Here is a 57671-nt window from a genome sequence, read left to right on the forward strand (position 1 = left end):
GCGTGTTAGTTGCAGCCAAAAAGCGAGTGCATCACGCAGCGGCGATAGGGTAGCCATCCAAGTTTGAATCGCATTTTGCCGGGCCGCGAGCGGCTGATGCAACCAATAATGGAAAACGGGTAAATCAAAACTGCAACTGCCTCCGGGAATCGAGAAGCGTTGCTTGATGCTGGTTAAGAAGCGATCTTCCCGCAGTGGCTGACCAAAGCGTTTGGCCTGGAGCACCGAACGTTGGTGCGCGGCCACCTGATCGAGTAGCTGATTCAGCTGGGTTTGATCCACTTGCGGTACGTTTGCCCATGCGTTGAGCTTTTTCTTCAGTTTATCCAAATCCTTGGCTAAGTCTGCTTTTACTTGCACCTGCTCTAAAATTTCCAATAAATCGAATAAACTGCGGAAAAATTGAATATGGTGGCAGGGTGCTGAAAGGCCGCTCACTTCGTCCAGTTGGTCGAGCAGGTACTCCAGGCGCAAATAAATACGCACCTGTTCATTGAGTGGGTGTTCATACACAGTGAGGCTGGTCATAAGCGTTGAGCTATCCTGTCCGGCTATACACCGGCGTTTGCCTGGGTTGCCAAGGTTAAATACGTGTGGTGTAAGGCATCAACTTGTCGATCAAGTTCCGCCTCCGTGTGGGTATTGTCGATCACGTCATCAGCCACGTCGAGGCGTTGTTGACGACTGGCTTGCGCGGCCAAGATTGCCTGAACTTGTTGTTGGCTGACCTGATCGCGCGCCAAGGTTCGGGTTATCTGGGTGGCCGGGTCAACATCCACCACAAGGATGCGATCGGCTAATGTCATCAGGTTATTTTCTACTAATAAGGGCACGACAAGCAAACAATACTGAGATTGCGCCTCGGCGCAAGCTTGAATCATGCGGGTACGAATCAACGGGTGGAGTAAATCGTCAAGCCATTGCTTGTCGTCTGGTTGGCTAAATACACGCTCACGAAGCCACGCCCGCGCCAGGCTACCATCATGATTTAATGCCGACGCACCAAAGCGCGCCACAATCGCATCCAGCCCTTGGCTGCCAGGTTTTACTACCTCACGTGCAATCACGTCAGCATCGACAATATCGATCCCTTTTGCGGCAAACCGGTCCGCTACTGTGGTTTTACCGCTACCAATCCCGCCGGTTAATCCGACTACCCATGCCATTAGATGACTCCTAAAATGTGTGACAGATACCAGTGTAACAGGCTATCGCCCCAAAGCAGATTTAGCCAGCCAGCCGTGGCAATGAAAGGGCCAAAGGCAAACGCATGTTGCATACCTTGCCGCTGAGAACGAAGCCATAGCGCGCCGACAACGGCCCCGCTCATGGAGGCCATTAAAATTAACAGGGGTAACGCTTGCCAGCCCACCCAAGCGCCCAAGGCAGCAAAAAGCTTAAAATCACCGTAGCCCATGCCTTCTTTGCCAGTGATCAGTTTGAATGTCCAAAATAAGCTCCAAAGGCTGAGGTAGCCAATCATGGCGCCTGTTACGCTGTCTGCCAATGATACTGGGCTGACGCCGATGAGTGCGAGTGCGATCCCGGCCCAAAGAAGCGGCAACGTGATTTGATCGGGGAGCAGCATGGTGTCCCAGTCGATCATCGTCAGCGCAAGTAATGTCAGGCTTGCGCCCATCACTGCGATGGCCCACCCAGGTGAGGTGATCAGCCAAGCGGGCAGTATGCAGACGAGGGCGCCCATCAGCTCAATTAACGGATACCGCTTACTGATCCGGGTTTGACAATGCCGGCAGTGGCCTTTTAACGCGAGCCAGCTAATCAGCGGGATATTGTCGTACCAAGCAATCGCTGTGTGGCAATGTGGGCAATGCGAAGCGGGTAAGCTTAAATCAAAGCGCGTGTCGTCTGGCGCATCGATATTGGCGTCAGGAAAGCTAAGCCGGCATTCTTGGCGCCACTGGCGTTCCATCATTGTCGGTAAACGGGCGATCACCACGTTTAAAAAGCTGCCAAAAACCAGACCCAGCAGGCCGGCTATCACGATAAAAAACGGGGAGGAGAACACCAACATGACACCTGCTTATTACTTGTTGCTTGTTGTGCGCGAATCATAGCGCGTTACGTATCGAGACTCTATCTTGGCTTAGCCGAGAACGGACATCAGATTAAAAATAGGAAGGTACATGGCAACCACCAAGCCACCAATGAGTAATCCGAGTACTAAAATCAGCAGTGGCTCAATGATCTTACCCAGATTATCGACGGTGTTATCAACCTCTTCCTCGTAAATCACTGCCACCCGATTAAGCATGGTGTCTAATGCGCCAGACTCTTCACCAATCATGATCATTTGCGTCATCATATTGGGAAAACGGCCACTTTCACGTAACGCTTGATAGAGCGGGATCCCGGTAGCTGTGTGTGCAGACACTCGAATGAGTCCGTGTGCATAATAGTCGTTGGTGAGAATATTGGTTGCCGATTTAAGTCCGGAGATCAGTGGGATCCCAGCGCTAAAGGTTGTGGCCAGTGTGCGGGAAAACTTCGCGATACAGGCTTTGCTCAGCACCTCACCGATGATAGGCAGTTTAAGTAGCCAGCGGTGATAGTGGTACCGATAGCGCGGGCGATGCCGTTGTAGCCATTTATGCGATAACATCAGGACAATCAAGATAGCGGCAATGGTTGGCGCATGGGTGGTCATCCAATCAGACAATGCCAGCACTTGCCGTGTGAGCCATGGTAGGGGCGCCCCAAAAGAGTCAAAAATCTGCTTAAATTTTGGGATCACGAACAAAAGTAAGTAAGTGCTAACACCGAGCGCAACACTGACGACGATGGTGGGATAAATCATGGCTTTCATCACCTTACTGCGCAGCAAGGCTTGTTTTTCCCGATATAGTGCAAGGCGAGCAAATACCAAAGGAAGTTGACCGGTTTGTTCGCCGGTGGCGACCAGATCACAGTAAAAGCGATCAAATAGGGGGCTGGCTTGCGCCAAGGCCGTGCTTAAGCTGGTGCCAGCTTCTAGTTGTTGACGAAGGTAGCGAACCACTAAGCGCATTTCTGCTTTGACTTGATTCTCTTCTATCAGGTTGAGTGCCTGAACAATCGGGATGCCAGACTCTAACAAGGTAGTGAGTTCGCGTGAAAACTGGGTAATATCGGCCGCTTTGGCTTTGTGCTGGCGTTGTTGCCAGCTAGAAAGGCGTCGACGTATTAAGCGTGTTGGCAAGATAGCTTGGCCGGCGAGTTGCTGGCGGGCATCGTGCTCAGAATACGCAAATACTTGGCCTTTCTGGTGTCGCCCAAACGGCACGGCTTGACGCCAATGAAAGACGAATAACGTTTGCTTGGCCATGATCATTCCTTATGCCAGTTGGATCACGCGACTGAGTTCTTGCACACTGGTGATCCCTTGATTGAGTTTGGCAATGCCGGACTCTGCCAGCCGCCACATGCCTTGTTGGCAAGCGAGTTGGGTGAGCTCGCTAGCACTGGCATGGCGATAAATCGCGTCAGTAATGGTGTCGTCGATAGGCAGCACCTCATAAATGCCAGTTCGACCTTGATAACCTTGGTCACAGCGGTAACAGCCGCGAGGATTGGCTTGATAGATTTGAGTGGGGTCGCAGCGCGGATAAAGGCGCATCAGCTGGGTCAAGCTTGGGTCATCACGCGGGTGAGGCTGCTTACAGACGGGACAGAGCCGGCGCACCAGCCTTTGCGCCACTACCAAGGTCAATGAGCTGGCGAGGTTGTATGGCGCGATCCCCATATGTGCTAAACGCGTGATGCTCTCTGCGGCTGAGTTGGTATGTAAGGTAGAGAGCACCAAATGGCCAGTTTGTGCGGCTTTAATACTGATCTCTGCGGTGTCGGTATCGCGTACTTCTCCCACCATGACTACGTCGGGATCTTGGCGTAAAAAGGCACGGAGTGCGGTCGCAAAATCGAGTCCGATCCGCGTATTAACATTAACTTGGTTGATCCCATTAAGCTGGATCTCGACCGGATCTTCAACGGTGGCAATATTGCGCTGCGGCTGATTGAGATAGTGCAAACCGCTGTATAATGAGACAGTTTTACCGCTCCCGGTTGGCCCGGTGAATAAAATCATTCCTTGTGGTTGATCGAGCGCTGCTTGATAGTGCTGGCGCTGCCACTCGGTTAAGCCTAAATCATGCAGCGTCAGTTGCTGCTGACCATTATTCAATAAGCGAACCACCACTTTTTCACCCCAGACCGTTGGTAAGGTCGATACCCGCATATCGACCGTATGCTCGGCAGTAAGGGTCAATTTGATTCGCCCATCTTGCGGTAAGCGTCGTTCGGCAATATTGAGTTGAGCTAGGATCTTGAGTCGCGTGGATAACCGCCGCGAGACGCCCGCGGGCGGATGGGCATAGGTTTGCAGTAAACCGTCTTGGCGAAACCGTATTTGGAAGTGATCCTCAAACGGTTCAAAATGCACGTCGGACGCTTTTTTTCGTACCGCATCAACTAATATTTGCTGGATATAGCGGCTAATGGGTGCCTGATCGCTTTGCAGTTCCGCGCTATCTTCTTGCGGACTATCGGTGACGGTCAGGGCCGCTAAATCCTGATCACTGATGGTGATGCCATCGCCGGTGCCCTCAATATCTGCGCCGTATAAATGGCGCAGCGCTGCGTCTAAATCCGGCTGGCTTAACACCACCAAACRGACATTGAGTCCGGTTGAAAAGCGAAAATCAGCCACCGCCTCTGTGTTATCTGGGTCACTGACGCCAAGCAGTAGCTCTTTGCCTTGCTGGGCAAGCGGCAACACTTGATGGCGCTGAATCAAATCGCGCCGGTCGAGGGCATAGCAGGTAGCTTTAAACGGATACTGATGGCTTTCCGAAAAAGGCAGGTGATGCTGACTCGCGAGGGTGTGGGCGAGCGCGGTGGGGTCAACCCCGGCATTGAGTAAACGGGAGACGCTAAGCGTTGTGCCATCGCCAATGCCCAACGCATGGCGCTGGGCATCGGTCAATAAGCCGGCTTGATACAACTGAGCAGTTGGGATCATTGTTGGTGCGAGTAAAAATTATGCTAGATATATTTAATACAGCGGGTTAGGCGTTTCCGCCGCTGCCTTCTTCTTTTTCGCAACCATTGACATCGAGTTTAGCGGGGTGCGTGCAAGACCATCCACCGAACTCATTACGTTTTAGAACAACTTTATCGCTGCCATCGTCACCCGGGAGCCCCTCAACGCTGATGGATAGTTTGCCCTCGACTTCACTATCTCTTTCGAGTTTGACATTGTCGGGGATGCCTAGGGCCTCTTCGATCGTTTTTGATTCGCCATTTATCTCGATCGTGTCTGAGTTCTCAGGGAACTTGCCTTCTTCCATTATCGACGCTTCGATGACCGAGCGCATATTGGTTAATGTGGCAATTGCGGCAGTAACTTTGGCTTTATCTTGATACTTTTGGTATTGCGGAATGGCGATGGCAGTCAGGGCGCCAATAATGCCAATGACCACGAGTAACTCAATCAAACTAAACCCTTGTTGCTTTTGCATCTTATGTCTCTCCTCTCAATGATGGTCGGCCGCCAACGCGGTGGCCGCGAGTGCAGCGACTTTACGCTTGTGAGCGTGGCACAAAAAAGAGGGGCAACATGAGTTTGAGAGTGAAGGGTAAAAGCTGGATGTAAGATTTTGTTTTTTCTGTTGTAGTGTTCGACTCACCACAAATTTTTTGTCACGAAAGCGCGATAAAAAGGCCGCCCATCGTGGGCGGCCTGGTCGACTCTGGGTGAGCGTACGTGTTATTGAAAGTACGTGTTATTGAAAACGCATGGATAAATCGAGCGCGGTCACGTGCTTGGTAAGCGCGCCCACGGAAATATAATCTACGCCTGTGGACGCGTATTCAGACAGAGTATCCAAGGTGACATTGCCCGAGACTTCAAGCGCCACACGGCCTTGGTTGAGTGCAACCGCTTCGCGCATCATCGGCACGCTAAAATTATCTAACATCACAATGTCGGCGCCGGCCTCAATGGCTTGTTTTAGCTCATCCAGATTTTCTGTCTCTACTTCCACCGGTTTATCTGGATTCAGACGACGAGCCTCTTGCACCGCATTGGCAATCCCGCCGCAGGCAAGAATGTGGTTTTCTTTAATGAGATACGCATCGAACACACCAATACGGTGATTGTGTCCGCCACCACAAGCGACTGCATATTTGAGTGCACTACGCTGGCCTGGCACGGTTTTGCGGGTATCCAATAGCTTGGTCTCCGTCCCTTGTAACTGTGCCACATAAGTTGCCGTTTTACTGGCGCAGCCTGACAAGGTCTGGATAAAGTTCATCGCATTGCGCTCACCCGTTAATAACACGCGTGACGGTCCTTTTAAGGTGCACAAGGTTTGATTGGCAGTGATCGCGTCGCCATCGGTCACATGCCAGGTTAAGGAGACCTCGCCACCCAGTTGTTTGAATACTTCGTTAGCATAATCTTGGCCACAAAATACGCCATCTTCACGCGTAATCAGTACCGCGGTCGACACCGAATCGGCCGGAATCAGGCTGGCGGTAATATCTTTACGCGCGTCAAGATCGCCCCCTAAATCTTCACGCAATGCGTCGCTGACGGCACGGGGCACATCCGTTTTTAGATGAGAGGTGAGATAGGCAAGACGGCTTTTGCTGTCATGAACAGCATGAAAAGGAGTCGATGTCATTATGGCTTACCGCGGTGATGAAAAAACGTGGCGAAATGATAACGCTGGTTGGGGGGAAATGCAGCTTTTCTCTCCGGTTTCCGCGTCGGCGTCCATTTTATTATCGACACCCTGACTAGAAAATTACCCATGCATTGCCTGCTCATTTGTCTACACTTTGATCAGTTCTAGTAAAGAGGTAGCGTCATGAAACGCGGATTGGCACTGATGACGATGATATTCGCTGCACTGGCAGGTTTTAGTGTCTGGCAGCACCTACGTTTACCCGCGTCTACCTCATTGTCACCATTGACGATTGCGGTTTCATTAACGCCGTTGTCAGCGCCTATTATCGTTGCCAAAGAACAAGGTTTATTTAAAAAACATGGCATAGACATGACGCTAAAACCGGTTCATGGCGGAGTGAAAAGTTTTCAAGCACTGGTTGCGGGAGAGGCGGACTTAGCCACGACGTCAGAAACAGTGGCGATGTTTAATAGCTTTGAAAGAGAGGATTTTAACATTCTGACTAGCTTTGTTGAGTCAGACAATGATGTGAAACTGTGGTCTATCCATCGTGCAATTGGTCACTCGCTCCCTGATGCGCTTCGGAGCGCACGTGTTGGAGTGGTCGCGTCAAGCGCGAGTGAGTACTTCTTCGACTCATTGCTCCAGCTGTATGATATGCCAACTGAGACAATAGAGAAGGTTTATTACTCGCCTGAGGCGTTGCCGTCGGCACTGCTCGACAATGAAGTTGATGCGATTGCTATTTGGGAACCTTACGGCTATCAACTAGTAAAACGAGCCCATGAGTCAGTACAAGCACTCGATAGTAAAGGCTTACATAGCTTATCTTTTTTATTGGTAAGTGATCGTTTAGTTGCGAAAAAGCAGCACCAAGATATGCGTCGCGTCATTCGAGCCTTGGATGAAGCGGTAGATGTTATTCATCAACGGCCTGAGCAAGCGAAAGCCCAGGTCGCTGCGTATCTTTCAATGTCCGACGACAAGCTCGGCTGGCTTTGGCAGGACTATTTATTTCGCCTGTCGTTAAACGACTCTTTACTGTTGCGTTTAAAAAACCAAGCTCGGTGGGCGCAACGCGCGGGATTGGTTACGGGACCAACACCATCGTATCGTCATTTACTTAACCCTGGCCCCTTGGTTGAAGCAACTCAAAAAGTGAGCCTATTAGAATGAAAATCGGTCAGAAGTTAAACATCGTTGTTTACGCATGTGCGGCATTGACGCTGGTAACACTATTGATCACGGTAGAGCTTTTTCAGAAACAAAGTCAGACGCAAGTACGCTTAGATAGAATTGTTGCGGTGCATTCTCAAATCGACAGTTTACGCGGTCGTTTGTGGCTATATCGTCAATACCCCAGTGCGCAAACCCGCCAAGATGTATATCAATCAACCAATGCGTTGCGGGCTCAGCTATCCAGTGACCAGCATGCGATTCCTCCCCAGTCAGTGCAGTCTATGACGCAAGCAGCGGACAGTATTGACCGTTTGCTGGATACCACAACAGACCAATTTGGTCGGGAGCAGAGCGTTGATGAAGGGCGGCTGATGCTTTTTTCACGATTTAATATTTTACTACAAGCCATGAGCGAGGCGGCATTTTCTGTGCGTCAGCAAGCGATGCATGATGCATCTAAACAGCAGAAAATGTTGCTTGTTGTCCATGGTGGTATTTTGGTGCTGTTGGCCTTATTAGTAACGATTTTTGCGACCCGTTTACGACGACGTTTAAGACAACGCTTAAAAACATTACACAGCACGGTTACTCAGATTAAAAAAGGTGATTTAACCACTGAATTAATCATGACCGATAAAGATGAACTGACCGAACTGGCGGATCATGTCAATGAAATGAAGCATGCGCTTAGCCATACCATGGTGGATAAAAACCAACTGAGTGAAGAAGTCGCACGGCAAACACAACAGCTTCGCGAGCAACAACACCAGCTTAAATTTTTAGCGGAGCATGATGAATTAACAGGTTTATTTAACCGACGTGCGTTTGAATCGCATGTCGATGTGGCTTTGATGCGGGCCAACCGAGCACAAACGAATGCTGCGTTACTGTTTATCGACTTGAATAACTTTAAACAAGTCAATGATACCTACGGCCACGGGGTCGGGGATGAGTTGCTCAGGGTTGTGAGCCAACGTCTAAAGCACGCCGTCCGTCGTTCTGATTTAGTCGGGCGTTTAGGCGGTGACGAATTTATCGTGTGGTTGGATCTTTTGACAGATAAAGATGCATTGAATGAAGTTATTCGCCGTATTCAAGATGATGTCCATGCACCTATATTAACCGAGAAAGCAGAGTTATCACTGGTGAGTAGTATTGGCGTCAGTTGCTTTCCTACCGACGGATTGGAGTTGCAACAAATGATGAATCAAGCCGATGCGGCCATGTATTACGCGAAAACACATGCTAACGAGCGGCACTGCTTATATTCCAATCTGCCTGCCGAGCGGATACAGTAACGAATTTTGCGACACGAGTAGCTTGCATGTCTTTTTCCCGCATCGACGATCATTGGCTAGCGGGCGCGCGCGCCTGTCCCTCTCCTCATTATAACTCACGCCCGGATAGCGAGGATATTTCCTTGCTGGTGGTTCACAATATCAGCCTGCCCCCCGGCCAGTTCGACGGTCCCTATATTGAGCAATTTTTTCAGGGCAACCTCGACGCTGACGCGCACCCTTATTTTGCCCAGATCAGTGATCTTCGCGTGTCCGCTCACCTACTGATCCGACGAGATGGAAGTGTGATCCAGTTTGTACCATTCAACGAACGCGCATGGCATGCTGGCATCTCGTGTTTTGACGGTCGGCAGCAATGTAACGATTTTTCTATCGGTATTGAGCTTGAGGGCACAGACACACTTCCATACACCGACCAGCAGTATCAATCGTTAGCGGCGATCACGCAGACGCTGATGCAGTACTATCCAGCTATCACCCGTGATCGGATCACAGGACATCAACATATTGCGCCCGGACGGAAGACCGATCCTGGCCATGTGTTTGACTGGGAAAGATTACACCAACTGCTCTATACTGCCTGATAAAGCAGTCATTCTCTTTGGTCTGACCAATTTTAGAGCGCCGTGAAAAAACAACTGTCAGGTGACGAATACAGGGGTTTCCATGATGTCAATCAAAGTTCAGGTGGACAGAATATCCACTGTCTGGTAACTTTAGAGAATAATAAAGTAATTGGTCTTACCAATTTACAATCAGTCAGTTTCTGCAGCTAAGCGCCAAGCTTGGGGGGCAGATGGTCAATAAATACAATGGCATATCAGCGAATTCGTCAACCCAAACTCTCAGATGTTATCGAGAAAGAGCTCGAAGGTTTAATTCTGGAAGGGACCTTGTCTCCAGGCCAGAAGCTACCGCCTGAGCGAGAGTTAGCGGTCCAGTTTGATGTGTCTCGTCCATCAGTCCGTGAGGCGATTCAGCGACTTGAAGTAAAAAAGCTGCTCACTCGCAAACAAGGTGGCGGCACCTTTGTCAGTCAACGACTGTGGCAGCGATTTTCTGAACCCCTGCTAGAGTTATTGGCGGACCATCCGGAAACCCAGCTTGATTTGTTGGAATCACGGCATGCGCTCGAAGGTATTTCTTCTTATTTCGCCGCTTTACGGGGCACGGAAGAGGATTTTTCTCGGATTGAAGATTGCCATGATGCGATTCGACAAGCGCAGAAAGATGGGGACTTAAAGGCAGAAGCTTCCGCCGTCATGCAATATCTCGTTGCCGTAACGGAAGCGGCGCACAATGTGGTACTACTGCATATCATGCGTAGCCTCGCACCGTTACTGGAACAGAATATTTATCAAAACTTTGAGCTACTTTATCGCCGTCAAGAGACGGTGGAAAATGTCAGCCGACACCGAGCTGAGATCGTGGATGCAATCACCGCTGGCGAGCCAGAAAAAGCGAGACAGGCGTCGCATGCACACTTAGCTTACATTGAGGAAACTCTGTTGGATCTTGGCCGAGAAGAAAGCCGTCGAGAACGGTCTCTACGTCGAATTCAACAACGCAAGGACGAGCTGGAGTAATCCCTATTCGCCGCCAAAATAAAGGCGAGGGGCCACTGCAGCTGCGACAACGTTTGTTTTGTACGAGTCAATCAACGAAAGGATAGATCGCCATGTCTGAAGTCATGAAAAATGACGTGGACGCACTTGAGACCCAAGAGTGGTTGCAAGCTCTTGAGTCAGTCGTTCGTGAAGAAGGTGTAGAACGTGCCCAGTTCCTTCTGGAGCAAGTCTTAGGGCAAGCACGTTTAGACGGTGTTGACATGCCAACTGGCGTGACCACCAACTATGTAAATACCATCCCTGCAGATCAAGAACCTGCTTATCCAGGTGATGTGAACTTGGAACGTCGTATCCGTTCTATCATTCGTTGGAACGCAATCATGATCGTGTTGCGCGCGTCCAAGAAAGATTTAGAGCTGGGTGGCCACATGGCTTCATTCCAGTCATCGGCTGCGTTCTATGAAACTTGCTTTAACCACTTCTTCCGTGCGCCAAACGAGAAAGATGGTGGCGATCTGGTTTATTATCAAGGTCATATCTCTCCAGGCATCTACGCGCGTGCGTTTGTGGAAGGTCGTCTCACTGCTGAGCAGCTCGACAACTTCCGCCAAGAAGTTGACGGTAACGGTATTTCCTCTTACCCGCACCCGAAACTGATGCCTGAGTTCTGGCAGTTCCCAACCGTATCTATGGGTCTGGGTCCTATTGCGTCTATCTACCAAGCGCGTTTCCTTAAGTATCTGAACGGTCGTGGCTTGAAAGACACCTCAGAGCAGCGTGTTTACGCGTTCTTAGGCGACGGTGAAATGGATGAGCCAGAATCACGTGGTGCGCTGTCGTTTGCCGCCCGTGAAAAACTGGATAACCTGTGCTTTTTGATCAACTGTAACCTGCAGCGCCTTGATGGTCCTGTAATGGGTAACGGTAAAATCGTTCAAGAGCTCGAAGGCCTATTTAAAGGCGCTGGCTGGAACGTGATCAAAGTGGTTTGGGGCTCTGGCTGGGATAAACTGCTGGCCAAAGACACCTCCGGTAAACTGCTGCAGTTGATGAACGAAACCATCGACGGCGATTACCAAACCTTCAAATCAAAAGACGGCGCCTACGTGCGTGAACACTTCTTCGGTAAATATCCTGAAACTGCAGCCCTGGTTGCCGATATGACCGACGAAGAAATCTTTGCGCTCAAACGTGGTGGTCATGAACCATCAAAACTGTTTGCTGCGTTCAAAGCGGCACAAGAGTGCAACGACCGTCCAACCGTGATCCTGGCGAAAACCGTTAAAGGTTACGGCATGGGTGAAGCGGCTGAAGGTAAAAACATCGCGCACCAAGTGAAGAAAATGGACATGACCCATGTTCACGCTATGCGTGATCGTCTTGGCCTACAAGACTTGCTGTCTGACGATGATGTGCAAAACCTGACTTACCTAAAACTGGAAGAAGGAACTGCGGAACACGAATACCTGCACGCGCGCCGTAAAGCCCTGCACGGTTACACTCCGCAGCGCTTACCTAAGTTCACTGAAGAACTGACGCTGCCAAAACTGGATGATTTCTCTGCTCTGCTGTCTGAGCAGAAGCGTGATATCTCTACCACCATGGCGTTTGTACGCTCATTGAACGTATTGCTGAAAGACAAGAGCATTGGCAAGAACGTAGTGCCAATCATTGCTGACGAAGCCCGTACTTTCGGTATGGAAGGTCTGTTCCGTCAGGTGGGTATCTATAACCCGCAAGGACAAACCTATACCCCAGAAGATCGTGGCGTGGTGTCTTACTACAAAGAAGACCAAGGCGGCCAAGTACTGCAAGAAGGGATCAACGAGCTAGGCGCGATGTCATCGTGGGTAGCGGCGGCGACCTCTTACAGCACCAATGATCTGCCAATGATCCCATTTTACATCTACTACTCCATGTTCGGCTTCCAACGTGTTGGCGACATGGCGTGGATGGCGGGTGACCAACAAGCACGTGGTTTCCTATTGGGTGCCACCGCAGGTCGTACTACCCTGAACGGTGAAGGTCTGCAACACGAAGACGGTCACAGCCATATTCTGGCAAGCACTGTACCTAACTGTGTGTCTTACGACCCAACCTTCGCGTACGAAGTGGCGGTGATCATGCAAGACGGTATCCGTCGTATGTACGGTCCTGACCAAGAAAACATCTACTACTACCTGACGCTGATGAACGAAAACTATCATCAGCCAGCCATGCCTGAGGGCGCGGAAGACGGTATCCGTAAAGGTATCTATAAACTAGAAACCTACACGGGCGACAAAGCGAAAGTTCAGTTAATGGGCTCGGGCACTATCATGACCGAAGTGCGCAAGGCAGCGAAACTGCTCAGCGATGAATTCGGCGTGGCGTCTGACGTTTACAGCGTGACCTCGTTCAACGAGCTGGCACGTGACGGTCAGGATGTGGATCGTTTCAACATGCTGAACCCAGATGCAGAAAGCAAAGTGCCTTATATCCAAACAGTCATGGGATCTGAGCCTGCGATTGCTGCGACTGATTACATGAAAAACTACGCTGACCAAGTTCGTGCGTTTATCCCAGCTGAGTCTTATAAAGTGCTGGGTACAGACGGCTTTGGTCGTTCTGACAGCCGCGAAAACCTACGTCGTCACTTTGAAGTGAACGCAGGCTATGTGGTGGTCGCGGCACTGAACGAGCTGGCTAAGCGTGGTGATGTTGATAAGAAAGTCGTGTCAGAAGCGATTAAGAAATTCGACATCGATACCAACAAAGTAAACCCGCTGTTCGCGTAAGAGGCTGAAACAATGTCAATCGAGATTAATGTACCTGACATCGGTGCGGATGAAGTAGAAGTGACTGAGATCCTTGTTAGCGTTGGCGATAAGGTAGAAGAAGAACAGTCGTTAATCACCGTTGAAGGTGATAAAGCATCCATGGAAGTCCCTGCGTCACAAGCGGGTGTGGTCAAGGAAATCAAAATTGCCGAGGGTGATAAAGTCACCACTGGCTCTTTGATTATGATCTTCGAAGCCGATGCGCCAGCGCAAAGCGCCCCAGCTCAAGAGGCGGCGCCAGCCGCCCCTGCTGCAGCACCAGCGGCCGCATCAGAAACCAAAGAAGTGCACGTCCCTGATATCGGTGGTGACGAAGTTGAAGTCACTGAGATCATGGTCGCGGTTGGCGATACCATTGAAGAAGAGCAGTCACTGATCACTGTTGAAGGCGATAAAGCCTCAATGGAAGTGCCTGCACCGTTTGCGGGTACCGTTACAGAAATCAAGATCGCGGCAGGTGACAAGGTGTCAACTGGCTCACTGATCATGATGTTCGAAGTGGGTGGCAGTGCTCCAGCTGCAGACGCCCCAGCAGCAGCCGAGGCACCAGCGGCGCCGGCAGCAGCACAAGCCAAAGACGTTCACGTCCCTGATATCGGTGGCGATGAAGTTGAAGTGACTGACATTATGGTTGCCGTTGGCGATACCATTGAAGAAGAGCAGTCACTGATCACCGTTGAAGGCGACAAAGCGTCAATGGAAGTACCGGCACCGTTTGCGGGTACGGTCAAAGAGATCAAAATTGCGGCGGGCGATAAAGTGTCCACCGGCTCGCACATCATGGTGTTCGAGGTTGCTGGTAGCGCACCAGCAGCGCCTGCACCTGCAGCGGCACCTGCTGCTGAAAAGGCGGCACCCGCTCCTGCGGCTAAGGCAGACGCCCCAGCGGCTAAAGCTGACGCCGGTAAAGACGAGTTTGTAGAGAACAAAGAATACGCGCATGCGTCGCCTGTTGTTCGTCGTCTTGCCCGCGAATTTGGCGTGAACCTTGCGAAGGTGAAAGGATCGGGTCGTAAAGGACGTGTACTGAAAGAAGACGTTCAGAGCTTTGTCAAAGACGCGCTAAAACGCCTTGAATCGGGTGCAGCATCTGGCTCAGGCGACGGCAGTGCACTTGGCTTGCTCCCTTGGCCTAAAGTGGACTTCAGCAAGTTCGGTGAAACCGAAGTCAAACCACTGTCACGCATTAAGAAGATCTCGGGTGCGAACCTGGCACGTAACTGGGTGATGATCCCGCACGTGACGCAGTGGGATAACGCTGATATCACTGAAGTGGAAGCGTTCCGTAAAGAGCAAAACGCGATTGAGAAGAAGAAAGAGTCTGGCATGAAGATCACCCCATTGGTGTTCATCATGAAAGCCGCTGCTAAAGCGCTGGAAGCTTTCCCTTCATTCAACGCATCACTGTCGGAAGACGGTGAAAGCCTGATCATGAAAAAATATGTCAACATCGGCATTGCGGTTGATACGCCAAATGGTCTGGTTGTGCCTGTCTTTAAGGACGTGAACAAAAAAGGCATCTACGAGTTATCTGAAGAGCTGATGGCAGTCTCGAAGAAAGCGCGTGCGGGCAAGCTCACTGCTTCTGATATGCAGGGCGGTTGCTTTACCATCTCAAGCCTCGGTGGTTTGGGCGGTACCGCGTTTACGCCAATCGTTAATGCACCAGAAGTCTCAATCTTGGGTGTCTCTAAGTCAGAAATGAAGCCAGTATGGAACGGTAAGGACTTTGAACCTCGCCTGATGCTGCCACTGTCTCTGTCTTATGACCACCGTGTGATTGACGGTGCTGAGGGTGCGCGCTTTATCAGCTACCTCAACGGTCTAATGTCCGATATCCGCCGTTTGGTACTGTAATCGCAACATCGACAACCCAACCGGCCCGTGAAGGGTCGGTTGGGAATTGTTGTGCAGCTCACAGGCTATGGGTTTTTATTTTTCAGCCCATTAACATGGCTGTAAACTGTGGCACCAAACACCCACAACAATAAAAACTACCGCTCTTAGCCTGTCAGGGAATAAGACTACAACGAGGTCAGAATGAGTAAAGAAATCAAAGCGCAAGTCGTCGTTCTTGGCGCTGGTCCTGCTGGATACTCCGCCGCTTTCCGCTGTGCCGACCTAGGTTTGGAAACAGTGCTGGTTGAACGTTACAACACCCTAGGGGGTGTGTGTCTAAACGTTGGCTGTATCCCTTCTAAAGCCCTACTACACGTTGCCAAAGTGATCGAAGAAGCCAAAGCGATGGCTGATCATGGCGTGGTTTTCGGCGAGCCACAAACCGATATCGACAAAATCCGCTCTTGGAAAGACAAGGTGATCGGTCAGTTGACCGGTGGCTTAGGTGGCATGGCCAAGCAGCGTAAAGTGACAGTGGTTAACGGTACCGGCCGTTTCACTGGCGCCAACACCCTGTTGGTCGAGGGTGAAGAAAGCACCACCATTAATTTTGATAACGCGATCATCGCAGCCGGCTCTCGTCCTATCGAGCTGCCATTTATCCCGCATGATGATCCACGTATCTGGGACTCTACTGACGCGCTCGAGCTCAAAGAAGTACCAGAGAAAATGCTGCTGATGGGCGGTGGTATCATTGGTCTAGAAATGGGTACTGTCTATCACGCATTAGGCTCACAGGTCGATGTGGTCGAAATGTGTGATCAGGTGATCCCGGCGGCCGATAAAGACGTGATTAAAGTCTTTACCAAGCGTATCAGCAAGAAAATGAACCTGATGCTGGAAACCAAAGTCACCGCAGTAGAAGCCAAAGAAGATGGTATTTACGTGACGATGGAAGGCAAAAAAGCGCCAGCAGAGCCAGTACGTTATGATGCTGTATTGGTTGCGATTGGCCGTAGCCCGAATGGCAAACTGCTTGACGCCGGCCAAGCTGGGGTTGAAGTTGACGATCGCGGCTTCATCAATGTTGATAAGCAAATGCGCACTAACGTGCCACACATCTATGCGATCGGCGATATTGTTGGTCAGCCAATGCTTGCGCATAAAGGTGTGCATGAAGGCCATGTGGCTGCGGAAGTCATTTCTGGTAAGAAACATTACTTTGATCCGAAAGTGATCCCATCGATTGCTTATACTGAGCCAGAAGTAGCATGGGTCGGTAAAACCGAGAAAGAATGTAAGGAAGAGGGCATCAACTACGAAGCCTCTACCTTCCCATGGGCGGCTTCTGGTCGTGCGATTGCGTCTGACTGCGCTGACGGTATGACCAAGCTTATCTTCGATAAAGATACGCACCGTGTCATCGGGGGTGCCGTTGTCGGTACCAACGGTGGTGAGCTGTTGGGCGAAATCGGTCTTGCGATTGAAATGGGCTGTGATGCCGAAGACATCGCGTTGACTGTTCACGCTCACCCAACACTCCATGAGTCTGTTGGCTTGGCCGCTGAAGTGTTTGAAGGCTCAATCACGGATATGCCGAATCCAAAAGCGAAGAAAAAGAAATAAACTGCGCGTTTATATGTTTCTTCTTAAGCCCTGCATTGCGGGGCTTTTTTATATCGGTGATATATCGATTGAGAAGAAAAAAGCGGGCCTCGGCCCGCTTAGTCAGTATGATGGTCAAGCGTTAACGCTTAAAGCTTAAAGCTGCCCACCAAGGTATCGAGACGTTTAGACAGATCACGCAGTGACTCGCTGGCTTCAGCCATGGTATTGGCGGTATCCGCGGTCTGTTGCGAGCTGTGATTAATCTCTTCAATATTCTGATTGATGTCATTGACCACCGTTGATTGCTCTTCTGTCGCGGTCGCTACTTGTGTATTCATGTCTGAGATTTGGATAATCTGCTCATTAATCGCGTTCAGTGACAGCGACGCCTCATCCGATGCGTTGACCCCTTCGGCTGTCATGGTGCGGCTTTGCTCCATTGCGTTGACAGCATTATGGGCTTCTTGCTGCAGGCGGTTGATCATGGTCTGGATTTCATCGGTTGAATCGGAGGTACGGCTAGCCAGGCTACGCACCTCGTCGGCAACGACCGCAAAGCCTCGTCCTTGTTCGCCCGCGCGTGCCGCTTCAATGGCGGCGTTCAATGCGAGCAGGTTGGTTTGCTCTGAAATACCACGAATCACATCCAAAATGCCGCCAATCGAGTCGGTGTTTTCAGCCAGCGCACTGATCACTTTCGACATATTCTCCATATCGTCGGCAAGGCTGGCGATGGTGTCTCGCGCTTGGGTGACCACACCTTGGCCATTGGCTGCATCATCGGACGCTTGGTTAGCGGCACTGGCGGCATTAGCGGCATTGCCGGCAATTTCATTCACCGTCGCGCCCATTTCATTAATCGCCGTCACCACTTGTACGGTGCGATCACGCTGATACTCACTCTGAGATTGCGTGGCGCTAGCTTGTGACGAGACTTGCTCTGCGGCATGACGAAGCTCACCACCGGTACTGGCAACGTCTGAGACTAAGCGATGAATCTTGTCGACAAAGCTATTAAACCCAGACGCTAACTGACCCATTTCGTCTTGGCTATCGATGTCGACTCGTTGGCGTAAATCGCCTTCACCCTCGCCGATCTCACGGAACACATTCGCCACGTATTGAATCGGTTTGGTAATGGTCGTCGCAAGCCAAACGGCCACCACAATAAACACTAACCCAACGACCACAGACACCATTAGGATCTGATTGCGGGTTTGATTGAGTGGTGCAAAGACTTCTTCTGCTGGAACATCTGCGATGACATACCAGTCCATGGAGGGAACATAACTTGAGGCGAGCAGGACTTCCTTGCCATTAATGTGTGTATCGAGGAGGTTAAAGTCACCTTTTTGGAGCAAGCTCCGTGCCTGTGCTCCATACACATCACTCAATGTTTTTTCGCCCATGAGATCGGTGTCACGGTGCAATTGGACCATACCATCGGCATTGACTAAGAAAACAAAGCCCGACTGTTCGATTTTGAATTGATTCAAAAAGCGGGTCATGTCTTCGAGTGAACGCGAAAACCCAGCCAAGCCTTTGCCGTTAAGCTGTTGAAAGTTGACGAACAGCTTGAGCTCGCCATTATCCTCTTGGAATACCTGTGCCATGGTGGCATTGCCACTGTCGAGAAAGTTATAAAACCAACTGTCTTTTTCACGCGTTAACACCCGTAAAAATCCGTTTTGATTCCAATATTGGCCGGTCTCTCGGTTAGCGATAGAGGCATCATTGAGATCGTATTGGTCACGTAACACGTTAAGCTGCTTGACCACGCGGGCTTCTTCGCTCGGGGTGATCCCTTGGTTGAGAATATCGAGTGTCACCGGATTTGACGCGAGCTGACGCGCAGCAGATTGCAGCTGGTTAACTTCACTATCAATGGTATCTCTAAACTGAGTGAGGGTGGTCGGAAGCTCATTCTCTAACAGGCGCTTTTCCATAATATCGCGCGCTTGGCTTAAGCTCATATAGCTGACGATCGCGGTCGATGCGATCACGGCTGAGACAAATGCCAACACGAGCTTTTGCTTAATCGTGAGTTGTTTTAGCTTCATGCCTTTCTCTCTATGTGGTCTATCACGCGCTATTTTGTAATCATCGATAAGTTGACAAGTTAGCGTGACAAAAAAGTGACGATGTGTATGGCACCAACGTCTAAGTTAGCAGAATTACATTTACCGTTCCTAATGTATCGGCGATGAAATGATAAAATTGAAGCCCTTGCCCATAATTATTGATGAAAATGACACTTAGCTCGCGCTTTCAACACAAACCGATAAAAAGGGGCGGAGAGCGCACCGCCTGATCGATATCGCGTTATCTTTTATGGCTAACTGTATCGTGATAAAAAACAGTATAGAATCAAACAGAACGCGACAATCACGGTTAATTGGATCGTGAGAATGAGGAAATAGAGGGCTGCGTCACTAAGACCTTGGTCGTATGTTTCATAAAACGGGTAGATTTTAATTTTAAGTTAAAAATGCTATCCTCACGCAGCGGTTACGTGCTCGAACCCTCGTCTTGCTGGAAAATTTTAATAAACTTCGCCGGATAAGCGTGATACGAGTACTAACACTTTCCAAGGATGTTGGGCCACAGGGCCTGACCGAGATAAGAGGAAATAGTCGTGCTTGAAGCCTACCGTAAACACGTCGAAGAACGTGCCGCTCAGGGTATTGTGCCTAAACCGCTGAACGCTGAGCAAACCGCCAGTCTGATAGAACTGTTGAAAAACCCGCCCGCTGGCGAAGAAGAAACCCTTGTTTATTTGCTGGAAAACCGAATTCCACCCGGCGTGGATGAAGCCGCCTATGTAAAAGCAGGCTTTTTAGCTGCGTTGGCAAATGGTGAGGCGCAATCGCCGTTAATCAGCCCTGAGCGCGCCACAGAGCTACTCGGTACCATGCAAGGCGGTTATAACATCCAGCCTCTGATCGCGTTGTTAGAGGATGAAAAACTGGCGCCAATTGCAGCCAAAGCCCTGTCACATACCCTGCTCATGTTTGATGCTTTCTATGACGTGGAAGACAAAATGAAAGCAGGGAATGCTTACGCTAAACAAGTGATGGAATCGTGGGCCAACGCAGATTGGTACCTGGAAAAACCGCAGATTCCTGAAAAAGTGACACTGACAGTGTTCAAAGTATCGGGTGAAACCAACACCGATGACTTGTCTCCCGCCCCTGATGCATGGTCACGTCCAGATATTCCCTTACATGCCCTTGCGATGCTTAAAAACGAGCGCGAAGGTATTCAACCGGATAAACCCGGTGACATTGGCCCCATTGAGCAAATGAAGGCGCTGGAAGAAAAAGGCCACCCACTGGTTTATGTCGGTGATGTGGTTGGCACTGGCTCGTCACGTAAATCAGCGACCAACTCGGTGTTGTGGTTTATGGGCCAAGACATTCCGAATGTGCCTAATAAGCGCTTCGGCGGTTTCTGTTTAGGCGGAAAAATTGCCCCTATTTTCTTTAATACCATGGAAGACGCGGGCGCATTGCCGATTGAGCTCGATGTGACTTCGCTCAATATGGGCGATGTGATTGACCTGTACCCCGCTGACGGTAAAGTGTGCAAGCATGGCACCGATGACGTGCTGTCGACCTTCCAGCTCAAAACCGACATTTTGTATGATGAAGTACGTGCCGGTGGCCGCATCCCATTGATTATCGGTCGCGGCTTGACCGATCGAGCCCGTGAATGTCTCGGCCTTGAGCCATCTGACGTCTTCCGCCGTCCCCGTCCAGTGGCTGAATCCACCAAAGGCTTTACGCTGGCACAAAAAATGGTCGGTAAAGCCTGTGGCGTCGAAGGTGTGCGTCCGAATACCTATTGTGAGCCTAAGATGACCACGGTAGGGTCACAAGACACCACCGGACCCATGACCCGTGATGAGCTTAAAGACTTGGCGTGTCTTGGTTTTACCGCCGATTTGACCATGCAGTCTTTCTGTCATACGTCAGCATATCCAAAGCCGGTTGACGTGGAAACACACCATACCTTGCCCGATTTCATCATGAATCGTGGTGGTGTGGCACTGCGTCCAGGCGATGGGGTGATTCACTCTTGGCTCAATCGTATGCTGCTGCCTGATACCGTGGGTACCGGTGGCGACTCACATACGCGTTTCCCGCTGGGGATTTCTTTCCCTGCCGGCTCGGGTCTGGTGGCCTTTGCTGCAGCAACCGGGGTGATGCCGCTGGATATGCCTGAGTCGGTCTTGGTGCGCTTTAAAGGCGAAATGCAGCCCGGTGTTACCTTGCGTGACTTAGTCCATGCCATTCCGTATTTCGGCATCAAACAAGGTCTGTTAACGGTTGAGAAATCAGGAAAAATCAACGAATTTTCCGGTCGTGTTCTCGAAATCGAAGGGGTTGAACACCTCACGGTTGAACAGGCGTTTGAGTTATCAGATGCATCCGCAGAGCGCTCTGCGGCTGGTTGTACCGTGAAGCTGTCACAAGACTCAGTGGCCGAATACCTTGAATCCAACATTGTGATGCTTAAATGGATGATTGCCGAAGGCTATGGCGACCGCCGTACCATTGAGCGCCGTATTCAAGCGATGCAGCAATGGCTAGACAGCCCAAGCTTGATGGAAGCGGACAAAGATGCCGAGTATGCCCACGTACTTGAAATCGATCTGGCCGAGATCAAAGAGCCTATCTTGTGTGCACCGAACGATCCGGATGATGCGCGTACCTTGTCGGACGTGGCAGGCGACAGTGTCGATGAAGTCTTTATCGGAAGCTGTATGACCAACATTGGTCACTTCCGAGCAGCCGGTAAATTGCTGGATAAATTCGGTGGCAGCTTATCGACTCGGATGTGGGTGGCACCACCGACGAAGATGGATAGAGATCAGCTGACCGCTGAAGGTTATTACGGTATCTACGGTCGTGCTGGGGTGCGGATCGAAACGCCGGGATGTTCCTTGTGCATGGGTAACCAAGCGCGTGTGGCTGAAAAATCGACTGTGTTGTCGACCTCGACACGTAATTTCCCAAACCGTCTCGGTACGGGCGCGAATGTGTATCTGGCGTCGGCTGAGCTGTCGGCAGTCGGTGCGATTCTCGGCCGGATCCCGACTCAAAAGGAATATCTAGAGTACGCTGAGCAAATCAATGCGACGGCAAGTGATACTTATCGTTATCTTAACTTCCATCAAATGGATGCCTACACCAACATCGCGAATGATGTGATTGTTAAAACCGCAGTGTAGGACGCGCTGATGGCCGATAGCGTTCGGCATGGCGCCAAGAAAAGCGCCTTCCATCTTTATGGGAGGCGCTTTTTTTCGTGTGCGTGACCGAGTGAGAGAGCGCCAATTAGCTTCGTGTTATGGTTGATTAATTAATCGGGTTATCCATTAATCGCGCAATATTCTCAGCCGTGCGCGTGACGTTGCTTGCCGTGTTGGCCAGCGCCTCAGACAATGAACAGGGCCCTGGCTGAATGGGGAAAATCGCTTTGACGCCGTGTTGATAAAGCGTATCACAGTTGTCACCGACACTGCCGGCGATCACCACCACGGGAATGTGATGTGATTGGCCAATCCGGGCGAGCGCCATGGGGACTTTTCCGTGCTGAGTTTGACCATCGACCCGTCCCTCACCGGTAATAATCCAATCTGCTTGTGCCAGGGTCGAATACGCGTGGGTTCGTGTTAGTAGCAACTCCATCCCGGGGACGAGCTGGGCATTGAGTAACCCGCCTAAAGCGGCACCGATTCCGCCTGCTGCGCCTGCTCCTGGAAAGTGCGCAATGGCATGGCCAAGTTGATAGTGACAAATACGGGCAAAACGGTGAAGGTGTTGCTCTAAACTGCGAATGTGGCTGACCGTGGCGCCTTTTTGCGGACCAAATACGGTAGCAGCGCCATCGGGTCCACATAGCGGGTTATCGACATCACAGGCCGCGGTGAGTGTGACAGCACGCAGGCGTGAATCGAGCGTGCTGAGATCCAGTGTCATCAATGCACCTAATCCGTGTCCAGTCGGAATAATTGGTTTGCCTGCACCGTCAAGCAGGCGCGCGCCTAAGGCGGTCAGGATCCCGGCGCCCGCGTCATTGGTGGCACTGCCACCTAAACCAATAATGATTTCATCGATGTCATGATCAAGAGCTGCACGGATCAGCTCACCGGTGCCTAAGCTGGTGGTATGAAGCGGATTTCTTGCGGTGCTTGGCATTAATGGCAAACCTGAGGCACTGGCGACATCCAACACGGCCAGTCGTTGTTCACGATTAATCACAAAACTGGCCGTCACCGGGCGAAAATCTGGCCCCGTGACGTCACAGTGAAAACGTTCTCCACCCAGTCGTTCGAGCATACTTTGTGCAAATCCCTCACCACCATCTGCCATGGGCAACAGTGAAAACGTGGCATTAGGCAGTGCGGCTGCCATGCCTGTTTGAATAGCGTTAGCGACTTGTGGGGCGCTGAGGCTTTCTTTGAATGAGTCCGGTGCGATCACAATATGCATGGCTTGTCCTTGGCAATATGACGGTCGTCCATTAAGTCGAACTGAAGTAAACAGTATGAGCGAAGTGCTACCTTGATAACAGCTTGGGCTTGGCAATTCGTGGCAAAAGCCGGACAATGCCGCGCGAAGATTGGAGGTGGATGTGGATTACGAATTTTCTCGCAATAGTTTTGATGACAGTTATCGCATTGTGTTCTCAATGGGCCATGAAGCGATTGGTCGCTGGTTGTTCGATGAAGTAGGCACTGAGCTTAGCCACGTTGAGCAATATGTCGAGGCCCTCGCTCAGCTGGAAAACGAACAGCAATGGCGCGGGCATACTTTTACCTTAACAGCCAATAAAGATGAAGTGGTGGTGATGGCGAATGCCATGCTACAAACACCATCGGATGAGGCGCAAGCAACCCTCAGTGCGCAGGCATTGACGTTTTATGATCAAGAAAGCTGTGCCGCGTGTGGCTATGATGACTTTATGGAAATGTTATCGGCCTATCGCGACTTTATTATCCGTTATGGTCGACGATAACTCGAGATAAACGCGGAGCGGGGAATCGGCCCGCGTTTTTTCGATGATCGCTGATGGTGCAGTTGAGCAATAACACATTGCCGATGCGCTGTCTTGGTGAATACCTCGCACTTTTATAGTGCAAACTCCTCGAATTACCCCTCCTTGTTTCCTAACTACATGATTTTAAAGCCATCAAATATTGGCACGGCTCTTGATACCTACAGTGTGAAGCAAACACAAGGACTCAGGAGAAGGATATGAAACTGATTAGCGCCATTATCAAGCCATTTAAGCTTGATGACGTTCGTGAAGCGTTGGCGGATGCCGGTATTGATGGCATGACGGTCTCGGAAGTCAAAGGCTTTGGCCGCCAAAAAGGGCACACAGAATTATATCGTGGCGCCGAATACCAAGTCGATTTTTTACCCAAAGTGAAACTTGAAATCGCGGTACAGAGCGAGAATGTGGATTCTGTCGTTGAAGCGATTTCTAATGCTGCACAGACCGGAAAAATCGGCGATGGCAAAATCTTTGTCTTCGATCTTCAGCAGGCGGTGCGTATTCGTACCGGTGAAATGGATTTGGAAGCAATTTAATACAGGGAGTATAGACAATGGAACTGGTTAATACGGTGACAGAATTGCGCTACGCGCTCGACACCTTTTTCTTTCTTTTATCCGGCGCGTTGGTGATGTGGATGGCCGCGGGCTTTGCGATGTTAGAAGCCGGCTTGGTGCGATCTAAAAATACCACGGAGATCCTGACCAAAAATATCTGCTTATATGCCATTGCGTGCACCATGTATTTACTGGTCGGTTACAACATCATGTATGTCGACAATGCGGGTGGGGGTTTTATACCTTCATTTGGCACCTTGATTGGCACACAGGGCGCAGAGGCTGATCATTCATTGGAATCAGACTTCTTCTTCCAAGTCGTGTTTGTTGCTACCGCTATGTCAGTGGTGTCTGGTGCCGTCGCGGAACGAATGAAGCTGTGGGCGTTCCTGGTTTTCTCTGTCATCTTGACGGCGGTGATCTATCCAGTTGAAGGATATTGGACTTGGGGCGGCGGCTTCCTATCTGAGGCCGGTTTCAGTGACTTTGCCGGCTCAGGAATTGTTCACATGGCCGGTGCTTCCGCGGCATTAGCCGGTGTGCTCTTGTTAGGTGCGCGTAAAGGCAAGTACAGCAAAAACGGTAAAATCAACCCGATTCCTGGCTCTAACTTGCCGTTAGCGACCTTGGGGACGTTTATCCTTTGGTTCGGCTGGTTTGGTTTCAATGGCGGCTCGCAGTTGATGGTCTCAGATTTTGAGAATGCGACAGCGGTGGGACAAATCTTCCTCAACACGAATGCGGCGGCGGCGGCCGGTGCCATTGCAGCCTTACTGGTATGCAAAACCCTATGGGGGAAAGCGGATTTGACCATGGTCTTAAATGGCGCGTTGGCTGGCTTGGTGGCAATTACCGCCGATCCGCTGTCACCCTCACCAGTGGCGGCACTGATCATTGGTGTGGTATCTGGGGCCATCGTCGTGTTCAGTATTATCGGTCTCGACAAGATAAAAATTGACGATCCTGTCGGTGCGATTTCCGTCCACGGTGTGTGTGGTTTCTTTGGCCTCATGGTTGTGCCTTTAAGTAACACAGCAGCGACCTTTGGTGCCCAGCTTCTGGGAGCGGCCGTTATTTTTGCCTGGGTATTCGGTGCAAGCTGCGTGGTTTGGTGGATATTGAAGAAAACCATGGGTATTCGCGTGACCGAAGAAGAAGAGATGTCGGGTATGGACTTACACGATTGCGGTATTGATGCGTATCCCGAATTTGTCAGCGTAAAATAGCCACGCGTATAAGACATCGTTAAACTCTGAAACGAAACCTTACATTTTTACAGTAGGGTTTCGTTTTTTTTTGATCCTATCGATATTGAGCATTCAGTCATTCTCTGTATACTAACGAAAGTGAGATTCGTTATCATTTATCATCATATTTAAGGACTGTTACGATGAAAAAACTGCTGATTGCCTCGGCTGTGACGGCTAGCCTGCTAGGAACAAGTACTGCGTTCGCGGCTGAAGAAGTGAATGTCTACTCGTATCGCCAACCGTTTTTGATTGAACCCATGTTTGATGCGTTTACTGAAGAGACTGGCATCAAGGTAAACGTTAAGTTTGCTAAAAAAGGCATGGCAGAAAAGGTCAAGCAGGAAGGCGAATATAGCCCAGCAGATGTCCTTCTTACGGTTGATATTTCACGCCTTAAAGAGCTGTTAAACCAAGATGTGGTGCAAGCGGTTCAAAGCGATGTGATTGATAGCAATGTGCCTGAACAGTTTCGTGATAGTGAAGATAAGTGGGTAGCGCTGACAACGCGTGCACGTGCGGTATACTCTTCTCGGGAGCGAGTTGGCGAGTTAGGTGACGATTTTGACTATCTTGACTTGGCAAAACCCGAATGGAAAGGCAAGATTTGTACCCGTTCAGGCAAACACCCTTATAATGTCTCTCTTGTGTCCGCTATCATTGAAAACCATGGTGAAGCGAAAGCCAAAGAATGGCTAGAAGGGGTTAAAGACAACCTCGCGCGTAAACCACAAGGTAACGATCGCGCGCAAGTAAAAGCGATTAAAGAAGGGCTCTGTGATGTGTCGCTAGGGAATAGCTATTACCTAGGTAAGATGCTAAACGATGAAGAGCAAACAGCGTGGGCGGAAGCGGTTTATCTAAATTATCCGGGCCAGAATACTCATGGGACACATGTCAATGTGAGTGGTATGGCGATGGCGAAGTACGCACCGAACCAAGAAAACGCGCTTAAACTTATGGAATTTTTAACGTCAGACAAAGCGCAGCACATGTATGCTGAGGTTAACTTCGAAGAGCCGGTGAAAGCGGGTGTCGAGAAGTCTGAGCTAGTGGCATCTTGGGGGGATTATAAGCACGACCCAATGCCGTTAGAGGCGATTGCTGATAACTATGCCCAATCAGTGAAGCTGTTGGATGAAGTTCAGTTCGACCTGTAAACCATCGCATAGGGGCGACCACCGCCCCTGTTGTCTTTCTCTGACGCCTTAATGTAGTAGGCCATGCGAGATAGATTACCCATTATAAAAACCAGCAGCTGGGGCCTAGCCCTGTTGCTGGTTTTGCCGATCTTAGCGATCTTTTACACCGCGGTTGGTGATACAGGTGATATTTTTCCTCACCTGTTCCAGACCGTGCTCCCTACCTATACCCTAAATACCAGTCTGTTAGTGGTTGGTGTGGTCGCGATTGCGATGATACTGGGTGTCCCGACAGCGTGGATGCTGGCGATGTATCAGGTACCTGGCAGCCGACAATTGCAATGGGCGATGGTCCTACCGCTGGCGATGCCCGGGTATATTATCGGTTATATCTATACGGACTGGTTTGATTATGCTGGGCCGTTGCAGCGCGCTTTACGGTATGCCTTTGAATGGCAAAGCGTGACCGATTATTGGTTCCCCGATATGCGCACGCTAACGGGGGCTTGCTTTGTCTTAGCGCTGGTGCTGTACCCTTATATTTACTTATTAACACGCGCTGCTTTTATGGAGCAAAGTGTGACCTTGACCCATTCTGCCCGCCTGTTGGGTTGCTCGCCACTTCAGAGTTTTCGCCGAATTTCTTTGCCGCTAGCCCGGCCCGCTATTGCCGTTGGCGCGTCGCTGGTGGCGATGGAGGCGTTGGGCGACTTTGGTACGGTCAATTATTTTGCCGTTAGCACACTGACCACGGCGGTCTATGATACTTGGTTGAGTTATTCAAGCTTAACGGCAGCAGCTAAAATATCCGCGATAATGCTGGTGGCGATTTTTCTTTTAATCAGTGCCGAGCGTTATGGACGACGTAAACAAGCCCAATTTAGTCCAAGCTCAAGCAGTGACGCAATCGAGAAAACGCCTTTGCGAGGCTGGCGTAAAGTAGGCGTAGTAGTCTGGTGCTGGAGCCTATTATCATTGGCTTTTATCTTACCGCTTTTACAGTTGGTGATGTACGCATGGCACTACTATGAAAAAAATGCCATCAGTGATTTCGCCGCGTTTAGCTATAACAGCTTTTATACCTCGACGTTGGCAGCTGTTATTGCGGTGGCTATTGCGTGGACGGTGAATGTCTATCGTCGCTTACGTGGTGATGGTATTAGTGTTGCGCCAATGCGTCTGGCATCTATGGGCTATGCGGTACCCGGCACCGTGCTCGCTATCGGGGTAATGCTGGTGCTTACGCGCGGTGATCATGTCATTAATGATGTTGCCACCGCCTATGGATGGGGCCGGCCAGGGCTGGTACTGTCAGGGACCATGGTCGCTTTGCTGGCAGCATTTGTAGTGCGCTTTAGTGCCGTTGCCATTGGTAGTATCGAATCAAGCATGGCCAAAATCCCCCCTTCGCTCGATATGGCGGCGCGAACCATGGGCTGCACAACCACAGGGGTCATTCGCCGCGTGCACCTGCCTTTAATTCGTCGTGGTACGCTTATTGCGATGTTGCTGGTGTTTATTGAGTCGATGAAAGAGCTTAATGCGGCTATTTTACTGCGTCCATTTAACTTTGAAACACTGGCCACCTATGTGTACAACTTTACCTCTGATGAACACTTAGAGTACGCCGCATTACCGGCAATTTTACTGGTAGTGGTTGGCTTAATTCCGCTTATCTTGATTAACCGGTCATTGGAGCAGAAATATCAATGAAGTGCGCCTTGTCGATTAAAAACCTGACCTGCAGCTATAACGGCACGCCTGTCTTAAAAGATTTATCGCTGCAAGTGGCACCTGGAGAGATTGTTTGCCTACTCGGTGCCAGTGGCTGCGGAAAAACCACCTTGTTAAAAGCAATGGCAGGTTTAATGCCGCTATCGGCAGGGACGCTATCGATTGGCTGTAAAGTCATGGATAATGAGCATCACTCTGTGCCACCTGAGCAGCGTAATATCGGTATGATCTTTCAAGATTATGCGCTTTTTCCGCACCTAACCGTTGCAGAGAATATCGGGTTTGGACTTTCACAGTTGGCCGCTCAAGCGCGAGCGGGCAAAGTGGCTGACATGCTTAAATTGGTCCATTTAACTGACCTTGGGGATCGTTATCCGCATCAATTATCCGGTGGTCAACAGCAACGGGTAGCGATTGCCCGTGCGCTTGCCTATGAACCCGATCTATTATTACTGGACGAGCCTTTTTCTAACATTGACACCCAGGTACGCCACGACTTGATTGAAGAGATCCGGCGTATTTTTAAATCACAGGGTGTGACAGCGATTTTGGTGACTCACAGTCGCGAAGAAGCCTTTGCCTTTGCCGATAAATTGGCCGTAATGAATCAAGGCCTTATAGAACAGTTCGGTGATACCACAGAGGTCTATTATCAGCCTGCAAGCCGCTTTGTGGCAGATTTTCTTGGTCAAGGGTCTTATGTTCCTGTAACCGTGTCTGAGCAAGAGCAAATGCAGACGCCACTTGGCCCTTGGCCGCGTCCTGTACATTGTCATCCCGGCCCGCATTGGTGGTTACTCCGGCCACAATTTTTAAGTATTCGGGCAGACGATCAGGGCGAGGGACAGGTCTTGTCACAGCAGTTTATGGGAGATAGCAGCCGCTACACCATTGATATTCATGGGCAGAAGTTGTCGGTTCACGCTCGAGAGCCGCTGTCGGTCGGAGAAAAAGTGCGTTTAAATATTCGTTCTCATGAGCCCGTCTTGTTCAATGATGGGCCGAGCTTTATCGATCCCTAACGCGCATGGATGACGCATTAAAAAGCCAACGTGACGTTGGCTTTCTATCGTGCCATGACGTTTAGCCATGCTGGCATAATACATCAATGTAATGCTGGGCCATGGCATTAAGCGCCGCTTTATCGGGTTGTTGGTGGGCTTGTAAAAATAGCACATAGCAGACCCCTGCTAGCATGCTGGCGAGCTCTCTGGGTTGATGACGATCTGTCATTTCGCCTTTTTCGATGCCACGTTTAAATACGTTCTCGAACTGATCAACCGCATCTCGACTGCCTTTGACAAAACGTGGCCAAATATCCTCGCGAATCGACGTACTCCACTCAAACCAGACTTTCATCCACGCTTTATCGGCGAGTGCGGTATCAATTATCTGTGATGTGATACAGTTTAATGCGCCGCGCATCGATTGATCTTGCTCGGTACACTCATTAATCAACGCAATAAAGTGCTTTTCGGTTTGTGCAAGGATTTCTTCCACAAGATCTTCGCGCGTAGGAAAGTAGTTAAAGACGGTCGCGACGGAAACGTCCGCCATGTCTGCGATATCCGCGTGCCCAGCGCGGCCAATACCGCGTTTCGCAAAGACATCTAAACCACAAGTTAATAACTGCTCTTTACGTCTTTCCGGCGACAGTCGCGTCCTTGTTCTTTCATTTGATTGAGCCATCCTAAAACCTGCCAACTTATTTTTGGTTTGTACAAATTAATTATTGTTTGTGCTAACAATTTTCTTATTAGCGATATTGAGTTTATACCAGCTATTTATCGTCTGACAACGGGCGTAAAGCTGATCTAGGCCGTAAAACGGTAATTTTGTCTGCAAAAAAAGTCATTCATTATTAAAAAGACAGGCATGGATTATTTTTTCTTATCAATCAGCGTGATAGTTAACTAGTGTGCGGATGCAAATGGCTGACAACCGGCGTGACTGGGATCCGCAATCGATTTAGTGCTAGACTATGCCACCTTTGTTAGTGACCCCCGCGATCGTGGGGACAAACCATCGGGGCAGATATGAAACACACCGTTGAAGTGATGATTTCAGAACAGGACGTACAGGCGCGAGTAAAAGCCCTGGGCGCCGAGATCAATGAGCATTATAAAGACTCAAACGACCTTGTTTTGGTCGGGTTGCTGCGCGGCTCGTTCGTCTTTATGGCTGATTTATGTCGCGCGATTGACTTGCCACATTCGGTCGACTTTATGACCGCATCAAGCTATGGCAATAGCATGGAAAGCACGCGTGACGTGCGCATTCTTAAAGATTTGGATGACGACATCAAAGGAAAAGACATTCTTTTGGTTGAAGATATCATTGATACTGGCAACACGCTCAGTAAAGTCTGCGAAATCTTATCGCTGCGTGAGCCAAACTCGGTACGTATTTGTACCCTGCTCGATAAACCCGAGCGCCGCGAAGTGAATGTGACAGTCGATTGGCTTGGCTTTACCATCCCGGATGAATTTGTTGTCGGGGTTGGGATTGATTACGCTCAGAAATATCGCCATTTGCCGTATATCGGTAAAGTGATCCCATTGGATTAATCTCCGCAGCGACGCGTAACGCCTGTCATCACAGAGTGGCCGGTGGTTATTACGATAAATGAAAAAACCGAGCGCTTGCTCGGTTTTTTGTAGGCACTTTTTGTAGCGACTTTTGTAGGAAACATAGCGGGTTCGGTGGGTTAGCACGTCCCCTCATGCTCTGGCGCACGCTGATAATGCGAAGCTGATAGCCCCAGTATTTCTTGTAGGCAAGATGCGACGGCGACCGATGACCAAGTTCCAGTGAGCCCCCCCACAAACAGCGTTAGGGCAAAGCCATATAGCGCATCGCCACCCAGTATCAACAAGCATCCGATGGTAAACAGCGTCGTCCCGGCAGTGATCAAGGTACGCGAGAAGGTCTCGCAGACCGCAATATTGGTGCTGATATAAACACATTGGTTCGGTTTGGCTCTTAGGACATCGCGCAGCCGGTCGCCGATCACAATCGAGTCATTGAGCGAGTAACCGATTACAGCTAGCAACCCGGCAATCACATTGAGATCCATGGGCACGGCGAGAATGGCGAGTAGCCCCAAGGTGAGGGTGACATCGTGTACAAGCGCGCCTATGGCTGCTAGGGCGAGTCGCCACTCAAAGCGAATCGCCAGATAAAGCACGATCGCCAACGAGGCAACTAGCAGGGCTAAGCCACCTTGCTCAAACAGGACCTGACCGACCTGAGGGCCGACCACGTCCGCTTGAATCAAACTCACTGGCATCGATAACGCAGTACTGATTTGTACCATCACCTGCTGAGGATCTTGCCATTGAGAGGTGTGGGGCAACACTAACTGCCACTGTCCCTGCGTGGTACTTGCCTTGAGCGTGGCCAGATCGCCAAACTGACTGTGCAGGGCTGGGATCAGCGTATCACTGCCAGCCAAGCTTGGTAGCGCGAAGTCAATCACGATACCGCCGGTAAAGTCGATGCCTAGGTTCAGGCCATAATAAGTAATCGCCCAGATGCTCATGGTCATTAGCAGCGCGGAGAGAGCGAAGCTGGTATAGCGGGCTTGGGTTAAGTTCATGGTATTCATTCCTTAAATGGTCACCGCGCGGCGGCGATCACGCCCCCAAATCGGATTGATGATGGCTCGGGTGCCAATAATGCCGGTTATCATGCTGGCGCACAGCCCCAGAATCAGAGTGGTGGCAAACCCTTGTAAGGGGCCAGAGCCGACGGCGTACAAACAGGCCGCAGAAATCAAGGTGGTGATATTGGCGTCAAAAATTGTGCTAAACGCCGCGCGATAGCCGGTATCAATGGCATTGGCTAGGCTTGCGCCCGCTCGCAAGCGATCGCGAATACGCTCAAAGATAAGCACATTGGTATCGACCGCCATGCCTACCGTGAGTACAAGGCCCGCGATGCCTGGCAACGTCAGCACAGCACCGGGCAGTAGCGCGAGAAGACCGACTTGCATCATGAGGTTGGCAGTAAGCGACACAATCGCCACCCAGCCAAAACGGCGATACCAAAGCACCATAAAGATAGCCATGCCGATCATGCCGACAGCCAGTGCGGAAAAGCCTGCTTTAATATTCTCAGCACCTAAGGTGGGACCAATCGCGCGCTCTTCGACGATTTTAATGGGGGCGGTTAATGCGCCGGCACGCAATAGCATCGAGAGGTTACGCGCTTCTTCTGGGCTCGATAGCCCCGTGATCCGAAAGCGATCACTGAGCGCACTTTGGATGGTCGCTACGTTGATCACGCGCTCGTGAGCCACCAGATCGCCCTGCGCATTGGTTTGGTACTCGCGATAAACGGTCGCCATTGGATCGCCCAAGTGCCGACGAGTAAACGCAAGCATGGTCTCGCCACCTTGTTTATCCAGGCGAATGTCGACTTGAGGACGCCGCATCTCATCGACACTGGTGCGCGCATCAATAATATGTTCACCGCCTAAAATGGCGTGGCGCGCGAGCGGGACGGCATTGTGCTGCGCATCGTATAGTGGTTTAGGGCTGGTAGGATCGAGGGCATAGAATGCGAGTGAGGCGGTGGCACCAATCACGCTTTTGGCTTGTTTAGGATCATGCACGCCAGGTAGTTCGATACGAATATAGTCTTTGCCTTGACGCTGCACACTGGCTTCGGCCACGCCTAACGCGTCGATACGCTTGCGCAGAATATCGATATTCTGACGTACGGCTTGATGACGCATGGCCTCACGCTCGGTATCTGTCATTTGCCAGCGATGGGTGGCACTGCTAAAGCGCCATTGCGGATAATGCTCAGTAAACCAACCGCTCACTTTGGTACGATCAGCGGCATTTAACATCGGCAATTGCACCGTGGTTTTATCCTGCTGGTTGAGGCTCGCGGTCGGCGGCAAGCGCTGACTGTCTAACCAAAGATTGAGGCTTTGGAGCAAGGCGTCTGCTTGATGGGTCAGTGCTTGGTCGGTGTCGACCCACAGTAATAATTGGACGCCACCGCGCAGATCTAGCCCTAGCTTAACCGGCTCGGCGCCTAGGCGTGATAGCCACGCGGGCGCTGCGGATAAATAATCGAGAGTGATCTCCGCATCGGCACCTAGGGCGCCTTTTAATTGCTGTTGTACGTTCTGTTGCTGGCTAATATCGGGCGTGATTAAGGTGACATTCCCTTGCGAGTCATAACGTACCTCACTGACGGCCTCTGGATGGGCGTTTAGCCAGCCTTGCAGCGCGTGGTGAGAGTGATGAGACACGCTCACTACAGGATGATCGCCAAAAAAGCTCGGTAATGCCTGCATGGTGAGTACGATTAGCATCAGCACCAATACAGCATAGTGCCACAACGCATACCGATTAACGGGAGTTGCTTTATTCATTTTTTCTCCTTGGCTGTGCATCGTGCACAGCAAACCTCACATCGAGTGTGAACTCGATGTCGCTACTGGGGGATTAAGGCGCACAGGCCTTCAGGAAAGCGAACGATTAACGCGAATGAATAAAGCGATATTGCAGATTGTGTTCTCGCCAGCCTCCGAGGCGGGGGAACGAAAATGCAAGATATTGGCGGGAGAGATACACCCCAAGCACGCACAAAAAGGCGATGAGGTGCCAAGCAAGGCTAACGTGCGTGGGAGGAAAAAGGGTGGCTAAATGTGGCGGTTGGGGATCGTCATCCAATAAAGGGGCTGGCAGTGCAACGCTGGCTCTTGCGGTCGACAGTAGGGCCGGTGTGTGTTGTAGCGTATGAATTTGCTGATTTGGCTGCCACGGTGAAACATGAGATTTCGCCACGGCATTAGCGATCACCGCAAACAGCATCAGGCTCGCCATCAGCCACAAGAGTAGCGGAGAGCGATGCGTAGCGTGGGATGAAGGTGTGATCGGAGTCATGGTCGTGTTGTACGACGATTCATCACCGCGCACAAGCATTATAGCGTCAGCATTGTGTCAATTTTCATAGAGAGGATGTGTGGCCGCGCCGGGGACCAAATGGCTCATCGCCGCTTGATAGTGTATCTCTAACGATTCACGGCTGTTCGCTGTCATACCGAGATCGCGTAAGATCCCGTCAGTAGTGTCGTAAAACCAGCCATGGATATTGACATCTTGGCCTCGTTCCCAGGCGGCGCGTAAAATGGTGGAGTTGCCTAAATGATAAACCTGCTCAGCGACATTGATTTCACATAAACGATTACCACGCGCTTGGGGCGGCAATTGGCTCAGATAGCTTTTATGCTTAAGGTAAAGGTCGCGAATATGTAATAGCCAATTATTGATAAGACCCAGCTCGGGATTTTCAATCGCGGCATGCACCCCGCCACATCCGTAATGACCACAGACAATAATATGCTTGATTTGCAGCACATCAACGGCATATTGCACTACCGACAAGCAGTTTAAATCCGTGTGGATCACTTGGTTGGCGACATTGCGATGCACAAACAGCTCGCCAGAGTCTAATCCTGTTAGTCGCTCAGCAGGCACACGGCTATCGGCACAACCAATCCACAAATATTCCGGATGCTGCTCTTTCGCTAGGTCGGCAAAAAACTGGGGATCCGTATCACGAATGTCTTTTGACCAGGCTTTATTGTTGGCAAATAACGCTTTTATCTGGGCCATGCTCACTCAGTCTGTTGGCAAAGTTATCAATCGTCACTATACCGCACTCTTGAGGTGTGAAATATACTGAGATCAATATTCACATTTTTTTACATCGGTCGCGTCCAGCGGATCACGCTGTGATGCTTTCAACCACTGCTCGGATAGGTTAATACGAGAAAATTCGTATACTGTTCGCTCTATCATAATCTTAACGGCAGTCGAGGTAGTGCGTGTTTGATAAAGGACGATTTGCGCAGTTGTCATTAAAGGGGGATTTATTCGGCGGGGTGACCACCGCGATTATCTCATTACCACTGGCGCTCGCCTTTGGTGTTGCCTCCGGTGCTGGCGCTGAGGCCGGGTTATGGGGAGCGATTTTGGTGGGGCTGTTCGCGTCGCTATTTGGTGGCTCTTCGACGCTGATATCAGAGCCCACGGGGCCGATGACAGTCATTATGACCGCGGTACTCACCGCCATGATGTCGCGTTACCCCGAAGGTGGCCTTGCCATGGGCTTTACTGTGGTGATGATGGCGGGCGCGTTTCAAGTGCTGATTGGCAGTTTGCGGCTGGGCAAATACGTAACCTTGATGCCGTATAGCGTGGTGTCCGGTTTTATGTCGGGGATTGGCGTGATCTTGATTTTGCTCCAACTCGCGCCATTATTAGGGCAAGCGGCACCGTCCGGCGGCGTCTTAGGCACCCTGACAGCGATACCGGATTTAGTGATCAATGCCGATATTAAAGAAGTTTTTCTTGGTGCGCTCACCTTGGGTATTTTGTTTTACTTTCCGGCCAAATATCGTCGTTTTATCCCAGCTCAGCTTGTCGCCTTAGTCAGTATTACCTTGGTGTCGATACTGCTTTTTGATGCCGAGAGCATCCGCCGTATTGGTGAGATCCCGACCGGTTTACCCTCGCTAGTAGTGCCTCATATCACCGCAGAGCATTTTACCACCATGGTCATTGATGCTTTGGTGCTGGGGACGTTAGGATGCATAGACACCTTACTGACCGCAGTGATTGCCGACTCGCTGACTCGCCAAGAACATAATTCCGACCGTGAATTGCGCGGCCAGGGCGTCGCCAATATGATTGCAGGCCTGTTTGGCGCACTGCCGGGGGCCGGTGCTACCATGGGCACTGTGGTCAATGTGCAAGTCGGGGCGCGTTCACCGTTATCGGGGATATTCCGTGCCGCTATTTTAGCCGCAGTCGTGTTAGTGGCGGGGGCATTAACGGCGCCGATCCCAATGGCTGTGCTAGCCGGTATTGCGCTTTATGTCGGTTTTAATATTCTCGATTGGAGCTTTCTACATCGCGCGCACAAAATCAGCTTGCAGCAAACCGGTATCATGTACGGTGTGATGGCATTGACTGTATTTGTTGATCTGATTGTCGCGGTGGGCCTGGGTGTCTTTATTGCTAACTTACTGGTGATCGAGCGATTAAGTCGCGAGCAGGCAAAACAGGTACGGGCCATCAGTGATGCGGAAGACGATGAAGTGCCGTTAAATGATGAAGAGCGTGCGCTTTTAGATGCCAGTAATGGCCACGTACTCTTTTTCTACTTGTCTGGCCCGATGATTTTCAGTGTCTCAAAGGCCATTGCCCGTCAGCACGCTCATATCAGTGAGTTTCGGGTGATGATCCTCGACTTAAGTGATGTGCCTATGCTGGACATGACGGTAGGGCTGGCATTGGAAAACGCAATCAAAGATGCGCGTGAAGCGAATTGCACGGTATTTTTACTTTGCCCGCATGATGAAACGCGAGAGCAACTTCAGCGCCTGCATATTGGCGATTGGGTGCGTGACGCGCACATCTTCACTTCGCGTAAGCCTGCACTCGAAGCGGCCAATCGATTAGTCGAAGTCATGCCTGCGTAAGCGTATTGACTGCCAAAGCGTATTTATTCTCAACGCGCATTTATTTCCAAAAGGCAAAGTCGCGATAGCATGGATCGTGGTTAATCGCCGCCCTCAGTGCGATTAACCCTTTTTTTGTGGCGGTGTTTCTCAGACCAATACCGGTTACCATAGCAACATTGATGCGTCAGACAGCATGATGCTGATTTTATCTTAACGGGAGCTTATGAAAGCAATTGAAATCAAGGATCTCGTCAAAACGTACGGGTCCAATGTGAAGGCATTGAAAGGCGTATCGCTCTCGGTCGAGGAGGGCGATTTTTATGCGCTACTCGGGCCAAATGGCGCGGGGAAATCCACGACTATTGGCATACTGAGTTCGCTGGTCAATAAAACCCAAGGGCAGGTCAGTATTTTTGGCTATGACTTAGACACCCAAAAGGTGGAGGCGAAAAAGCAAATTGGTCTGGTGCCACAAGAGTTCAACTTTAATCAGTTTGAGAAAGTGCAGCAGATTGTGGTGAACCAAGCTGGCTACTATGGGGTGCCGCGAGCGCAAGCCAAAGCGCGTGCAAAGAAATATCTCTCACAACTGGATTTGTGGGACAAGCGCCATGAGCCCGCGCGTAATTTATCGGGTGGAATGAAACGGCGGTTGATGATAGCCCGTGCCTTGATGCACGAGCCGCGTTTGCTGATCCTGGACGAGCCAACCGCAGGCGTCGATATTGAGCTGCGCCGTTCTATGTGGGACTTTTTAAGCCAGATTAATCGTCAAGGGATCACCATTATTCTCACCACCCATTATCTGGAAGAAGCCGAAACCCTGTGCCGTAATATTGGCATTATCAATCGGGGGCAGCTGGTCGAAGATACCTCGATGAAGGCGTTGTTATCGAAGTTAGATGCTGAGACCTTTATTCTCGACCTCCAACCAGGGCATCAGCTCAATGCGCTTGAGGGCGTGAACTGGCAGACCACTGACACCAATACCTTGGAGGTGGAAGTCAGCAAGTCAATGGGATTAACCCCGGTCTTTGAGCAGTTGTCACAACAGGGAGTGCAAGTATTATCCATGCGTAATAAGGCCAACCGTTTAGAAGAGTTGTTTGTCACCTTAATTCAGAAAAATGGGGAGGAGCACGCATGAATGCCTTGTATTGGATTGCATTTCGTACCCTCATTCACAAAGAAGTGGCGCGTTTTACTCGGATCTGGGTGCAAACCTTGGTCCCGCCCGCGATTACCATGAGCTTGTACTTTGTCATTTTCGGTAATTTGATTGGGTCGCGTATCGGCCAGATGGAAGGCTTCAGTTACATGGAGTATATCGTTCCTGGCTTAATCATGATGTCAGTGATCACTAACTCCTACTCCAATGTGGCGTCTTCTTTTTTTAGTGCCAAGTTTCAGCATAATATCGAGGAGCTGTTAGTCGCGCCTATCCCTAACTATGTGATTATTGCCGGTTATATTGGCGGAGGCATGTGCCGTGGCTTAGCGGTGGGGGCTTTAGTGACGATGACGTCCTTGTTCTTCGTGGATTTGCAAATCGCGCATCCATTTATCGTGGTCACCACGGTGACGCTGACCTCTGCCGTGTTTGCGTTAGGAGGCCTGATTAACGCCATCTTTGCTAAAACGTTTGACGATATCAGCCTGATCCCGACCTTTATACTGACCCCGCTAACGTATCTCGGTGGCGTGTTTTATTCGCTGTCGCTGTTGCCTGAGTTTTGGCAAGGGGTGTCTAAGCTGAACCCTATCGTGTATATGGTTAACGCGTTTCGCTATGGCTTTTTAGGGGTATCCGATGTGGGGATCATGACATCATTTGGGGTGCTGTTACTGTTTATTATCGGCTTATACGCGCTGGCTTGGCGCTTGATTTCTAGAGGCACCGGCTTGCGTAGCTAAATACCACACCGCCCCAGTCAGTATGGCTGGGGCGTTTTTTTGCTCGCTGTTTGGTATACAAACGCGTATCGAGTGGACAAGGTGTCAATTAAATAAACCTTTAAGCCAACCGACGGGATCCGGCTGGCGACATCGCTTGGCAAACTGGCCATTTATGTCCCATACGGGGAGCGACGTCTCACCGCGACAATTTAGCGCGTATTGGCTACCTTGTTGGCTGACCGCCACGGTGGTGATGTCGGCAGGCCAAGGGAGTGCCAAGGGTGTCGCGCCTCGACGATTTAAATAATCATCATAAACACGTAAAGCACCAGAGGCCCCGGTGAGCCCTGTCGATTGATTATCATCGCGGCCCAACCACACCGTGGTAACTTCTTTGTCGTCGATACCGACGAACCAGCTATCACGGTTATCATCTGTTGTCCCCGTTTTGCCTGCGAGTGCTGCATGGCGATGACGTTGCTGCAAGAAACGCCCTGTTCCCTGTTTCACCACTTGCTTCATCGCATACAAGGTCAGCCAACCAGCTTGCTCAGGCACAACACGTTCCGCTTTGGGCCAGTTTTGATACAAACCTTGACCTTCTTTGGTAGTAACGGCCCTCAGAGCCGTTAATGGGGCCCTTTGCCCTGCATTGCCCAGTGTTTGGTAGACTTGAGTGACCTCAAATGGACTCATGCTAAATGCCCCCAGAAGCAGAGAGGGAACGCGTGGAATGGTGTCAGTTTTTGCCCCCAATTGACCAAAGGTGTTAACCACACTTTCTAACCCCAGTTGCATGCCGAGGTTGACCGTTGGCACGTTATAGGATTTTGCCAAGGCGGTCAGTAACGACACGGTGCCGCGGTATTGGCGATCATAGTTGCGAGGTTGCCAACTGCTCCCTTGACTGCCTTCTAAACGAATGGGCTTATCGTCAATATTACTGGTGAGCTGAAAGCGTTCAGGCTGATTTAATGCCGTCAAATAAACCGCAGGTTTGGCGAGTGAACCGATAGCGCGTTTCGCATTTAAGGCACGGTTAAAGCCTGCAAAGCCCGGGCGAGCGCCACCCACCATGGCACGGACCTCGCCACTTCGTCTGTCTGCGATCACGGCGGCGGCTTCTAGTTGATTTCCTGCGCGATGTTTAAGCGCCTTCACCTTTTCGGTCACCGCCCGCTCAATCGCTTGCTGTGACACAGGATCAAGGGTGGTGAAAATACGTAACCCAGCGCCAGCGGCATATTTATCACCGACTTTATGACGGATTTCTTCTTTGAGTTGATCAAAGTAAGCCGGTTGAGGACGCGATAGGGTAGGCGTTTTTTGAATATCAAGCGGACGGCTGGCTGCCGCTTGGTAATCGGCGCTTGACAGTCGATTTTGCTCTAGCATCAGTCGTAGCACCAGATCGCGACGACTTTTCGCGCGTTCAGGGTGGCGGAACGGGTTGTAGTAGGAAGGCCCTTTTACCATCCCCACGAGCAGCGCCAGTTGGTCAACCCGTAACTCGCTAATCGGACGTCCAAAATAGAGTCGCGCGCCTAACGGAAAACCATGTACGGGTTCGCCGCGATTTTGTCCCAGATAGACTTCGTTAAAGTAGGCTTCTAACAGTTTATCCTTGCTGTAGCGAAAATCGAGGATCAATGCCATGTAGGCTTCTTGCGCTTTTCGCCACAAGGTGCGATCGCGGGTGAGAAAGAGGTTTTTAGCCAGCTGTTGCGTTAAGGTAGAGCCGCCTTGTACGGTACGACCGGCGCGAATGTTAGCCACGAGTGCGCGTAAGATCCCCGTGGGTGAAACGCCTTCATGGTGATAAAAATCTCGATCTTCTGTGGTGAGTAACGCCTCGACTAAAAACTCTGGGAAACGCTCTCGGGGTAAAAATAGGCGTTGCTCATTGATGCCAGACTCCATCATGCCCAGTAATTTCGGCTCGATGCGTAAAAGCCCTAGCGATTGGTTGGCGTTAACGTCAGTAATCTGGTTGACTTGATTATCGCCAAAGCTCAGCATCGCATGTCGTGCGGGCGCCGGGCCATCTTCAAAATCAAACGGACGACGAATGATTTCAAGCCGTGTTTGTGAGGCCGAATACTCACCAGGGCGCTTCGGCGTGCGTACTTTTTGGTAATTCAGCGCATCCAATTGCTGACGTAGTTGAAGGAGTGATACATCGCTACCTGGTGAGAGGTTAATCACTCGGCCATATACCACGCCCGGAAGCTGCCAAATTTGGCCGCTACTAAAACGGTCTTGTATCTTACCATCCAGATAAATACCGAGCATGACAACGGCAGCGATCCCCACCAGGCTGCACTTCAATCCGAAGCTTAACAAGCGTTTGCTCCAGCTCGGTTTGGCGGCGGCTTTGTTTGGCTGACGCTTCGGTGATGAACGTTTTTTATTGCTCGCGTGTGAACGTGTTTTTTTATCGGCCATACAATCGATTAACTCTGGTTAAAATGGCGTTTGGTTTGACGCGTTGGCGCATGGTTAGCCGGATCATCCGGCCAAAGGTGCTTAGGGTAGCGCCCTTTCATTTCCTTTTGCACCTCTTTATAACTCCCTTGCCAAAAGCCGGCGAGATCTTGGGTAATTTGTAATGGACGTCCGGCGGGTGAGAGCAGCTCAACTTGCACGGCAACGTGGCCGTTGGCGAGCATTGGAGTTTGTGCCTGTCCATACATTTCTTGCATTTTCACGGCCAGTACCGGTGCACTGTCCGGGGTATAACGCAGTGGATAACGCGACCCGGTTGGCACTGTTATATGTGTGGGCAGTGCCGCATTTAATTGCTTGGTCACCGCAAAGCCGAACCAGGCTTCCAACACGGGTTTGAGATCCAATTGCTGGAGCGCTTGCCAGCGTGACATGTCATGAATAAAAGGGGCCAGCCAGGTATCGAGCGAAGCGAGTAAGTCTGCATCGCTGAGTGACGGCAGCGCAATATCCAATCCCCATGCTTGGGCGCAGCGTGCACGCGTCAGCAAGGACTGGCTGGGGCTTTGCCAATTCAATGCATCAATGCCTTTTTGGCGAACGGCATCCAATAGCCCTTGTGTTTGCTGCTCGGCACTCAGCGTGTCGAGCGGTTCGCAAGCGAGGACTAATTCGCCCAAACATTGCTGCTTTTCTGCTTTCAGCGTGCCACGTTTATCATCCCATGCGACCACATCGCGATGGCTAAATAAATCGGGACGCGCATCTTGAAGCGCAGTCAGTGAGAGAGCAATCGCACTATAGGCCCGACTGTCCCCCTGATCACCGGCCATTACATCACAGATGACGATGGCGTCGGCGCGGCTGAGTGGGTCTTGGCTGTCCAAGATGACGCCGTGGCCATTGGCCATCATAAAGCGGCCCGATTTTCCGCGTGCCAGTGCGATTCTATCTGGCCAAATGTTAGCGGCCAGTAGCGGCAGCAGGGTATCATCGAACTGAGGTTGCAAGGCAATGCCAACACTACGGGCTAGTGACTGTGCGCGGTGCTGATAGTCTTTGTAGGACATCGCTACGCGCAATTGGTCGATAAGTGCCAGTGAGGCTCCCGAGGTCATGGGTTTTTCGGCCCACGCCGCCAGCCAGCACGCGGTGGATAGCGTCGAGGTATCGGCTTTTTCAACGCGTGCCAACATGGCGGCAGTACGAGGGCTGGCTGCCAAGTGGCTTGCGCGTTGCCCCAAGGTGGTTAATCCGTGGCGTGCATCAATCAGCCCTAATTGTGTCAGTCTTAGACAGGCGGCTTGCCAATGTTTGGTGGGCGGCACGTCAAGCCAATGTAAATCTTTGACGTCGCAGCCCCACTGGATCACATTGAGGGCAAGATCGGTTAAATCTTCACGCAAAATAGGTGCAGTCGGTACAACTGGTAAGCGCTGAAATTGCTCTTCACTATAAAGCCGTAAGCAGTGTCCATGTGCGAGGCGACCTGCGCGGCCCGCTCGTTGGATCGCAGCACTGCGCGTGACTTGTCTTGTCACCAGCTTATCAAGGCCCGTTTGCGCTTGATGCATGATCATGCGCTCAAGCCCCGCATCAATCACCAGCTGGATCCCTTCAATGGTTAAGCTGGTCTCAGCAATGTTGGTGGTGAGTACTAACTTGCGCATGCCAGCCGGTGCGGGATAAATAGCCGCTTGCTGGGCTGAAATATCAAGGCTGCCGTGGAGTAAGTGGAGATCCATGTCATTAGCAAGGCGCCCTTTAATGGCCTCATGAACCTGTCGAATTGCGCCCATACCGGGAAGAAAAAGCAGTGCCGAGCCGCTGTGCTGAGCCATAAAATCCAAGCTCGCACTGGCAACAGCACTTGCCCACGGTGTGTGCCGTGAAAGCGGCTGATACTGATAATGAATCGGGAAACTGCGCCCCTCAGTGGCGAGTGTGAGTGCGTTGGGCAAATACTGACATAAGGCTTGATTATCTAGGGTGGCGGACATGACGACCAAGCGCAGATCGTCACGTAACCCTGCTTGGCAATCTAAGCTTAATGCGAGGGCAAGATCAGCATGTAGACTGCGTTCGTGAAACTCGTCGAATAAAATCAGGCTCACACCGTCGAGCATGGGATCAGTTTGCAGTAAGCGGGTCATCACCCCCTCGGTCACGACTTCTAATCGTGTGTTAGCACTGACTTTTGTCTCGCCACGCATTCTTAACCCGACCGTTTGGCCGATAGGCTCATTCAAATGATGGGCGAGGAAGCGGGCAATATTGCGCGCCGCAAGCCGACGCGGCTCCAGCAACACGATTTTTCCCTCTCGCGTTGTCTGCTCAAGCAGCGCGAGTGGCAAGCGTGTTGACTTCCCGGCCCCCGGTGGCGCGGAGACGATGATCTGTGGATGCGTTGATAGCCCGGCGATAAGGTCAGGAATCACGGTATCAATCGGAAGCTGAGACAAGAATTTGCCCTTTGTGTCAGAATCAAAGCCGCTATTTTAACGGACTGAGTGTAAAAGGAGAGCCCATGCGACTATTTTTCGCATTAGGTTTGGACGAGAAAACCAATCAAGCCGCTCGGGAGCAACTTGTTCGCTACAACCATCATCTTTGTGGTGAGGGGCGCGCGGTGCCCGAACAGAACTTACATCTCACCTTGGCGTTTTTGGGTGAGGTCCCTGATACTAAGCTCCCTGCGCTCCAAACCGCGGCAAGTAACCTGGCTCTGCCTGCGTTTTCTCTCACTACCTCAGATGTTGAAGTATGGGAGCAGCCGAAAATTGCGTGTGTGACGTTCAACCAACCCCCGCCGGAATTGTTTGATCTAGCCCATCACTTACAAACCTTGCCTGTTTGGCACGCTAAAGCGGACAGTCATGCGTTTACTCCGCATATTACCTTGCGTCGTGGCGTTAAGCATCAACAAGCCTTACACCTGCCACCTTTGCCAACACAGATATTTGCCTGTCAACGCTTTGGCTTATATGCTTCGTCTTCCTCCGCGTCGGATGAATCGATACCGCGAGACAATGAGGGGCGGGCGTTATACCAATGCCTGCATCAATTCAGCCTTTGTTAATCATCAGCAGGAACGGCAGATGCAGTTTTCCCCACCACTAGCGTCGGCAACCTTAGTACGTCGTTATAAACGGTTTTTGACCGATGTGACCTTAGACAATGGCGAGCGCCTGACCATCCATTGTGCCAATACTGGCGCAATGACCGGGTGTGCAACGCCCGGAGATACTGTGTGGTACTCGACGTCAAATAATCCGAAGCGTAAGTATCCACACAGTTGGGAGCTCAATCATACTCAGCAGGGAGATTGGATTTGCGTGAACACCACGCGTGCCAATACCTTGGCCGTTGAAGCGGTGCAAGCTGACCGTATTCCTGAACTAGCCGGTTATGCACAATTACAGACAGAAGTACGCTATGGCAGTGAAAATAGCCGTATTGATTTGCTGTTACGTGACGATGACAAACCCGACTGCTATATAGAAGTAAAGAGTGTCACTTTATTAGAGAGTGATGGTTGGGGCGCATTCCCTGATGCTGTCTCGACGCGAGGACAAAAACACCTCCGTGAGCTGATTGCGATGGTCGAACAAGGACACCGCGCAGTTTTATTGTTTGTTGTTTTGCACTCAGGGATTGAAAAAGTCACAGGTGCCCCCCATATCGACCCGGATTATAACCAGCTGCTCAATCATGCGCTGGCCTCGGGGGTTGAAGTCATTTGCTATCAAGCTCAGGTGTCAGCGAGTGAGCTAAATCTGGTTAATTCCGTACCTTTTGTTGCTCACACAACAAAAGTGTAAGCATGTTCACATTGGGCGTTGCGGGGCGTAAATCAAAGATTGCCACCCTAAAGGCTTTCTGCTATAGATAGCGCCCTCATTTGACAGACACGTGTCATGTCAAGGTTTTTTAGGAGAAGCTGAATGCCAGAAAGCAAAGAAAAGAAATCGCTGGGCATCCTGGCCTTAGCTGGATTAGAGCCATACCAGGAGAAACCTGGAGAGGAATATATGGGCGAGCCACAGCTCGAGCATTTCCGTAAAATCCTCAATGCATGGCGTAATCAGCTCAGGGAAGAAGTCGACCGCACCATGAATCATATGAAAGATGAGGCGGCAAATTTCCCCGATCCTGTCGATCGTGCAGCGCAGGAAGAGGAATTTAACCTAGAGTTACGTAACCGAGATCGTGAGCGTAAGCTGATCAAGAAAATTGATAAGACACTCCAGCGTATCGAAGACGATGATTTTGGCTTTTGCGACTCATGTGGCATCGAGATTGGCGTTCGTCGCTTAGAAGCGCGTCCAACCGCCGAGCTATGTATTGATTGTAAAACACTCGCTGAGCTGAAAGAAAAGCAAATGGCGGGATAATCATCACTGAGGGAGTCGCGCGCAAAAATATCGCGGGCGGCTATCATCCCACAAAATAGTAATCACCCCATAAAACAAAAGGGAGCTTCGGCTCCCTTTTTGTGTTTGTAGACGCTTGTGTTCATGCAAGATCCCCGTACAATTTGCGCTATTCATTATCCGCCCATGGCGCTGAGACCCGAGTTCATTCGTTTATCATGACATCGCACGCTGCTTATATCGGTCGTTTTGCGCCGTCGCCATCAGGACCTTTACACTTTGGCTCATTGGTGGCTGCGCTGGGCTCTTATTTAGATGCTCGTGCCCATCATGGCCGATGGCTGGTACGGATTGAAGATATCGATCCGCCACGAGAAAAGCCGGGCGCGGCCAGTGAGATTCTGCGCACGCTTGAGGCGTACGGCCTATATTGGGATGGTGCGGTTCGTTATCAAAGCCAGCATCTAGGTGACTATCAGGCGCAAATTGATGCTTGGCTCGCGTCAGGGCGCGCGTATTATTGCACGTGTACACGGCGTCAAATTAAACAGGCAGGTGGCGTCTATCCAGGTTGGTGCCGAGATAAAAACAAAGCGGCTGAACACGCTGCGGTGAGGCTAAAAAGTCCGGTTGAAGTGTTAGCGTTTAACGATCGACTGCATGGTTCGTTGCCTCTTGATCAGCAATTGGCTAACGAAGACTTTATCATTAAGCGCCGAGATGGGCTCTATGCGTATAATCTTGCCGTCGTGTTAGACGATATTGACCAAGGGGTCACAGACATTGTCCGAGGGGCGGATTTAATTGTTCCAACGGGACGCCATATTGGATTATATCGTCTGTTAGGCGCGCGACTGCCGCACTACCTGCACCTCCCGTTGGCATTAAATGCGGAGGGGCAAAAACTATCGAAACAAAATCGTGCGCCAGCTATTGATAATCAAGCCCCGCTGCCTGCGTTACGTGCAGCGATGCGGTTTCTTGGTTTACACGCAGTCGCAGAGGAAAAGGTGGCAACGCCTACTGAATTACTAAATCTTGCGGTCAATACGTGGTCGTTGACGCACTTACCCAAACAAACGGAAGTGACGACAGCATTCTAAAATGGCCCACCCTGATATATTATATGCCGCTGTTTCATGGCCCGAACAATCAAATATGAGGTGAGCTATCTTTAATCGAGTGACCAGCTTTTGCCGTAAGGTTCTGAATCGTGATGGTAAAACACGAGCAATTGAGGATCTTAAGTTGGAAGTTATCCCCCGCAAAGCACACGGCATTTCGCGCAAAGGTATCAGCGAAAATGCGCTGAAAGTGCTCTATCGCCTGCATAAAGCGGGCTATGAAGCGTACCTCGTTGGCGGAGGGGTGCGCGATCTGCTATTGGATCGCGAACCTAAAGACTTTGATATCGCCACCAATGCCACACCGGATGAGGTGCGAAAGTTATTCCGTAATTGTCGTCTGATTGGCCGCCGTTTTCGCCTTGCCCATATTTTGTTTGGACGAGATGTGATTGAAGTGGCAACTTTTCGAGGTCATCACGGCAAAAGCGAGCCAGACAAAAAAGACAAGCAAACAGCACGTTCTGAAGACGGTATGCTGCTGCGCGATAATGTCTACGGCACCATTGATGAAGATGCGCAGCGCCGCGACTTCACCATTAATGGACTGTATTACAACATTGCTGACTTCTCTATTCGTGATTATGCCGGTGGACTGGACGATCTAAACAATCGCATTGTTCGCCTGATCGGGGACCCAGAAACGCGCTATCGAGAAGATCCGGTACGTATGCTTCGAGCCGTGCGTTTTGCGGTGAAGCTGGACATGACCATTAATGATGCAACCGCGGCACCGATGGTTGAGTTGGCGCCCTTATTACAAGACATTCCCGCGGCACGTATGTTTGAAGAAAGCTTAAAGCTGCTGCAAGCGGGGCAGGGGCTTGCAACCTACCAAATGCTGCGTGAGTACAACTTATTTCAGCAGCTTTTCCCTGCGGTCGCGGCCCACTTTACTGAAGCGCAAACCAGTCAAACTGAACAAATGCTTGAGCAGGTGTTACGTTCAACGGATAAACGCGTTGCTAACGATCAGCGCATCAATCCCGCTTTCTTATTTGCGGCGATGCTTTGGTATCCCTTGGTGACACGTGCTGAAGAAATGGCGTTTGAAAGTGGTTTAAGTTACTACGATGCTTTTATGGTAGCGGCGAGTGATATTGTTGACGAACAAGTAAAAACCGTTGCCATCCCTCGCCGTTTTACCGCGATGGTGCGAGAAGTCTGGCAATTACAAATGCGCATGACCCGTCGTACGGGAGCGCGCGCATTCAAAACGTTGGAAGAGAAAAAATTCCGCGCGGCGTTTGATTTGCTAGAAATGCGCGGTGCGGTAGAAGGTGATGACACGGAAGCATTGTGTGCGTGGTGGCGAGACTTTCAACGCGCCGATCAGGGTGGGCGTCAAAAAATGGTGCGTGCGATCAATAAGGTTAGCAACACGCGCTCTCCTAAATCACGCCGTCGTAAAGGGCCGCCGCGTCGGCGCAAACCGCAGTCGAACTCAGACGCATGAACCGAGTGTATATAGCGATTGGCAGCAACCTAGGTGAGCCGATAAAAAAAGCACAACAGGCGATTGCGGCACTAAAAACACTGCCGCAAAGTTCTTGGGTGGCCGTGTCTTCTCTTTATACCAGTCGGCCAATGGGGCCAGCGGATCAGCCTGATTATGTCAATGCAGTGGCTGCGCTGGACACCTACCTTGACCCTCTGACACTATTGGATGCCACGCAAGCGATTGAGCTTGATTATGGCAGGGAACGCAAAGCAGAACGTTGGGGCCCAAGAACCTTAGATCTCGACATTTTGCTTTATGGTGACCGTGTTATCGAGCATCCACGACTGACGGTGCCACATTACGGCATGAAAGTACGTGAGTTCGTGCTTTATCCACTTGCCGACATCGCCCCTGACTTGTGCTTGCCGGATGGCAGTACGCTCGCCGCGTGCCTGACGCGCGTGGATCGTAACGGTTTAACCCGTATCTGCGATCACGCTTAATCGGTGGGCCCCAGTTTCAGGCTTTGGGAGACACAATGAAAAAAATCACAATTACTGATCTGATCACATGGAAGCAACAAGGACAAAAGTTTGCATCCCTTACCGCCTATGATGCGAGCTTTGCTCAGCTGTTCGAGCAACAGGATGTCCCTGTTTTGCTGGTGGGCGACTCCTTAGGTATGGTGCTACAAGGGAAAAGCGATACCTTATCCGTATCCGTTGCCGATTTGGCCTATCATACGTGTTGCGTGCGTGCAGGCAGCCCGAATAGCTTGTTAATGGCCGATATGCCATTTATGAGCTGTACAACCCCCGAGCAGGCGTGTACGAATGCCGCTGAATTGATGAAAGCGGGCGCCAACATGGTCAAAATTGAGGGCGGTGCCTGGTTAGCACCAACCGTAAAAATGTTGACTGAACGTGCGGTGCCGGTTTGCGCGCACCTGGGCCTGACACCGCAATCGGTGAATATCTTCGGCGGCTTTCGCGTGCAAGGGCGTGACGATGAAAAAGCCGAACAGATGGTGGCCGACGCCGTTGCACTAGAGCAGGCAGGTGCACAAATCATCCTACTTGAGTGCGTACCAGCGTCACTCGCCAAGCGGATTACCGACACCGTCTCGGTACCTGTCATCGGTATTGGAGCCGGCAGTGACACCGATGGTCAGATTTTGGTCATGCACGATATGCTTGGCGTATCGGCTAACTATATGCCCAAATTCTCGAAAAACTATTTGGCAGAAACAGGTGATGCCCGCGAAGCGGTGGCCAAGTACGTGCAAGAAGTGGCGAGCGGCGAATTTCCCGGTCCCGCCCACACGTTTAAATAGAGAGACCGAGTATGCAGATAATTTCTGAGGTTGCGCCACTGCGCGATCACGTCGGCCAGTGGCAAAAAGCGGCCAAGCGTATTGCGTTTGTGCCCACCATGGGAAACTTACATCAAGGCCACTTAACCTTAGTCCGTAAAGCCCGAGAGCAGGGAGATGTGGTGGTGGTTAGTATATTTGTTAATCCCATGCAATTTGATCGCGCTGACGATCTGGCTAACTACCCGCGCACCTTGGATGATGACTTAACCAAGTTGCGTGAAGAAGGTGTCGATCTTGTCTTTACGCCAAGCGTTGATACCCTCTATCCTCACGGCCTTGAGGCACATACAGCGGTTGAGGTACCAAAACTCTCATCCATGCTAGAGGGCGCGTCTCGTCCGGGCCATTTTCGTGGTGTCGCGACCGTGGTGACTAAGTTATTCAACCTCGTGCAGCCTAATGTAGCGTGTTTTGGGGAAAAAGATTTCCAGCAGCTTGCTGTCATCCGCAAAATGGTTACAGATATGGCGATGCCGATTGATATTATTGGTGTGCCAACCGTGCGTGAAAGCGATGGTTTAGCCATGAGCTCTCGCAATAACAATTTAACCGTGGATGAGCGCCAGCGTGCCCCTGTGCTCGCAAAAACGATGCGTTGGATGAGTGCGCAAATGCGTAATGGACGGCGTGATCTGGATGATCTGATTGAGGATGCGCACGATCAGCTGCGTGCTGCGGGTCTTCAGCCCGACGAGTTCTACATCCGCGATGCTGACTCGCTAGGGACGATCACTGATAATAGCCGCCAAGCGGTTATTTTGGTGGCGGCTTACCTCGGTACCACACGCTTGATTGATAACTTCATGGTCGATTTACAGCGTGCGACGGAAAAAGCGGACAAGACAGAGACCGCGAACCACTAACTGTCTGCATCCATAAAGTACGAAATACGTGTCCTTGGTTTTAAGTACGCTTTCACCTCCTCAGGGAGTTTAGAGATAGGCACGGCCGTGTCTATCTCTAGTTCACTATCACGCATGTCAATAATGGTCGCTTGATCCGACGGAATGTCGGGATCATAAATCATCACATTTGGTTTGAGCAGTGCGGTGCTGTTAACCGAAATAATAATACCGACTTCCTCATTAGAGAGTTTAACCACTGTACCGGGCGGGTAGACGCCCATCATCTTGACGAATAACGCTAGCAGACGCGGATTAAACTTTGCTTTATTCTCTTTAAACAAGTGAGACAAAGCCGCAAAGGGCATACGAGCGGGCGCACCAAACTGTGGGCGGCATAAGCGATCGAAAAAGTTAACCATGCCAACAATCTGCGCAGGCTCCTCAATCTCATCACCATTCAGACCTTTTGGAAACCCACTACCATCGGCAAATTCATGATGTTGAGCAATGATAGCCTCGACTTCGGGCGTGCATTCGTCCATGTCTGCTACTAATTCCGCGCCATAGTTCACGTGCTGACGGTAGTAGTTCATTTCAGGGTCGGTTAAACGCTCTTTTTTACGGACAATCGCAGAGGGGACTTTTTTGGTCCCAATGTCATGCAATATCGCGCCTGTCATGAGGGAGCGAATCTGATCGTTGTTATAGCCATGACTGCGTGCCACCATTAAAGCTAAGACGGCAACGTTTAGCGAGTGCGCATACATATCTTCCGCCAATGTCGGATCATCCATCAGATGCAAGGTGACATTCGATTCACTGCCAAATAGCATCATGCTATCAACCAGCATACGAACATCCTCGTTGGCTGCCTGAGGGCGGTTTGAGGCTTTCATATTGATAGCACGTAGTTGTGCCATTGAACGCTGATAGTGTTTCTGTACTTTTTGGATCCGAGCATGAAAGCGACGCTGTTCTTCTATGCGCTGTTGTTTTTCTCGCTCCATTGCCTCTTTGTCTCGGCTGACCGCGTTTGGGTCAATTTCATCTGGATTTTCTTTTTTTTCTGCCAGCGCAGGCAAGGGCACGGCGGTACTTTTATCTGGATAGTAATAAACAAAGCTCGTGGGTAGAGAGCGTATCAGCTTAGCTTGGGCGTCACTCTCGATTTGAAAGCGGTTGAGCATAAAAGGGTGCTCACGCCATTTTAAGGGGAGTTTGATATAAAGACCGGCTTGAAGTCTGTCTGTAGACAGTTTGATGCTAGCTGACATGTGGATACGGCACTCGTTCCATGAGATGAGAAATCATGAGAAGAAAGAATTAGCACATAGATTAGCATAAAAAAAGCCCCACTCGAGAGAGTAGGGCTATTTCTAATATGGTGCCCGGAGGCGGAATAGATCGCAGCCTGCAAGGTGCGGCCTGCAAGGTCACCGGCACGGGTGTCGGTGCAAGCATAAAAAAAAGCCCCACTCGAGAGAGTAGGGCTATTTCTAATATGGTGCCCGGAGGCGGAATCGAACCACCGACACGGGGATTTTCAATCCCCTGCTCTACCGACTGAGCTATCCGGGCGTTTTACATGTTATAACATGTAAACTTCAAAAAAGCGCTAGCCTTCGGACTAGCGCTTTCTTTAAAAGTGGCTCCCCCAACTGGACTCGAACCAGTGACATACGGATTAACAGTCCGCCGTTCTACCAACTGAACTATGGGGGAATAATGGTGCCTCGAGGCGGAATCGAACCACCGACACGGGGATTTTCAATCCCCTGCTCTACCAACTGAGCTATCGAGGCAATGGTGCCGGCTGCCGGAGTCGAACTGGCGACCTACTGATTACAAGTCAGTTGCTCTACCAACTGAGCTAAGCCGGCACACAAATCGCGAAATACTGTGTGTCACACCATTATTTCATTATATGGTGCCCGGAGGCGGAATCGAACCACCGACACGGGGATTTTCAATCCCCTGCTCTACCGACTGAGCTATCCGGGCTAACGGGGCGTTATTAAACGGATTTTCGGTCTCACCGTCAACTGTTTTTTTGAAAAAAGTCCGGATATCGCATTGTTTGGATAAAAAGACAGCGAAGTGCGATAAAAACACGCAAAAATTCGACCCTTATCGCGGTTTACTGGGGAAGTTGCGCGAAGTCTTTTTGATAGCGTGTGACCTTTTGTAAGTAGCGTCTTGACTCCGAAGAGGGGTGGCGATGGGTTAGCGCCCAGTAGACTTGGTTAGGTTTTAAACGGTTCAGGTATTGCATTGCACGCTCGCGGTTATTATCAAAGGTCAGTAGCACATTACCGGTGCCGCCGTTATAAGCGGAAATCATACTGTAGTGCAAAGAAAGTGGGTCTCGCACCGCTTTGAGATAGCGATTTTTGAGAATATAGAAATAGGCGGTTCCCATATCAATGTTCTTTTCTGGATCAAAAAGGTACTCAGGTGTGGGCTGGCCACGACGTTTTTTTACCAGTTTGAATACATCGCGTCCCGCCGTTTTCGGGACCACTTGCATCAATCCATAGGCGTTGGCCCAGCTCACAGCATACGGGTTAAAGCTACTCTCGGTTTTAATAATGGCATAAATCAGCTTTTCAGAGATGCCGTAACGTTCAGAGGCACGACGGACAATATCCGCATATTGATAGCTGCGTTGTGCGGCGTGATCCGTCACCATAGGAATAGTGACAAAATACATGTTTTGAAAACGGACCTGTTTTTTCTTTAGCCGCCGGTCAATAAGATAGTCAGCAAAGCGATTGGCGCGCCATTGCCAGGTGATGGCTTTACCTTCGTGATCAACCACTTGCCCTTCGAGAAATGGGCGTCCCGTCAGCGGAACTTTTGCTGCAGAGTAAAGATCCACAGAAGCAGGATCGCGCGGGGTTAATAGGGTGGTGACAATGGCTTGTCTGAGGTGATCTTTCGGATCGTCAGTTGCGACGGTTTCCACTTGGATCACACCGCGTTCAAAGTCGATTCGTGCGCGACTTTTGTAATTATCCGTGTATTTGACGTAGTCACGTTTTCCGGAAACAAAGACTTGATCTTCGCCCCAGCGGACTTCGATTTTGCCAGTAAATTGGCTGATAAGCTGATTCAGGGCGTCGATATCTTTTTCGAATTGCCCTGGAATAGGCGCTAGATTTTTCGCAAACCGGTTAGTCGTTTGGTAATCCACGCCCACATATTTTTCGACGCTCTCTCGGCTGCAGCCGGAGAGCAACGCGCCATAACAGCACACTAACAAACAGAGTATTCGCGTCATTTTTGATTGTATTAGGATAAAAAAACACCCGCATTGAGCGTAACACAATGCGGGTGCGTTGCTGTGGTCAAGCCGCCTAGCTGTGGGCGACACCACGGAATTTACGCTTCGGGTGGCACATAGCCATCGATTTGCACGTCTTTTCCTTCAAACAAAAAGTTGACCATTTCTTGTTCAATGATCTTACGATGTTCAGGATCCATCATATTGAGCTTCTTTTCATTGATAAGCATGGTTTGCTTCTTTTGCCATTCCGCCCAGGCTTCTTTGCAAATATTGTCATAAATGCGTTTGCCCAACTCTCCCGGGTAGAGTTGAAAATCGAGTCCATCGGCTTCTTTTTGGAGACGTTGGCAAAATACGGTACGGCTCATAATCTAGGCTCCTTGTCATCGCCGGTTAGAGATTGTTGGCGCTCATGTTCAAGCAAGGTTAACAGCTTTTTCACTGGGGCCGCTAATCCTACTTTTGCAGGTTGTGATAAGTTATACCAAAGCCCTTGGTTGGCTTCCATGATGATTTGCGGTCGCTCAGCCACCGAGACTTTAATCGGTACAATATCTAAGTGAAAGTGACTGAAGGTATGTCTAAACGCGGTTAAGACCTCAGTTTTGACCGGTTTGATATTATGTAGCTTATCGGCAATATCGGCCTCGAGCGTGTGCTCAACCGCTTCAGGCAAGCACCATAACCCGCCCCAAAGGCCGCTTGGTGGTCGTTGCTCTAACCAGATTTCATCTTGATGCTGGATCAGCAAAAAACTGGTTTGTTTGACCGGTAAGGTTTTTTTCGGTTTTTTGCCAGGAAAATCCATTTGCCGACCTTGTGCGCGTGCCTCGCAGCGGTCGGCAACAGGGCAAAGATCACATTTAGGCTTGCTTCGTGTACAAACCATCGCGCCCATATCCATCATGGCTTGGTTGTACTTGTCGGTATCTGTGGTGGGCGTGAGTGTTTCGGCAATCTCCCATAACTTGTTTTCTACCGGCTTTTTACCCGGCCAACCTTCGACGGCAAAACAGCGCGCTAAGGTGCGTTTGACGTTGCCGTCTAAAATGGGGTGCGGTTGACTGAGCGACAAAGAAAGCACGGCGCCGGCGGTTGAGCGGCCGACACCTGGGAGCGCCATGACCTCATCGAGCGTGGTAGGAAATACGCCATCATGGTGGTTGGCAATCACTTGTGCCGCTTTGTGAAGGTTGCGGGCACGGGCGTAATATCCTAACCCCGTCCATAAATGAAGAACTTCATCCTGATCGGCATTCGCTAAGTCGATAACGGTCGGAAACCGTGCCATAAACCGTTCAAAATAAGGGATTACTGTGCTTACTTGGGTCTGTTGCAGCATAATCTCACTGAGCCAGACTTTATATGGCGTTTTGTTTTGCTGCCAAGGTAAGGTTTTACGGCCATATTGCTCATACCAGTTTAAGATGGCATCGGAAAATGATTGACTCACTGTGTTCTCTCTTATTGTTTTGCTCACACGTGCACAAAGGCAGGCCACAGGGTACACTAACGGCAGGGCGTACTAATAGGATCAGCGCGTCCACCTTGCGCTATCGCAAAAACTTTGCATAATGCGCAGTCCGTTTAGATTTCCAACAATCGATGGTGACGGCTACCGGCATCATTACTACTGCATCACAGGCACCCAATCATGACTGAAGTCACTAAAACCGAACTCACCGAGGATGGCAAAGTTATTCGTAAAGTACGCAGTTTTGTGCGTCGCGAAGGCCGTTTAACGAAAGGGCAAGAGCAAGCGCTAAACGAATCCTGGCCGACCATGGGGATTGACTTTGACGCCACCGAGCTTGATTGGCAGCAGGTGTTTGGTAATGATAATCCTGTGGTATTAGAAATCGGTTTTGGCATGGGCGCCTCTTTGGTTGAAATGGCAAAAAATGCCCCTGAGAAGAACTTTGTGGGCATTGAAGTGCATACCCCTGGTGTGGGCGCCTGTTTAATGGCAGCGCGTGAAGCCGGTGTCACCAATCTGCGTGTGATGTGCCACGATGCGGTCGAAGTGTTTGAGCAAATGTTGCCGAAAGAAAGTTTGGACACGGTGCAACTTTTCTTCCCTGACCCATGGCATAAAAAACGTCACCACAAACGCCGTATTGTGCAGTTACCGTTCGCTGAAATGGTAAGAGACAAGTTAAAAATGGGTGGCGTATTCCACATGGCGACGGACTGGGAAAACTATGCTGAGCACATGATCGAAGTGATGGAAGCGGCGCCTCACTATCAAAATACCGCAAAAGAGGGCTATTATGTTCCTCGTCCTGAAGAGCGCCCGCTGACTAAATTTGAGCAGCGCGGGCAGCGCCTGGGTCATGGTGTATGGGATATCAAATACACACGCACAGCCTAATGTGCTAAGGCGCGACGGCGCAGATAAGTGAAAGCGGAAAGCCAACCTCAGGTTGGCTTTTTTGTCCCCTGTTGTAAAAGGATCCTGTTGGTGAAACCAAGCTCTCAACTGTTAGCGCAAATCCTGGAGGATGTCCGTCCTTTAATGGGTCGCGGTAAGGTGGCTGATTACATTCCAGCCCTTGCGGATGTGCCGAATCATAAACTCGGTATTGCGGTTTGCTACAACGATGGCGACCTGATCACCGCCGGTGACGCGGACGAAGCCTTTTCTATCCAGTCGATTTCTAAAGCGTTAAGCCTGACATTGGCAATGCAAAATTATCGCGCGGAAGAAATATGGACACGGGTTGGTAAAGAGCCCTCTGGTCAGGCTTTTAACTCATTAATCCAGCTTGAGATGGAGCAGGGGATCCCGCGTAATCCGTTTATCAACGCTGGCGCCTTAGTCGTCAGTGATATGCTGCATACGCGTCAATCAGCCCCTCGCCAGCGGATGTTAGAGTTTGTGCGTCAGTTAGCGGACAACCCCCATCTTTGTTATGACAAGGTGGTTGCGGATTCAGAAATGCAGCACAGTGATCGCAATGCGGCAATTGCTTATCTGATGCGTGCGTTTGGCAATTTTGACAATGAGGTGGTGCCGGTTTTAACTAATTATTTCCACTATTGTGCATTAGAAATGAGTTGTGTTGATTTGGCCAAAGCCTTTTTCTACCTGGCGAATCAAGGAACGCCTTTATCGGGAAAAACGCGGATTTTAACGCCGACGCAAAGCAAGCAAATGAATGCGCTCTTAGCGACGTGTGGCTTGTATGATGGTGCGGGTGAGTTTGCCTACCGTGTTGGTATGCCTGGCAAGTCTGGCGTTGGTGGTGGGATTATTGCAATTGTGCCAGGCGAAATGTCGATTGCCGTTTGGTCGCCAGAACTGGATCCATCGGGTAACTCGTTAGCAGGCACCGCCGCTTTAGAGCTGTTATCTGCTCGGATTGGGCGGTCTATTTTCTGATCCTAGCCCCGATACCGGTGAATAAAAAGCCCCGCATGCACGATGAGCGGGGCTTTTTGTTATTAGGCGCAACCGCTATGACTGGGCTATACGCCCTTGGTTAGCCTTGTGCCGCGAGCGTAGCGAAGGCGTGGTCAGCAGCTGCCAGTGTCGCATCAATTTCCTTTTGGCCGTGCGCCAAGCAGGTAAAGCAGGCTTCAAACGCAGACGGTGCGAGATAGATACCTTGCTCGAGCATTAAGTGGAAGAAACGCTTAAAGCGCTCAGTATC

Annotated in this window: 49 protein-coding genes and 5 tRNA genes (2 of these 54 cut by a window edge); 28 read left to right on the forward strand and 26 right to left on the reverse strand. The window is 50.6% G+C overall.

Annotated features, from left to right (window positions below):
- From zapD to nadC, 7 genes are all read right to left on the reverse strand, one after another.
- Positions 1-528: the 5' portion of a cell division protein ZapD gene (gene zapD / locus BZG81_RS01735; protein WP_021022609.1), read on the reverse strand. The gene continues 213 nt to the left of window position 1, outside the view; only the first 528 of its 741 coding nucleotides appear in the window; its start codon is at positions 526-528; its stop codon lies beyond the left edge, outside the window.
- A 23-nt stretch (positions 529-551) separates the two neighbouring features.
- Positions 552-1166: a dephospho-CoA kinase gene (coaE, locus tag BZG81_RS01740; RefSeq protein ID WP_021022608.1), complete on the reverse strand. Its 615-nt coding sequence runs from the start codon at positions 1164-1166 to the stop codon at positions 552-554.
- On the reverse strand, positions 1166-2035 hold the full coding sequence (locus tag BZG81_RS01745; RefSeq protein ID WP_021022607.1) for a prepilin peptidase: 870 nt from the start codon (positions 2033-2035) through the stop codon (positions 1166-1168). The genes coaE and BZG81_RS01745 overlap by 1 nt, the downstream gene beginning before the upstream one ends.
- A 72-nt stretch (positions 2036-2107) precedes the next feature.
- A complete protein-coding gene (locus BZG81_RS01750) occupies positions 2108-3331 on the reverse strand; it encodes a type II secretion system F family protein (RefSeq protein WP_025744298.1) in 1224 nt (407 codons plus the stop codon).
- Positions 3332-3334: 3 nt separating this feature from the next.
- On the reverse strand, positions 3335-5017 hold the full coding sequence (locus BZG81_RS01755) for a GspE/PulE family protein (protein WP_077676606.1): 1683 nt from the start codon (positions 5015-5017) through the stop codon (positions 3335-3337).
- Between the two features lie 46 nt (positions 5018-5063).
- Entirely contained in the window at positions 5064-5516 is a 453-nt protein-coding gene (locus BZG81_RS01760) for a prepilin-type N-terminal cleavage/methylation domain-containing protein (RefSeq protein ID WP_077669168.1), read from the reverse strand.
- Between the two features lie 264 nt (positions 5517-5780).
- The gene (gene nadC / locus BZG81_RS01765) at positions 5781-6683 is read right to left on the reverse strand and encodes a carboxylating nicotinate-nucleotide diphosphorylase (protein ID WP_077676607.1); all 903 of its coding nucleotides are present in this window, start codon (positions 6681-6683) and stop codon (positions 5781-5783) included.
- A gap of 186 nt (positions 6684-6869) precedes the next feature.
- Between nadC and BZG81_RS01770 the strand changes: the two genes are divergently transcribed.
- From BZG81_RS01770 to lpdA, 7 genes are all read left to right on the forward strand, one after another.
- Positions 6870-7865: an ABC transporter substrate-binding protein gene (locus tag BZG81_RS01770; protein ID WP_021022601.1), complete on the forward strand. Its 996-nt coding sequence runs from the start codon at positions 6870-6872 to the stop codon at positions 7863-7865.
- On the forward strand, positions 7862-9166 hold the full coding sequence (locus BZG81_RS01775; RefSeq protein WP_077676608.1) for a diguanylate cyclase domain-containing protein: 1305 nt from the start codon (positions 7862-7864) through the stop codon (positions 9164-9166). The genes BZG81_RS01770 and BZG81_RS01775 overlap by 4 nt, the downstream gene beginning before the upstream one ends.
- A gap of 26 nt (positions 9167-9192) precedes the next feature.
- The gene (ampD, locus tag BZG81_RS01780) at positions 9193-9750 is read left to right on the forward strand and encodes a 1,6-anhydro-N-acetylmuramyl-L-alanine amidase AmpD (protein ID WP_077676609.1); all 558 of its coding nucleotides are present in this window, start codon (positions 9193-9195) and stop codon (positions 9748-9750) included.
- 228 nt (positions 9751-9978) lie between these two features.
- Entirely contained in the window at positions 9979-10752 is a 774-nt protein-coding gene (gene pdhR, locus BZG81_RS01785; protein ID WP_021022598.1) for a pyruvate dehydrogenase complex transcriptional repressor PdhR, read from the forward strand.
- Positions 10753-10844: 92 nt separating this feature from the next.
- Positions 10845-13511, forward strand: coding sequence for a pyruvate dehydrogenase (acetyl-transferring), homodimeric type (aceE, locus tag BZG81_RS01790; RefSeq protein WP_077676610.1), 2667 nt, complete (start codon positions 10845-10847; stop codon positions 13509-13511).
- Between the two features lie 12 nt (positions 13512-13523).
- Entirely contained in the window at positions 13524-15410 is a 1887-nt protein-coding gene (gene aceF, locus BZG81_RS01795) for a pyruvate dehydrogenase complex dihydrolipoyllysine-residue acetyltransferase (protein WP_077676611.1), read from the forward strand.
- Between the two features lie 183 nt (positions 15411-15593).
- Positions 15594-17018, forward strand: coding sequence for a dihydrolipoyl dehydrogenase (gene lpdA, locus BZG81_RS01800; protein WP_077660109.1), 1425 nt, complete (start codon positions 15594-15596; stop codon positions 17016-17018).
- Positions 17019-17146: 128 nt separating this feature from the next.
- Here lpdA and BZG81_RS01805 read toward each other — a convergent pair whose 3' ends face one another.
- The gene (locus tag BZG81_RS01805) at positions 17147-19060 is read right to left on the reverse strand and encodes a methyl-accepting chemotaxis protein (protein WP_077676612.1); all 1914 of its coding nucleotides are present in this window, start codon (positions 19058-19060) and stop codon (positions 17147-17149) included.
- A gap of 575 nt (positions 19061-19635) precedes the next feature.
- Between BZG81_RS01805 and acnB the strand changes: the two genes are divergently transcribed.
- On the forward strand, positions 19636-22233 hold the full coding sequence (acnB, locus tag BZG81_RS01810; protein ID WP_021024174.1) for a bifunctional aconitate hydratase 2/2-methylisocitrate dehydratase: 2598 nt from the start codon (positions 19636-19638) through the stop codon (positions 22231-22233).
- 127 nt (positions 22234-22360) lie between these two features.
- Here the strand turns inward: acnB and BZG81_RS01815 are convergent, their stop codons facing one another.
- Positions 22361-23497, reverse strand: coding sequence for a glycerate kinase (locus BZG81_RS01815; RefSeq protein ID WP_077676613.1), 1137 nt, complete (start codon positions 23495-23497; stop codon positions 22361-22363).
- A 142-nt stretch (positions 23498-23639) separates the two neighbouring features.
- On the opposite strand from BZG81_RS01815, the gene BZG81_RS01820 reads away from it, so the two are divergent.
- The 6 genes from BZG81_RS01820 (at position 23640) to BZG81_RS01845 (ending at position 29767) form a co-directional block, all read left to right on the forward strand.
- Entirely contained in the window at positions 23640-24023 is a 384-nt protein-coding gene (locus BZG81_RS01820) for a YacL family protein (RefSeq protein ID WP_158009957.1), read from the forward strand.
- 239 nt (positions 24024-24262) lie between these two features.
- Positions 24263-24601: a P-II family nitrogen regulator gene (locus tag BZG81_RS01825; protein WP_025673127.1), complete on the forward strand. Its 339-nt coding sequence runs from the start codon at positions 24263-24265 to the stop codon at positions 24599-24601.
- A gap of 17 nt (positions 24602-24618) precedes the next feature.
- Positions 24619-25848 carry an ammonium transporter gene (locus BZG81_RS01830; RefSeq protein WP_077669150.1) on the forward strand — a complete coding sequence of 410 codons (1230 nt, stop codon included), beginning with the start codon at positions 24619-24621 and terminating at the stop codon, positions 25846-25848.
- A gap of 164 nt (positions 25849-26012) precedes the next feature.
- Positions 26013-27029, forward strand: coding sequence for a Fe(3+) ABC transporter substrate-binding protein (locus BZG81_RS01835; RefSeq protein WP_021024179.1), 1017 nt, complete (start codon positions 26013-26015; stop codon positions 27027-27029).
- A 63-nt stretch (positions 27030-27092) separates the two neighbouring features.
- Positions 27093-28724 (forward strand): ABC transporter permease, encoded by a 1632-nt coding sequence (locus BZG81_RS01840; RefSeq protein WP_077459840.1) that lies wholly within the window; start codon positions 27093-27095, stop codon positions 28722-28724.
- Positions 28721-29767, forward strand: coding sequence for an ABC transporter ATP-binding protein (locus BZG81_RS01845; RefSeq protein WP_077676614.1), 1047 nt, complete (start codon positions 28721-28723; stop codon positions 29765-29767). Before BZG81_RS01840 ends, BZG81_RS01845 begins: the two co-directional genes overlap by 4 nt.
- A 61-nt stretch (positions 29768-29828) precedes the next feature.
- Here BZG81_RS01845 and BZG81_RS01850 read toward each other — a convergent pair whose 3' ends face one another.
- A complete protein-coding gene (locus tag BZG81_RS01850; RefSeq protein ID WP_077459838.1) occupies positions 29829-30434 on the reverse strand; it encodes a TetR/AcrR family transcriptional regulator in 606 nt (201 codons plus the stop codon).
- Between the two features lie 347 nt (positions 30435-30781).
- Between BZG81_RS01850 and hpt the strand changes: the two genes are divergently transcribed.
- Complete coding sequence (hpt, locus tag BZG81_RS01855) at positions 30782-31312, forward strand: hypoxanthine phosphoribosyltransferase (protein WP_021024183.1); 531 nt, start codon at positions 30782-30784, stop codon at positions 31310-31312.
- Between the two features lie 140 nt (positions 31313-31452).
- Here the strand turns inward: hpt and secF are convergent, their stop codons facing one another.
- The 4 genes from secF to can all read right to left on the reverse strand — a co-directional run bounded on the left by secF (position 31453) and on the right by can (position 35380).
- A complete protein-coding gene (gene secF / locus BZG81_RS01860) occupies positions 31453-32343 on the reverse strand; it encodes a protein translocase subunit SecF (RefSeq protein WP_158011821.1) in 891 nt (296 codons plus the stop codon).
- A 12-nt stretch (positions 32344-32355) separates the two neighbouring features.
- Positions 32356-34134, reverse strand: coding sequence for a protein translocase subunit SecD (gene secD / locus BZG81_RS01865; RefSeq protein WP_108743457.1), 1779 nt, complete (start codon positions 34132-34134; stop codon positions 32356-32358).
- Between the two features lie 106 nt (positions 34135-34240).
- Positions 34241-34648 (reverse strand): hypothetical protein, encoded by a 408-nt coding sequence (locus BZG81_RS01870; protein WP_131826061.1) that lies wholly within the window; start codon positions 34646-34648, stop codon positions 34241-34243.
- 57 nt (positions 34649-34705) lie between these two features.
- A complete protein-coding gene (gene can, locus BZG81_RS01875) occupies positions 34706-35380 on the reverse strand; it encodes a carbonate dehydratase (RefSeq protein ID WP_077459835.1) in 675 nt (224 codons plus the stop codon).
- A gap of 212 nt (positions 35381-35592) precedes the next feature.
- On the opposite strand from can, the gene BZG81_RS01880 reads away from it, so the two are divergent.
- The 3 genes from BZG81_RS01880 to BZG81_RS01890 all read left to right on the forward strand — a co-directional run bounded on the left by BZG81_RS01880 (position 35593) and on the right by BZG81_RS01890 (position 39147).
- On the forward strand, positions 35593-37251 hold the full coding sequence (locus BZG81_RS01880; protein ID WP_077676617.1) for a SulP family inorganic anion transporter: 1659 nt from the start codon (positions 35593-35595) through the stop codon (positions 37249-37251).
- 205 nt (positions 37252-37456) lie between these two features.
- On the forward strand, positions 37457-38380 hold the full coding sequence (locus BZG81_RS01885) for an ABC transporter ATP-binding protein (RefSeq protein WP_077645810.1): 924 nt from the start codon (positions 37457-37459) through the stop codon (positions 38378-38380).
- Positions 38377-39147, forward strand: a complete 771-nt coding sequence (locus BZG81_RS01890) for an ABC transporter permease (protein WP_077676618.1) — start codon at positions 38377-38379, stop codon at positions 39145-39147. Before BZG81_RS01885 ends, BZG81_RS01890 begins: the two co-directional genes overlap by 4 nt.
- An 84-nt stretch (positions 39148-39231) precedes the next feature.
- Here BZG81_RS01890 and mrcB read toward each other — a convergent pair whose 3' ends face one another.
- Together mrcB and hrpB are read right to left on the reverse strand one after the other, a co-directional pair.
- Complete coding sequence (gene mrcB / locus BZG81_RS01895; protein WP_077676619.1) at positions 39232-41574, reverse strand: penicillin-binding protein 1B; 2343 nt, start codon at positions 41572-41574, stop codon at positions 39232-39234.
- 8 nt (positions 41575-41582) lie between these two features.
- Positions 41583-44036 (reverse strand): ATP-dependent helicase HrpB, encoded by a 2454-nt coding sequence (gene hrpB / locus BZG81_RS01900; RefSeq protein WP_077676620.1) that lies wholly within the window; start codon positions 44034-44036, stop codon positions 41583-41585.
- A 65-nt stretch (positions 44037-44101) separates the two neighbouring features.
- Here hrpB and thpR point away from each other — a divergent pair, with 65 nt between their 5' ends.
- From thpR to panC, 8 genes are all read left to right on the forward strand, one after another.
- Entirely contained in the window at positions 44102-44653 is a 552-nt protein-coding gene (gene thpR, locus BZG81_RS01905) for an RNA 2',3'-cyclic phosphodiesterase (RefSeq protein WP_077676621.1), read from the forward strand.
- A 19-nt stretch (positions 44654-44672) separates the two neighbouring features.
- Positions 44673-45395, forward strand: coding sequence for a DNA/RNA nuclease SfsA (gene sfsA / locus BZG81_RS01910; protein WP_077676622.1), 723 nt, complete (start codon positions 44673-44675; stop codon positions 45393-45395).
- A gap of 123 nt (positions 45396-45518) precedes the next feature.
- Positions 45519-45968 (forward strand): RNA polymerase-binding protein DksA, encoded by a 450-nt coding sequence (dksA, locus tag BZG81_RS01915; protein ID WP_021024195.1) that lies wholly within the window; start codon positions 45519-45521, stop codon positions 45966-45968.
- A gap of 197 nt (positions 45969-46165) precedes the next feature.
- The gene (gluQRS, locus tag BZG81_RS01920; RefSeq protein ID WP_021024196.1) at positions 46166-47050 is read left to right on the forward strand and encodes a tRNA glutamyl-Q(34) synthetase GluQRS; all 885 of its coding nucleotides are present in this window, start codon (positions 46166-46168) and stop codon (positions 47048-47050) included.
- Between the two features lie 79 nt (positions 47051-47129).
- Positions 47130-48527, forward strand: coding sequence for a polynucleotide adenylyltransferase PcnB (gene pcnB / locus BZG81_RS01925; RefSeq protein WP_077576185.1), 1398 nt, complete (start codon positions 47130-47132; stop codon positions 48525-48527).
- A complete protein-coding gene (gene folK, locus BZG81_RS01930; protein WP_077459828.1) occupies positions 48524-49015 on the forward strand; it encodes a 2-amino-4-hydroxy-6-hydroxymethyldihydropteridine diphosphokinase in 492 nt (163 codons plus the stop codon). Before pcnB ends, folK begins: the two co-directional genes overlap by 4 nt.
- A 35-nt stretch (positions 49016-49050) precedes the next feature.
- Positions 49051-49845 (forward strand): 3-methyl-2-oxobutanoate hydroxymethyltransferase, encoded by a 795-nt coding sequence (gene panB / locus BZG81_RS01935; protein WP_077676623.1) that lies wholly within the window; start codon positions 49051-49053, stop codon positions 49843-49845.
- An 11-nt stretch (positions 49846-49856) separates the two neighbouring features.
- The gene (gene panC / locus BZG81_RS01940; RefSeq protein ID WP_077660093.1) at positions 49857-50750 is read left to right on the forward strand and encodes a pantoate--beta-alanine ligase; all 894 of its coding nucleotides are present in this window, start codon (positions 49857-49859) and stop codon (positions 50748-50750) included.
- Here the strand turns inward: panC and BZG81_RS01945 are convergent.
- The 9 genes from BZG81_RS01945 to mutY all read right to left on the reverse strand — a co-directional run bounded on the left by BZG81_RS01945 (position 50747) and on the right by mutY (position 55471).
- Entirely contained in the window at positions 50747-52006 is a 1260-nt protein-coding gene (locus BZG81_RS01945) for an HD-GYP domain-containing protein (protein WP_077669140.1), read from the reverse strand. The genes panC and BZG81_RS01945 overlap by 4 nt on opposite strands.
- 228 nt (positions 52007-52234) lie before the next feature.
- Positions 52235-52310: transfer RNA gene (locus tag BZG81_RS01950), tRNA-Phe, on the reverse strand.
- A 68-nt stretch (positions 52311-52378) separates the two neighbouring features.
- Positions 52379-52454: transfer RNA gene (locus tag BZG81_RS01955), tRNA-Asn, on the reverse strand.
- A 4-nt stretch (positions 52455-52458) separates the two neighbouring features.
- Positions 52459-52534: transfer RNA gene (locus BZG81_RS01960), tRNA-Phe, on the reverse strand.
- A 2-nt stretch (positions 52535-52536) separates the two neighbouring features.
- Positions 52537-52612: transfer RNA gene (locus BZG81_RS01965), tRNA-Thr, on the reverse strand.
- A gap of 45 nt (positions 52613-52657) precedes the next feature.
- Positions 52658-52733, reverse strand: a tRNA-Phe gene (locus BZG81_RS01970).
- 136 nt (positions 52734-52869) lie between these two features.
- Positions 52870-54012: a membrane-bound lytic murein transglycosylase MltC gene (mltC, locus tag BZG81_RS01975; protein WP_077669347.1), complete on the reverse strand. Its 1143-nt coding sequence runs from the start codon at positions 54010-54012 to the stop codon at positions 52870-52872.
- Between the two features lie 101 nt (positions 54013-54113).
- On the reverse strand, positions 54114-54386 hold the full coding sequence (locus BZG81_RS01980) for an oxidative damage protection protein (RefSeq protein ID WP_021024203.1): 273 nt from the start codon (positions 54384-54386) through the stop codon (positions 54114-54116).
- A complete protein-coding gene (mutY, locus tag BZG81_RS01985; protein ID WP_077669346.1) occupies positions 54383-55471 on the reverse strand; it encodes an A/G-specific adenine glycosylase in 1089 nt (362 codons plus the stop codon). The genes BZG81_RS01980 and mutY overlap by 4 nt, the downstream gene beginning before the upstream one ends.
- A gap of 201 nt (positions 55472-55672) precedes the next feature.
- Here mutY and trmB point away from each other — a divergent pair, with 201 nt between their 5' ends.
- Together trmB and glsB are read left to right on the forward strand one after the other, a co-directional pair.
- A complete protein-coding gene (trmB, locus tag BZG81_RS01990; RefSeq protein ID WP_077669345.1) occupies positions 55673-56389 on the forward strand; it encodes a tRNA (guanosine(46)-N7)-methyltransferase TrmB in 717 nt (238 codons plus the stop codon).
- Positions 56390-56479: 90 nt separating this feature from the next.
- On the forward strand, positions 56480-57400 hold the full coding sequence (gene glsB / locus BZG81_RS01995) for a glutaminase B (protein WP_077669344.1): 921 nt from the start codon (positions 56480-56482) through the stop codon (positions 57398-57400).
- Between the two features lie 100 nt (positions 57401-57500).
- Here glsB and hemL read toward each other — a convergent pair whose 3' ends face one another.
- Positions 57501-57671, reverse strand: partial view of a glutamate-1-semialdehyde 2,1-aminomutase gene (gene hemL / locus BZG81_RS02000; RefSeq protein ID WP_077645824.1) — the end only. It continues 1122 nt past the right edge of the window; 171 of the gene's 1293 nt are visible here — the last part of the coding sequence; its start codon lies beyond the right edge, outside the window — the gene reads right to left on this strand; it ends in the stop codon at positions 57501-57503.

Origin of the sequence: Salinivibrio sp. MA607 (assembly GCF_001996245.1) — a bacterium.
GTDB lineage: Bacteria > Pseudomonadota > Gammaproteobacteria > Enterobacterales > Vibrionaceae > Salinivibrio > Salinivibrio costicola.

Excerpts from the sequence above, each read along its gene's own strand:
- BZG81_RS01750 (WP_025744298.1), bottom strand. The coding sequence starts at position 3,331 with ATGATCATGGCCAAGCAAACGTTATTCGTCTTTCATTGGCGTCAAGCC.
- secD (WP_108743457.1), bottom strand. The coding sequence starts at position 34,134 with ATGAATAAAGCAACTCCCGTTAATCGGTATGCGTTGTGGCACTATGCT.
- mltC (WP_077669347.1), bottom strand. The coding sequence starts at position 54,012 with ATGACGCGAATACTCTGTTTGTTAGTGTGCTGTTATGGCGCGTTGCTC.
- BZG81_RS01980 (WP_021024203.1), bottom strand. The coding sequence starts at position 54,386 with ATGAGCCGTACCGTATTTTGCCAACGTCTCCAAAAAGAAGCCGATGGA.
- BZG81_RS01815 (WP_077676613.1), bottom strand. The coding sequence starts at position 23,497 with ATGCATATTGTGATCGCACCGGACTCATTCAAAGAAAGCCTCAGCGCC.
- panC (WP_077660093.1), top strand. The coding sequence starts at position 49,857 with ATGCAGATAATTTCTGAGGTTGCGCCACTGCGCGATCACGTCGGCCAG.
- can (WP_077459835.1), bottom strand. The coding sequence starts at position 35,380 with ATGGCCCAGATAAAAGCGTTATTTGCCAACAATAAAGCCTGGTCAAAA.
- coaE (WP_021022608.1), bottom strand. The coding sequence starts at position 1,166 with ATGGCATGGGTAGTCGGATTAACCGGCGGGATTGGTAGCGGTAAAACC.
- BZG81_RS01890 (WP_077676618.1), top strand. The coding sequence starts at position 38,377 with ATGAATGCCTTGTATTGGATTGCATTTCGTACCCTCATTCACAAAGAA.
- lpdA (WP_077660109.1), top strand. The coding sequence starts at position 15,594 with ATGAGTAAAGAAATCAAAGCGCAAGTCGTCGTTCTTGGCGCTGGTCCT.
- ampD (WP_077676609.1), top strand. The coding sequence starts at position 9,193 with ATGTCTTTTTCCCGCATCGACGATCATTGGCTAGCGGGCGCGCGCGCC.
- BZG81_RS01870 (WP_131826061.1), bottom strand. The coding sequence starts at position 34,648 with ATGACTCCGATCACACCTTCATCCCACGCTACGCATCGCTCTCCGCTA.
- BZG81_RS01760 (WP_077669168.1), bottom strand. The coding sequence starts at position 5,516 with ATGCAAAAGCAACAAGGGTTTAGTTTGATTGAGTTACTCGTGGTCATT.
- aceE (WP_077676610.1), top strand. The coding sequence starts at position 10,845 with ATGTCTGAAGTCATGAAAAATGACGTGGACGCACTTGAGACCCAAGAG.
- BZG81_RS01745 (WP_021022607.1), bottom strand. The coding sequence starts at position 2,035 with ATGTTGGTGTTCTCCTCCCCGTTTTTTATCGTGATAGCCGGCCTGCTG.
- pdhR (WP_021022598.1), top strand. The coding sequence starts at position 9,979 with ATGGCATATCAGCGAATTCGTCAACCCAAACTCTCAGATGTTATCGAG.
- BZG81_RS01835 (WP_021024179.1), top strand. The coding sequence starts at position 26,013 with ATGAAAAAACTGCTGATTGCCTCGGCTGTGACGGCTAGCCTGCTAGGA.
- BZG81_RS01885 (WP_077645810.1), top strand. The coding sequence starts at position 37,457 with ATGAAAGCAATTGAAATCAAGGATCTCGTCAAAACGTACGGGTCCAAT.
- sfsA (WP_077676622.1), top strand. The coding sequence starts at position 44,673 with ATGCAGTTTTCCCCACCACTAGCGTCGGCAACCTTAGTACGTCGTTAT.
- BZG81_RS01830 (WP_077669150.1), top strand. The coding sequence starts at position 24,619 with ATGGAACTGGTTAATACGGTGACAGAATTGCGCTACGCGCTCGACACC.
- nadC (WP_077676607.1), bottom strand. The coding sequence starts at position 6,683 with ATGACATCGACTCCTTTTCATGCTGTTCATGACAGCAAAAGCCGTCTT.
- BZG81_RS01805 (WP_077676612.1), bottom strand. The coding sequence starts at position 19,060 with ATGAAGCTAAAACAACTCACGATTAAGCAAAAGCTCGTGTTGGCATTT.
- folK (WP_077459828.1), top strand. The coding sequence starts at position 48,524 with ATGAACCGAGTGTATATAGCGATTGGCAGCAACCTAGGTGAGCCGATA.
- BZG81_RS01840 (WP_077459840.1), top strand. The coding sequence starts at position 27,093 with ATGCGAGATAGATTACCCATTATAAAAACCAGCAGCTGGGGCCTAGCC.
- mrcB (WP_077676619.1), bottom strand. The coding sequence starts at position 41,574 with ATGGCCGATAAAAAAACACGTTCACACGCGAGCAATAAAAAACGTTCA.
- panB (WP_077676623.1), top strand. The coding sequence starts at position 49,051 with ATGAAAAAAATCACAATTACTGATCTGATCACATGGAAGCAACAAGGA.
- aceF (WP_077676611.1), top strand. The coding sequence starts at position 13,524 with ATGTCAATCGAGATTAATGTACCTGACATCGGTGCGGATGAAGTAGAA.
- hpt (WP_021024183.1), top strand. The coding sequence starts at position 30,782 with ATGAAACACACCGTTGAAGTGATGATTTCAGAACAGGACGTACAGGCG.
- dksA (WP_021024195.1), top strand. The coding sequence starts at position 45,519 with ATGCCAGAAAGCAAAGAAAAGAAATCGCTGGGCATCCTGGCCTTAGCT.
- BZG81_RS01845 (WP_077676614.1), top strand. The coding sequence starts at position 28,721 with ATGAAGTGCGCCTTGTCGATTAAAAACCTGACCTGCAGCTATAACGGC.
- BZG81_RS01825 (WP_025673127.1), top strand. The coding sequence starts at position 24,263 with ATGAAACTGATTAGCGCCATTATCAAGCCATTTAAGCTTGATGACGTT.
- secF (WP_158011821.1), bottom strand. The coding sequence starts at position 32,343 with ATGAACTTAACCCAAGCCCGCTATACCAGCTTCGCTCTCTCCGCGCTG.
- trmB (WP_077669345.1), top strand. The coding sequence starts at position 55,673 with ATGACTGAAGTCACTAAAACCGAACTCACCGAGGATGGCAAAGTTATT.
- BZG81_RS01945 (WP_077669140.1), bottom strand. The coding sequence starts at position 52,006 with ATGTCAGCTAGCATCAAACTGTCTACAGACAGACTTCAAGCCGGTCTT.
- thpR (WP_077676621.1), top strand. The coding sequence starts at position 44,102 with ATGCGACTATTTTTCGCATTAGGTTTGGACGAGAAAACCAATCAAGCC.
- BZG81_RS01770 (WP_021022601.1), top strand. The coding sequence starts at position 6,870 with ATGAAACGCGGATTGGCACTGATGACGATGATATTCGCTGCACTGGCA.
- BZG81_RS01850 (WP_077459838.1), bottom strand. The coding sequence starts at position 30,434 with ATGGCTCAATCAAATGAAAGAACAAGGACGCGACTGTCGCCGGAAAGA.
- BZG81_RS01775 (WP_077676608.1), top strand. The coding sequence starts at position 7,862 with ATGAAAATCGGTCAGAAGTTAAACATCGTTGTTTACGCATGTGCGGCA.
- gluQRS (WP_021024196.1), top strand. The coding sequence starts at position 46,166 with ATGACATCGCACGCTGCTTATATCGGTCGTTTTGCGCCGTCGCCATCA.